A 55,844-nucleotide genomic window follows, 5' to 3' on the forward strand; every position below is an offset into this window, starting at 1 on the left:
TTTCCGTCCTTTCTGTCTAACTCCGAATTAGGGCATATTCAAGCATTATGGAGATAAAACGAATAAAATACTTGTAAAGCCGTCATTTTACTCTTATTTACTTGTATTTCCGTCATTATACAACTTGTATTACCGACATACGAAAGGTAGAATAGAGTGAAACTATTGTGAAGGAGTCTGGACATGTCTATTGGTCAAAACATTAAGACGCTTAGAAAACAAAAAAAGCTAACTCAAGTTGAATTAGCTAAGAAGGCAAATATGTCTAGGTCTTACCTTGCGGATGTCGAAGGTAATCGGTACAATCCCAGTCTTGAAACTTTGCGTTCTATTGCTGACGCGCTAGGCGTTTCAATTTCTGTTATTACAGATGATGAAGATGTCACAATCTCAACAGAACGTTACAAAGCGGCGAGAGAACTTCCTAGTATCCTAAAGGTGCTCACTGATAATGGTGGATTTTTTTACGAAGAACTACGTGAAGATATATTCTTAGCTATAATTAAATCAGGGCTATATATGTCCCCTGCATATCATCAAGCATCTAAGGGTGATGAGTACGAAAGGTTTTTTAATGGATATTTCAACTCTGAAGAAAACCATTCAAATAGTGAGGAGGTTGAATTTGTAGAGGAGTTCAATAAAGCCTACGAACTCAGAACAATTATGGCGGCTTTTGAGCAGAATGGTGAGGACACTCAAGAACGATTTATTAAAGAACTCAAAAATGTAATAGAAAAACACAATATAACAAACCCCCTCCCATCTTCCGATGTGAAGGAGTTTGTTTCTAAAATTGATCTGACTGACGAGGAGCTTTTGGAACAATTTACGATAGCGGTTGACGGGAAAAACCTTTCCGAGAAACAGATTCAAAAGATAATTGCACAGGTTCGTTTGGATCGAGAGTTTGACAAGTAGTATCCGAAATAAATTTAAGGTAGTGTTCTGGTGTTTTCTTCATATAAGCGGCCAGCTCATATAAATCGATTACTTTTTTCTGAATAGGTCATCACTCCTAGATGTAATAATTTCCGTTTGAGAGGTTAAGTCGAGTATAACACAGTATTTTACAAACTAGAACTAAAATGCGAACAAGATGCGAACGCATTATTAAAATAATGGTGACTTTATATGTACGAGAGGCTGATAGTAACAAGGCCCGAGTAGATTCCCTACTCCTCCACAACTGGAATTTTACCTATACGGACCACAATTCCCCACACATTATTCAGCCTCGTTAATGCGATTAACTTCTTTACAATTCCATCCAAATCATCTCCTTTAATAAAATATGAGAACGCAAAAAGGCCGCTACACAAGTGATAGATGTTTTAAAAAAATAACTTCTCGACATTTCATAGCACAGAAGGTGCACGAGAGGTTTTTTTTTAACAATAAATCACACATGTAGCGGCCATTATAGTACCGCTATTAGACAGCTATAACCCAATAGAGAGATATGCCGCATTCAACAGACTATTCTCCACCTAGACGCATGTCAGCAGAGATAATTAATAAAATCGTAATGGAATCAATATATCATATGCCTTTGAATATTTCAATTATTTGAACCAAGTAGACTTTGGTTTGAATCAATGATAAAAGTATCCGTATAAGGAAAGTTTATTCTTACAGCTCGGTCTGATCCCAACTGTGTTGCTCGTATAGTACCTGTACTCATGCTGAAATTACTAACTTGGCAAACTCCAAAACGATTATTTTCAATGAAAAATCCTGGCTGAAATTGCTCAGATAACTTTAATTTTTCAGAGTTCGGCAGATTTTTATAGGCCTCATTCCATGTGTCCCAATTAGGCTTATTTTCACTTTCTAGTAGTGATAATTTTAGATCATCAATTGCGTTCAAAAGTATTGACGTTTCCCCGCTTATGGTTTTAGGTTCGGGTAATTTAGCAGATTGTATACCCAATAACTCTACCAAAGAATTTGTGTCTTTTCCTTTTTGCTCGAATGTTTCTTTTAATGCTTCCGATACTGCGTTTATGGCAATAGAAACAGTGTCGATTCTTAGACTGGGATCATAAGGCACATCGCGAAGTGCAGAAATATCAAAAGGGCGAGGAGTAATAGTGTCTTTTATCAAAACTACAGGCAGATTAAATGCATGCCTAATCCCCAGTTCATATAACACATTAGGATTACGAGAACTCAAATCGCAAACAACCATATCGGCTTCTATGATCTTTTTAATAATATCCAAAATAATTGCATTTGTATGCTTTACATCGTCCGCTCGAATCGGCTCGAAACCAGCTAACTTGCACGCTGGCTTTATTATATGTTCATAAACACGTCCAAAATGCCCCTTCTCGTAACCTTCTGCATCCGAAATAGGCATAACAATAAAACAAGACTTTTTCACTTCCTCTGTCTCCTTTTTGGGAAGACCCTTTTTCGTTTCTGTCATAACTGGATACTCTCCTATAGGGATAATTTTCCGTAATATATGACCAGTATATGACTTTAGTAGCAGCATGTACATATTTTCTGTAGAAATATTTTCCTAGGTCATATATACTAATTCTATAAATTATTTGATTACATAGGGGGAAATAAGATTTGTTTAATAAGAAACTAGCATTACTTACTACTGCTGTGCTTGCATTTGGGATTATAGCTTCCGGGTGTGGGGCTAAAGCCACCACTACAGATAGCGGGAAAGCTACAGGATCTACTACACAAGCTGATACACAAACTGCTAATACTGAAAAGGACGCTGCTCCTAAGGAGACTAAAGTAGGCGAAGCCGTAAAGGTGGGCAGTCTTACTGTAACAGCAACTAAAGTGAGCGCTAAGACAAAGATCGGTGACAACGAGTACCTTCAGAAAACAACTGAAGAAAAATTCATCGTCATTAATCTGGCGATTAAAAACGGAGATAAAGAAGCCCGCACGCTGGACTCCAGCATGTTCAAGCTGATCGGCACAGATGGAACAGAATATGAACCCATGAGCGATGCAGACATGTATGTAAACAAACCAGAAAACATGTTGTTTTTCGCTAAAATTAACCCAGGTCTGACGAAGAAGGCAAACATTGCATTTGAAGTACCAAAAGGTAGTAAAGGATTTAAACTCGAAGCGGCTAGTGGAATAGGCTTTGAAGCTGGGGAGACAGCGTTAATAAATACTGGTAAATAAAAAGAGCCCCGGAGCAATCCGGGGGTTTAATATTCTGTATAGTATCTATTCGCCGCACCTGGGGGTGTAACAATCTTCTGATCACGATCCCAGCCCTCTATTATCATGATGTGGCGGGTATCACTCTTGTTATCCCATACAATATAGTTATCCTTCTCCAGTGCCAGTAAACCCGTTCTAATGTCCTCTGCGCGTCTCCCTGTCTTTATCTCCAGCTCCTTCATGGTTGGTAGTCGCCTTCTTCCAGCGGAATAGTTGTACAGTATCCGCAGTAGTTTGCGTTCGATGTCTGGTAACATGATGATCACCTCTCTGTGACTATTATATGCAAACATGCGTTCTGTATTCAAGACATAAAAAAAGAGCAGAAAGGGTCATACCTCCTGCTCTATATTTCATATAGTCAACAAAGGCAATCCCATTGCCTGTATAGTTTCGGTGTGGTAACATAAGAATAGAAATAAGGGGAGTCGCTACACTCCCCCTGAACAACGAAGTGCCTCACGGCGCGCATATATACTGTGAAGACAGCAAAACCCACCGTAGGCGGTCAACCTTAGCGGTGGGTTTTGCGCTTGTTACGTCTACGTCTGATCCATCGGAAAAACTTGCGGGAACTAAACCAAAGGCTCAGTACCGTTGCAGTTACTTTCAAGAGCAGATAAAGCGTACCAAGTGCAGTCATGGCGTCAATCACCTCCTTTACAGAAGGCTGCGCCGTGACCCCCACCCGTTGTCCAATCCAGATTATACCACACAAGTCCTCATGTTGAGGGCTTTTTATTTTGTTCAATAAAAAAAGGAGCAGCGAGGATATTACCCCTCCTGCTCCTTTACATACTCAATAATATCGTTTGGCTGCACATCGAAATATGCACACAGCTTTTCAACGACTTCCAACGATACGTACTCACCTTTATCGAATTTTGCGATAGTCGACGGTCCCAAACTCAATTCTGTACGCAAATCCATTTTTTTCATTCCTCGCTCAACCAACAACTTCAGCAAGGGCTTATATGTTATCGCCATCGAAAGACCTCTTTCCTGTAATTTATATACGCATTATAATATTTTAATTACAGAAAATCAAACTTTTTAGTTGACCAAAATTACAGGATGTGATATATTATTTACAGGAAGTGAAACATTAACTTCCGAGAGGGGTGAAAGAGATTTGAGAGCAATAGATTGGGTCTTGCTCTCCACAGCACTCACAAACCTGATAACTGCAATTATCGGTTTGGTCAAAGTGTTTAAAGAGAGCAAGAAAAAGAAAAAGGTACCTAAACGACGCGGGCAGCGTAAACGTTAAAAGTACCAGAGGTGGCGGCTAGTATAGCGCCATCTTCACCCAATCTTAACATAACGGATTGACATACACAATTGGCGGCGGCCTTACGTAGGGAGGTAATGATAATGTTTAAAAAGTACAGAGCAACAAAGCAGAATGTAATTTTGCTAGAAAGCGCAATGAAGGAGCTGGGCCATCCAATTGAAAAGGTAGGAGCGGCGAAAGATTACAAAGAATTTAAGAATAGTAACTGGCACATCATGTTTCACAACTCGGTAAATTCAAAAATGCAAGAACTGGAGGCTGCTAACAATTATCAATAAGGGGCTATATGCCCCTCTATAGGAGGTAACTCTATGTATGATGCAATCTTATGGACAATATCTATATCTGGCTGGGCAATAAGTATTGTTTCGCTATTGTTAAGTATCCGCAATTGTTTCAAATAACAAAGAAGCTCTGCCGACCAATTAAGGTTAGCAGAGCTTTTTACTGATATACATAGTTTCAATTTCTATAGTGGCCGATAAGTTGCGACTATGTCATTAAAGTCGGAATCCGGTCCATCCTCGTAATTAAATGAAATGCTATTGTCTGAAGAATCTACACTTACCTGAACATTACTTTGAATCCAAGGTAAACTTCCTAGGGGTGGACCTTGTTTATGCCAACCAGTAACTAAATAACTTATATCGGAGGTACTGGTTGGTACATCCCAATCATTCATGTCTCTTCCTTCTGAAGCATATGTTCCCTTCTCAGCCACTTTTCTTCCTGCATCATCGTAAATACAAATTGCTTGCTCCCATGCTGCTTCTGATTTAAACTGAATAACTCCACTTTGACCTGCAGTTACCTTTAGATTCGCATTTTTGTGCGGATCTAAAGGTACATTATCATCTGGTCCTCCTGCCATATTAGTACCTCCTTAAGTTTGTTGTTGCTATAATACTTTTGTATCATGTGAATATAAACATTTAAATATTACCCGTAAATATTGGAGTTATTTCCAAAAAATATTTATAAATTTCCGCGATAATAGAAAAATACCCCACCAGCGTATGCCAGCAGGGTATCACCGATGCTTTCGGATTTATATGGAAAGTATAATCGGTTTGGGTGATTCTGTAAATATATTAAGCAGATTTAATTTTATTCGGGTTAAATTCTTCCCATGCTTTCTGAACGGCTGCCTCTACTTCTTCCGGTTTAATAGATACGCCAATCTGATCCAGTTTGACAGTCAGATACTTGACGGCCTCGTGAAATTTTTCCGCACCAGCTTTGGCATAATTACGCTCTGCCCAAGCGCATGCATCCCCTGCCAATTGCCCGATCCGGTTACGCTGCTCGATACTGAAACGAGCCTCATATACAGGCTTAAGCTTGCGGTATACTGCTGTGCCTAATGTCAAAGCTCCAATGGTAACCAAAGCGATAACGGACAGCGCAATGGTTGTAATGTAATGTTCAATCATGTTATTTATCCCCTTTCCCGTTGAAAATACCGGTTCGATCAAGTAGTGTGACCATGCGGTAAAAGTCATAAGATCCATCATTTGCGGTATCCAGGACACCTGCGGCCTTGGCGTTGATACAGGCTTGTTCTGCCCACGCTGGTACTTTAGGCTGTTTAGCTGCTGTCTCCAGCGTTTTGATACGGTCAGCCTGCTTTTGTACGATTGCTTGCAGCTCCTTAAACGCTGCCTTTTCTTCTGCTGTCATTTCCTCATCCTCCGTTTTATTAATCTTCATTAAAGCTGCATCAAGCTGGGCCTGAGTTGGGTGCTTGCCCGCCCGAAATTGAGCCGTCGTAATTCCAAAGACCATCTGCAGGTGAGGCATATCTTTAAAGCTACGCCAATCGCCGCCCCATTCAAGGCCAAGCTTTTTAGCTTCTTCAACGACTTCGCTCCAGTCAGGAAGCGAATCCTTATCATCGTCGCGCAGCGTGTCCCAGGACACCGTACGACCGTCACGCAACAGCAGCGCGAAATCGGCCGCGAACCCAAAGTTATGATTACTGTATCCGCCCCGTGCTTTCGTGACCACCTGCCCCGGCTTCGTGCGGCCTTGAGCATACAAAGCATCCTGCTCCGCATACGTCCGTAATCCTTGCGTAATTAACACCCAGACTCCACGGGCATAACATCGCTCGATGAGATTTTCCATAACTAGCTTGAAAACCGGATGAAGCACGCTCAACCGCTTCTCAGATTTTTTCCTTACTTGATCCAGTGTCAGCATCCTTACTATCCCCTCCTTGGTTGCCGCCTTTGCTCTTTAGCACCTCAACCGCCTGCCGGATCACTGGTGGAATTGGCGCGCCCATCCTACCACCGTTTTCAATTATTGAAAGTAGTTCGTTAGCCAAATAGAAGTAAGCCACCGTGTCTCGAAACAAATGGCTATCCCCCAAAATACCGTCTACAATATGACCCACGGCTACCATTGCAAAGATAAAAACCTTACGGGAAATACCGATAAGACCAATCTTGCTTTTTAAACCGGGACCCGTTCCGTTCCTACCCTCTGCCCACGCTGCAAGCAGCCCCGTAGCATAATCGAATATTGTAAATGTAAGGAGTGCAGCCAAGGCAAATGACCACCCTCCAAAAAGATACGTCACCGCGCTACCCCCAAAGGCGGCGATGAATTTATAAATCTCCGACTTGTCCACTTGCTTCCCCCGTCTCTATAGGCCAGGACAACTTTCCTGACCTGAATATAAAAAGCCCCCGATCACTACGAGGGCATAAAAATAGCGCATCCGGTTTGGATACGCTGGTTAAACATTTTGTGCTGTTGCTAATATTGCTTTTTGTTCTTCCTCGCTAATAAATTTTGGAGTGTATGAAATTAGCCGTTGTTCATCGACCTTTTTCATAGTCCACATGTTCAACAAGAACCCATACATAAGGCTTCACCTCCCTCCGTTAATCTTATGATTTGGTTGTTACGTCCATAAGGGCAAGCATAGCAGCTTCTGTGCTGTCCTGGCGCGCCTTGAGGTCGCTTACTTGATCAGTCAGAGGCGTTTGGTAGACAGGATCTGTTCCGCCTCCACCAGACAGATATGCAAACTCTATCAATCCAGTTTCAGGATTGATCCAATAGCCTGTAGCTCGCTGAAAGTCTTGGGTATATTTATCAAACTCCAGCTTCAACACTTCCAACTGATCCTGGTCATAACCCTTTAGTTGCGGATAAAAATTTACGTCTTCCTCTTTGGTTGTCTCAACTGCCCAAGGGGACTCTATTTGTGAAGTAATATAAATAATCTCGCCAGTTGTTTTTCTCCAATACACTTTTGGACCTATTTTCAATTTAAACACCCTCTCTTATTCGTACGCCCACCATTCATAGGCGGATATTTTGGCGATTGGAGAACCGCCAGCGTACGCGTCTATTCTGCTACTGGACAGCAACACATTGAAACCCTGTATAGGTGGCTCGATGTATCCAATGTTCACATAATTATTTCTCCATCCTTTAGCGCCTTTATTGTCGTTAAAGGTTGATGAGGTCATTAGAACAGCGTCGATGTGTCGCGTACCATCGGTTTCCGCTAATATGACCCGTACAAATAAGCGATTAACGGTGAACGGTAACCCAGTCACGGTTATTCTCATATCCACCCCATTAACTGTGCTTGTAGCCTGTGCACTTTGTCCGTTCAACGTACCTGTCGCCCATCGCTTTACGGGTAGGTTCGTTATTGCTGCCGCCAGCTCTGCGAATGAGTTGCTTGCACTCGCACTGCCACCCTTGCCGTTAATTGCGCCAGCAACAGCGCCTTTACCATTAACGACAGATGTAAAAAGGTCTTGCGACCAAGGACCCCAAGTTCCAGACCTACACGTACGCATATACATAGTAGCTTCACCGTGCAAATTATACAGCTTCTGAATTACATAGCCGCTATTAGCATCCAAAGTCATAACCTCAACATATGCCCAAATACCTTGTGACGTACCCAGCGGGCAATTAGCGAGGTTTTCACCAGCATAAAATCCATTTCTAGTTATGTTGTTTAGGTCTGCCCCAATAATAAGATTGTTTGAACCTACATCGGTAGTCAGCTTGTATTTTTGCCAGTTTGCTGCCGTGTTGGTTGTGATTTCCTCCGTCCACGGCCTCCAATCCGTATCATTAAAGGAAACGCGAGTAAATATACGTCCAGGGTTATCATGCGTATAGTAAATTTGAACGCGCAATCCATAGTCGCCGTGAACAACAAGCTTCCCATAAGTGTACGATCCAGTGGGGTAATTAGAATACCCTGTCCAATTAGCAACCGCCACAGCATAGTTGCCAGATAATATTGCGGTGTTCCAGTCTGTTGGCGCGTTTCCTCTATGTCTGTAAGCACTGTTAGCCAAGTCATAAGTAGTCTTCAACGCCTTGGCGGTCGGAGCTAAAGTTTCGGACGTACTGTTTGTAGAGTTGGTGAGCTGCACAATACCCTTTTGAGTCGTGCTGGCATCCGGCACTTTTACATTTAAAATCTGCTCGTCCGTGTACTCCTTTGATTTCTTCAAGGCATCCGCTACATCTTGCGGAGTAGCATAAATAATTGTGTCGTCCACAACTACTGTCACTTGGGCTGTATTGCTTACAGTTAGTTCAAAGTTAAAGAGTTTTTTTAGAACGGCGGAAGTGTTCTGAGCATCAATATATTCAGCTCCCTCACCCGCGTTGGCGTAGGCGTATAGGATCTCTCCCAAGTCTGGATCTGTTGCCCACAATCCGACCTCGCGAAAGAAAAAGCCGGAGGCAACGCCCTGGTTGCTAAACTCAAAACCTGGGACAACCACATTTTCGTTTTGTATCTTCAACCGACTGACTGGGAAGGATATTTTCTCATTGATAAGAGCCTTTAATGCAATCGGCATTTGCCCAGCTAACTTCCCGTCCCCCGCTGAAAATTTTGTATATGTTATTTTGGTCTGTCCAGCTTCTGCCTTTGCCAGCAGATTTCGACCACGATTAGTAATTTGGATTCCGTCGAAAGCCAATTTAATTCACCTGCCTTAAATTGATGAAGTCCACTTGCTGTGTACCTACACCATAGTAATGTGTGCCCTTTGCCGAATCCAAGACAACAACGCGGCGCAGGTGGGCGCTTTTCCGCTTCACAGACTCGACAACCTCGATAAACTGCTGCGCCTGTTCTTCTGTGGCTTTTGGATTGGACACAACCACCTGAAAATAGCCAGGATCGTCGCCATACTCCCACCATTCCTCTACTTTTCCGTACCCGAATATAGTGGTCACTAGATCCTCTACAGCGCTCGGTGTGCCCTTGCGTCGATGTAGGGGGATAGACTGTCGAACAAGCTCCCTGCGCTGCTCAAGCGGCAATGTAGGGTCGTAGTAGTCCACATGGAACTGCCAAGCCAGTTCGTCCGTTTCTTCGTCCGTCCAATCCGTTCGTCCAAACAAATTGACTTTCTGGATCTTCGCCGTCAGCTCGTCCATTTTCACGTCCAGGGCCATCGCTGCATCACACACCTGCTTATCGGTTTGTAAGTTATCAGGTAGCACGTCCAACAGGCTTAATTCAGACAGTTTAATCATCGACCAACCCTCCGAAAGTCATTGTAACCGTGCCTTCCTTGGCTACTTGATTTGAACCCAACCCCAAGAAAGCAGGTGCCCGAATGTCAAGCCTTGAAGCTCCGGCAGCCACGAGCATATGTGTTAGCTGAGATGGGTTTATGTCTCGGCCCAATTTTGACTTTTGCCATAGCTTGTACTCGGATAAAGCAGCCTCTACGCCTTTTTGAATACTCGCTACGTCTGTCGCCCTTGATTTACGGATATAGTAGGTCAAATCAACATCGTAACCGACCTCTGTAGGAGCTTGAACGGTAACCTTGTCTGTTAGAGGTCGCCGCTTTCTGTCATCTAGCACTGCAAATACCTCATCAAGAACGGTTTGCGTGGGGATAACCCCACCAGCAAGCAACACAGTAACCACCACCTGCATAGGACTAGGTGAATCAACATGTACGTCTGCTATTGATGCACTGGCAGTTTTGGCCCAATATTCATACGCACCATCTGGACCCGCTACACTAAACGATTCCGGGGCAATGTGAATCCGCTCGCGGTATGGGTCATTGTCCTCCACGGCAGCTCCGCCCGATGTTTCGGTCAAGTTCGTAACGGACGCTACATAAGGCAACGGGTCAATCAGTGTAGTAAGTTGGCCCGCAATATACCCATTGCCTTCTGGACCGGACACATTGCATTCCGCTGCCACTGTGACCACAACATCACCAATCGGGATAGATACCGCTTCTTTCGTCGAAAAGTAAATAGTACCGTCACCCTCAGTCGGACCTATCCGGGTCCCCGCAGGGATAATCTGAACGCTTGTAAGGGGAGTCGATAACGTAAACTGGATCATAGTCACCGCAAAATCAGCGTCCAGACGTGGAGTTTCATAAAAGGCCCCTAAATGATCTAGTACGGCACCGCGTGCGTACCTCAGTAATTGCCCCTTTGCGACCTGATTCAGCTTAACTTCTTGCTGTAGCATCTTGTATGCTATTGCATCAATGAAAATACGTAGCGGATCGGCTGGGGCAAGCTGCCTCTTTGCGATTGATTCGTACAGCGTAATAAGCGAATCCTGCATTGCCTTAACATCCGCTTGGACAAAATCAATATCTGGTAGTTCAGCCAGTGTAGTCATCTGTATTCACCTCCTGTTCATCGAAGTATATGACTGGGATTAAGCGCCCATTGTCAGAGTCGTCCTGCGGATTAACAAACTTTATTTCCTGAATTAAAATCCTTGGCTCATATTCCCCTACCAGCTCATAAATTTGCGATGTAATAAGAGCTTTTGCGACCTCTGTGGGTTCGTCCAAAGCGGACGGATCAAACCCAAACTGTCGATTCAATACAGCCGATCCGCGCCATGATGTGAGCAACGTGAATAGATTCTGACGCAGTTCGTCTTCTTTGTTGGCTGGTGCAAAATCAATCTGACGAGTACCGGATAACGTAAGGTTGTACTGGCTCATTTAACATACTCCTTTAGCGTAATGTTAATGGTCCCAGCTAACAGGTTCCCCCGGTTGTCCACGTAACTCCAAGCCTGCTCCAGCCCCGTTATAACCCAAAGACCAACACCTAACTTTTTACCACCGATTGTCAGCGCTCCAGCCTTACCCTTTCGATCCCATTCCACCAGCTTTTCCATTTCTTTTCGTGGGTTCGTTCCGTGCCATGCCGCGAAGTACATCGTAAATGCAACGGTATCCAGCCCAGGACCAAGAAACTGAGATTTAGGTTTCCTGAGCATAATTTCATGGTCCGCCCATCGACTGGCACTGGACCGGGTGAGCTCGCGGAATGTGCGTATCACCTTGGGGGTGACGACAAAAGGAATATCCCCGTAACTGCCTATTTTAGCTGCCATAATCAACCCCCTCCAATCTCCTGATTAAGTACATCCAACTTGCCTACAACCGTCACATTGCTGTTCATACGAACTTTAGGGGCATCGACACTAAATGATTTACCGCTTATTTGCACGGTTTCGGCGTTAACACTCACTGTCTTGGCCTGAATAGTCACAGATTCCCCGTTTATTTGTACAGACTCAGCTTTGATAAGCACATCCTTGGCCTGTACGTTCACAGTGCCCACCGCATTTATTTCAATTGAACCGGTAGTCTTATCAAAATACGCATAACTGCCATCCTCGAAGTAGATACCACGCTGGGACTGATCCGCAGGCATATCATAACTACCGTCATAAATAGCCCCGAGACAAAACCCATCTGTACGCCCGTTTCCACGAAAAACGCACAGCACATTGTCTCCCGGCTCGGGCATCGCATTTGTCAGCCCCCAGCCCGTACCAGTCGTTAAAAGAGGAAGCTCGGGGGAAACCATGTCGTCCATGTCGGGGAAGACTACCCGGACCATTCCCGTGTCGGTATCTACGCTGGAAACAACACCGATCCTTACTAATTCATCTGCAGCCATGTCACCACCCCAAAACTTTTCTAATTTCCAGATTAGTCGTATAGCCAGAGCTGCCGACCGCATGAGTGGCAGAAACGATAATGTACTTACCGTCAAAGCGACCAAAGCCTTTGATTGTAATGGTCATCCCGGCTGCAAGACCGACATTACCCAAGAGAGACAACGTAGCTTTACCAGCCTCTTTGTTCTTCTCCCGCAGGCTTTTACGGGCCGCATTAATTGCCTCAGCCTGTGAACCCACGCTTTGGGACACCTTTAAGATTGGACCGTCTTTCGGAGCGCCAGGCGGGCGATAAATCACCTTAATCGGCTTCGGCTGCTCCGCTTTATCCTTCTTTTTCTTCCCAGAATCCTTAGAAGTAGATTCAGCAGCAGCTTTTGCTGTACCCTTATCATCTTTTTTCTTAGACGTGCTCTTTTTTGCGGCAGGCTGATAACTGACCTCACAGCCTGCATATGCCACGTCTTGAGTGGTGAATGAAAAACCATAGCTGATAATGTCCGACACACCACGTTCTATGGTCAGCGCTGGCGGTTTCTGTTCATAGACGTATTCATCGAACAAAACCAGCTTCTTGCCTGTAACCTTCAACGCAATTCCTTCCTGCTTACACAGGTCATTTAAAAAAGCCAGATCAGACACATCGGTCTGATCCTGACGGTCGTATTTCGGATTGTTATGAGCCTCGTACATCAACGAGAAGCCCGCACGTTTGGTAATCTCCGCAGCAATAGACTTGAGCGTCACAGACTCCCAAGCCTTCGTTTTCTTTTCCTGCCGTACATTCGTTGTAACAGGAAGCGACACCGCTTTAATACTTACAGTGTCCGGTGGTCCAGCAAAGTCAATCGAATCAACCTCGAAGCTTCCGCAATTAAGTCGCTTGATCTCTCCCGGCTTATCCCACCCGATTGTCTTTATATAGGCAACTATCCTGTCTCCAGCACTTGGTGACCAAGGACCAGACCATTTACGCGCCTTATCCTCAAGGTTAATTTGTAGATCGTCCAGCGTCCCCGGTTCCGCATCGGTATAAGTTAAATCCAATGAATAGTCGGACAACTCCTTGGTGATGTCCTTGCCGTTGTAATTTATGACAACCTGGGCACGTCTTGCATCAATAGTTTCGTCCATGTCACACCTTCCACGGAGGCAGGTCAGAGGCGGTTTCTTCAACTACAGAAACGTCTGGCAACTGGAGGATTGTACCCGCTGAAAAAACAGAAACGTCGATGTAGTCCAGATTCAAATTCATGATCTGTATCATCAACGTTTCATCGCCAAACACTTTATAGGCAATCATATCCCAGGTATCGCCCTGGATCGTGGTATATTTCTTCACAGGCTTGTCCTCGCATTCTGACGCTTCATTGCCTGATACTGCTGGCGGAAGGTCGGCTGTGTCGCATGAATGGCCTGCTGCACCACTTCTTTATCCGCGTTCCCTTGGATAGTAATATCGTACTGTAGCACAATAGAATCTCCGCCGTTGTTAGTGGTGGTATATCCCATCATTCGGTTTGTTTTCTCCAGTAGATTCATGCTCCGCTGCTTATTGTTCAATGGAATGACTGCTTCGGTTCCGGCTTCCCCGGCAATGGACGGCCCTGTAGTAAAACCACCTTTAGCGAGCATAGGCAAGTGTGGTACATTCATACCACCTATAGTCTTGCCTCCTAAAGCCTCCGGCATTGTGAAACTAAAACCATTGATTTTATCAATAGCTGAATTTATTACTCCAATCACATTGTTGAATGCAGCTTTAATTGCACCTGTGATACCTTCCCATATGCCAACTACAATTTGCTTTATTCCGTCCCAGGCCAAAGACCAGTTCCCAGTAAATACACCTGTTAAAAAGTCAATTACACCGCCCAATACATCGATAATTCCCCCAATGACTGGTTTGAGAATATTGATAGCACCTGTCACAGCCGTAGTTATAACGGGCCATGCCCACTTGAATATAGTCACAAGGGTATTTATGGTTGGTGCAATGCTCCTTTCGTATATAGCCATAATTAAGCCACCCAATTTACTAAAAATCGCCCCGATCTTAGGTAGCCACGCTGCTAATACAGAACTGACTTGCGGCAACAACGTCTTAGTCAGATAGCCAAACACTGACGTAAATACAGGTCCTAGTTTTGAAGAAATGGAGGCTGCCAATTTAACAACCAAAGGAATTATTGCACTAAACGCCTGCTTCCCCATCTTCATTAGTGGGGCAAGCAAAGAGGTTATAGAATGAATTGCCGGACCAATGCCAGAAACAATAGAATCTATTACAGGAGCCATATTTTTTCGCAACTCATTCACATTGTCCATAATAGATCCAAAATCAAATGACCCGCTGAAGGTGAAGGCTTCTTTGAAATAGTTTGTAATATCGTTCAAAGCTGGCCTAATACTACTAACAAATTCATCAACCTTGCCCTTAATCTTATCAAACGCATCAACGAAACCATTAGACATCTTGATGGCTTGATCGGGGCTGAACCCAATAGACTGCAACCCTTTATTAATATCTTGCACGCCGCTTATATCTCCACTACCCATTAAGGCATTTGTCAGTAGACTCCCAGCGCCTTTGACGATGTTTTTTACAGCGGCTAATTTATCAAATACGTCAGACAAGGCTCCCGAAAACTTATATGCCTTGTCTTCCCCGACTCCCAAGCTGATTAAGAATTTACTTATACCAGTTGCAGCAGACATGTCCCCCGTACCCGACATAGAGTTGGTGAATAAATCTCCGACTTTTTGCAAGGCTTTAATAAAAGGTTGCATGGTTTGCAGCCCTTGCTTGAAATAACCCTTTATTTTAGGGATAGCCGTTTCTAATCCTTTACCAAAGCTTGCAAGGGCGGGTAATGCAAGATCACTGAGCGGGTATACAAACTCGGTTAGCAATTGCCGCCCTATGGATCGGAAAGCGTAGCTTATAGAGGAATATTTAACATCTTGTATTTCTTTCATAGTGTTTTTGGTAGCGTCGAACTGTTTTCTAGCGTTCGTCATTGCCAGGATAACACCGGACTCTACATCCTCCGCCTGTGTACCGAACAAATTAAGCATGGCGGTGTTTCTTTTGACAGGGTCCTGAACCTTATTAATTGCAGCAGCTACTTGTCGGTATGCTGTCTGAGCCACGCTGCCACCTGCTGCGAATTTCTTTTGCATTTGGGTTGCATTTAACCCTAGCAACTGGTAAGCCTCAATGGTTGTTTTTGATCCATCTTTAGACCTGATTCCGAATTCTTTGATCGCGTCCCCAACTTTGTCACATACTGTTCAGTAAGGCTCGCTACGCCTTACCCGCCACTAAAGGCAGCTACATGTTTCCACGCAGATCAGACTATATCAAGGACTCCTAAGAGTCCCCTCCCATTTCCACGCGCTTGCGTGTACTCGGTTTCTCACCGATAGTCGTTGCACGTTCCTGCTTTGCACAGGCTTCGCTCATGATTTCCCTCGTCTCGTACCGTTAGGGTTTCCCATGAATTAGAGAGGTTTCGATATGACGTCACCGCCATAAAGCCCTAATAAAAAGGTTGAAGGCCCCAGCATCCAAGCCAGATTTAAATACATTGAACATGTTTTGAGCACTAAAACCGAGCTTAGAGAAGTACACGGAATACTCATTTGCAGAGTCCAAAAGTTCCCCGGATTTGTCCAAACCGAGCTGTTTCCCCTGTGCCAGGAAATTGAAAGCGGACTGATTGCTCAAGCCTTTGAAGTTTTTTTGCAATGTGTCAACCGTCTTGTTAACTTCTGGAATGTCGTCTTTAAACACATCCCGAAAGACGAGTGCATTTTTGGTTGCATTCTCCAAGTCACCACCCGTCAGGTGAAGAATTTGCCGAGTAGATGCCAAAGCGTCGCCAAGATCGTTCCAATCTTCACCAAGATTCTGATTATATAAGCCCCTGGCTTCTTTCTTGATGGCCTGCATATCCTTAACGCTCGTGCCAGTGGATGCCGCATATTGGTTAAATGCTTCCTGCTGATCACCAATAGCACTCCCGATATTGTTGATAGTGCCTGTTACAGAATCCAATATTGCCATAGCACCGGATACCTCGGCTACTTTGCGAAAAGTACGACCAAAAGAAGAAGCGGCGCTGCTCAGTTTCCCGAACGCGCCGCCTGCTTTCTTGGTTTGATCTGCAAGATCTTCAACTTCACGCCGTGCCCGATCCGGGCCGCGTGAATTTTGCAATTCTCGTAATTGACGTTGTAATTCCTCGACCTGATTATTCGCTTGATCAAACGCACGACGATATCTTTGATCGACCTCGGCAATTAGGTTCATTGCTACATCATATTCATGGGACATTATTTCACCGTCCTACGCGCCCTCTACGTCCGTTAGGAGCTTTGTTTTTACGTTTCTTTTCTGCTTCTTCCATTTGCTTTTCTAAAGCCTCATTTTTTAAATTAACGTAAGCTTCAAATGCCTCATGCCATCGATACAACTCATAAAGACTCTGATCTAACCAAAAATCTAGAGAATTCCTTGTTTCAATGGACAGCGTCATAATGATTTGCCTTATTTCCGCTCCGGCGTTACCGTTTATTCCAAACCGAGCAAAAAACTTTGTGCCATTGTAGTTGCACGCCCAAATACTCCACCCGGTAATTCCTCAATTAGTTGAAACGGAACGCCTGCGGCTTCGGCACACACAGCGGCCTGAAACTTCATGTTCACAGCTTTAATGGGTGAATCCATATCATTCAATGCCAAGCGTTCACTCAGGGCAATGAGTTTACGTCCGTTCACCTTATCCCAATCAAAGATTAATTCAGTAATTGGTTCTTGGTCCTCAAACTTAAAAGGCTTTGAGAATTTAAGGACGTGTTTACCCTCATTTTCTGCTTCTACTGGGGTTGTAGTCTTCTTATTAGTCATATTCTTATCCTCCATTATTTGCCGAGCGCAGCCCGGATTTTAGCGCCGAAATCCACTTCATTCACAACAAAAACATCATTAAACTTGTCTATTTCAATCTTCACGACACCATTAATCGTGATCTTGATATAAGTGACTTCATGTTCCACCGAATTATCCGAACCTGCAGCTGTCTCCAAGCTACCCATAGATAGTGTTTTTGGAGAGCCTTTGATAGTTATTTTGATCGGGATAACGTCAATGCTACCCGTAACCCGGTTTTGGCTCTGAATACCTGCACGCAGGTCAACCGTGTGTGTCTCCTGAGCAAATAGGTCAAAATAACCTTCTTCCCAAGTTGCAAAGTTATATGTCACCTGCATGGAGTCAGTTTGTCCAAGCGTAGCCACGTTCACAGTACCGTTAATTCCTGCACCTGTGACATCATCAGCAAGCATAGCAATGTCTGGCAAATCAACCGTGGTTGTCCCAAGGTACTGACTACCGTTACGTATTGCTTCGTATTTAATTGTCCGTAAATTAATTTTTTCTTGGCTCAAGGTTCAGCCCTCCCTTTACGCTGCCGTAGTGAATAGTGCAGCAAAGTAAGATGTGTCGTATTCCAGTACAAAATCAATAGCTTGTGCAGGAGATGGGGGTGTCACATAAACGTGGAATTTCATTTTCCCGTCCATCAGATCTGAGACAGGGTTTTCAGATGCATTAAATTCCACACGTCCGCCCAAAATGTACCCCGCAGCAGCCAGGCCGTTCGTCCAGAAATTTGCTGCATCTGTGATGGATTCAATCAGGCGTTTATCAATGGAACCGTCAAGATATTTCCAATAAGTCAGCGTGAGTGTATTACTAATCCAATCGAACATCCTGCGAACCGGAATGAACGACGACTGCGGGTCTTTTTGATCCGGGTACACACCCGTGCGATTACCCCAAAGCACAAATCCGCCGACAAAATTTAATGCAGTGACAATACCATTTGCATTCAGGTATTGTGCTTGCTGTGGTCCAAGAGCAATTGCCCTAGTATCCGTTTTTGTTCCGTCAATTTTAGCTGATTTATTAGACGGCGAGACCGATGGAACCCCGCCGTTATTAACGTCTGTTTGTACAATTACCGCAGCAGCCACAGTGGAAGAATGATAAGTGCGCTCATCATACGTGAAAAGTGGATACGTATTTATCTGGCGCGGGTCATTGTAAGCATTCGTTTTTTTCCATGCAGGCGTATCTGTGTATACAAGCTCGCTCGATAGATCAGTAATTGCCTGTGCTTTGAAGTGTCCACCGTTGAGGCTAGCTGCCTTTTCAGTCATTACTGCTGCAACGGTTGGATTCTGTGAAAATCCCGGTGCAACGATCAAAGCAGGGACGATTCTAAATAGTGGGAATATCTGGTCAAGCAGTTCCAGCCCAGTAGCCTCGCCAGTAGCCTCCACAACACCGCCTATAATGTCCGCTGCTGTCACTTTGCTGCGGTCCAGTTTAGAGTATGCTATTTTAACCGTGCTATTGGCTGTCAGAACGCCGGAAGCAATACGGGATACTACGAGATTGCCAGAGGTATTAAAACTCAAGCTGTAGTCCGTCCCGGCTGTGTAAGTGGTCGCTCCGTCGTTAGATGTGAGCTCCACAGACGATTTAATAATTCCTTGCACCGCTACAGTTACCACACCATCAGTCAATGTGAAGCTGGATGCGGCTACCGCTGTATTATGTTTAGTTGGGTCAAGGACGTTCACGAACGCGACTGGCGACAGCTTCGCTATCTTGAAGAAGTAATGCGAGAATTCACATAGCGTGTAGCTTCCCCAGTCCTCCGAGTACCCAAAAGCAGAAACAACATCGTCCCAGCTTTCGCATAGGATCGGCTTATTTACTGGCACGCTCTCCAGAGTCGTCATATTGACAGGAGCCGTGCCGAACACGACTGGCAAAGTAATGTTGAGTGGCACAGGCGTAATGACTTCCGCTGGCTGCTCAGTGGTAAAAATACCGTGACGTTCTGCCAATTTAAATTCCTCCTTTTACTGCCGCAATGACAGCAGCGTAGGCAATTTGTAGTGCGCTTCCCGGAACGGATAAAGCTGCTTTTGACGTAGCCAGCTCGGCTACAGGAACAAAAAGCTGCCTTATTTCTGGTGCTTTCTCTGCCACATCATCCAAATATGTTGGGAATCCATCCCGAACAATAAGAGACTTTGCCAATCGCCCTCCGGGCAGGTTCGGTCCGATATATATAAGTTGCTTTGGCTCAGGAGCGGTCTTTGCTGCTTGAGCAACTTTTTCAGTCGCAGCAGTTGCACGCCGCGTTTTCAGATCCACAGCTTCCTGTTGTTCTTGCTCTTTATCCAAAATAAACATCCTCTCTGCTTACGCCTGGTATTTTCCACTTCATGTTGACGTAGCCAAAAAAATACGGAGCTAAGTCTTCTTCATCAAACAAGGAACAGGTCAGGGGAAAATCCAATTCAAACATCCGTTCTAAAATCGGATGAGTTAAAAATGCATGCCGAATACGTTGGAGAATGTTTTGAACCGTTCTTTCCCCCTGCATATCTAGCGACTCATCAAAAATCCCCACACTAAGAAGCATGGAACAAGACGACTGGACCTCATGCCCTTGATCCGTCGTCTCACCAAATCGAATAGTGATAAAAGGGAAGTGGTCGCGGTCGTCCTGCTCGTTCTTCGCTGGTAGGTTCTGAGCATAAATGTTTAGTGGAACCATTTCATATTGAGCATTCATGTATTCCGAATCAGCAAAAAGACGCTTTAGTTTAGCTACCAAAGCGTCTTGTAGTACAAAGGGTGTCATTATCCGCCCAACTCCCTATTTAATTCGTGTTCTAGTCGCTGTGCATATAAAACCCGGGCTTTTCTTTCAACTGACTCCCGTATTTGCACATTATTAAACATTTCCGGCGCAGGCGGTCCATATAATCGCTTAATCGGCAGCCTGCTTCTGCCTTCACGAATGAAGATTTTAACTCCATTTTTTTCAGCAACAAAAGCGCCTGGAACCTTCTTCATTCCACCCTTTTTCACAGCGACTTTTAGCACTTTTGGACGCTTACCAGTCGTTCGCCGGGGTGAAAATTTGTATTTATCCAGCCCTGTTCCCCGGCTACGGGAACGTATAGTAGCAGACAAGCTCCCTTTATCAGCTTTTTTTATTGAAAAAGTGCTGCCTAAGTCCCCGGCCTTGATAACATATTGCTCTCGAATCTCTTTGCTAGCGTTTGTCTTTGCGTTCTGAGCGACCCGATTAAGCGCCCGATACATAGCGACTTTCGTTTTCTTTTTGACTTCTTGAAGGTGCCGTTGTGCTTCTCTCAGAGCGGTGGTATCAATCTGGATCATGAGCCTTTACGCCCCAGCGTAACAGTTATCATATCTCCATCGTCTTGAAGATCCGCAACGGTATAGATACGACCATCAAACTTGATCTTGCTCTGCAGAACCGGAAGCCTACCAAAGTATAGGAAGAAGTCGGCACGCTGGGCATAAAACAAAAGATCGGCATCGTATACGCCATCTGTTGGATTCGAGGCGCTACTTTTCCGATCTCTCAGTTCATCATCATCAACAATAACCAACATTTTGACAGGCGGTTCAGGTGTGGCAGGCAGTCCGTTTTTCGGCGGACTCATAAAGGCGATTTCATGCCAGTTGGCAAATTCTTTTTCGTTCAGAAAAACGTCCTTTACATCCTTTTCAAGCTGATCCTTAAAACTGAACGGTTTTATCAATTCAGTTTGAATATCGCTCATGACGCGCCTCCTAACCCCTTATTCCGCAGGCTTGGCGGTATTCTTCTTGTCATCCTCTACCATTCCAAGATCAATCAGTCGTTGAATCGCCTCTTTGCCAATACTAACAGGGACCTCTTCACCAATTTTGTAATTCTTATCGTTGTGACGGATATTCCACGTTGCTATATATGTCATCTCTGTTTTCCTCCTTTTTAGTTAAGAACCTTAGCTACATACCATCCGTCCACATTTTGCGGAACGACGATAGGACGGGCCAACATTTGCAAGTAACGAGCTGCAGGTTCTTTAGTAGTCCATGATTGCGGCGTTACCTTTGCCTTGACATACTGGAACTGACCGTCATCCCCCATGATCAAGTTAGCTCCATAGTTAAACTCAAACGGTTTTCCGTCTGGCAGTAACGCAAGTGTTCCAGCAGGAATGTAATCCTGCTCTTTACCTTCTTCGTCGGTGTATGAATTGGTGTAGGACCAGATATGAATAGCAGCCTGACGCAAATAACCATGATATACAACGCCCTCTGGCAGAATGTCTTGGTTCAAATTACCGACATCAAGGGTTTCTTTTTCTGCTTTGATCATTGCAAGCAAAGTAGGATGACTAGTAATTGCAGATCCAACTTCAAAAGTGGTCAACACCCTACGCATGGTCAAGCCACTTTTTCGCATGACCTTCATTTTCTTCTCTGTGAGATAAGCAACAACATCAAAAGTTGGGTCCGAGAAGTCTTTTCCTGAAAGAACTTCCTTGTTGGTAAAATCCCAATCCAATTCCTGATTCACACCTTCACCGATTTGCGTTGTCTTGCCCGTAAACATGGTTTCGGACAACTGTTGAATCTTTCGGCGGTCGATTGTGCTTAACAATTCAGCCGTGTCTTCGATCAGGAGTTTCTGCGCCCGAACATCCGGAGAATCCGGGTTATACAAAGTCTCTCCAGCACGTCTTACTTTAAGATCGTTCCGAGTGATGACACGCATAGGTTTAACTAGCGCAGGCTTGTACTGTTTGGCTGTAAATCCAGTGCGCAGTACAACCTTACCTGGCATCAATTCATTGACATAAGGAGCCAGCGGACGGTGACCTTTTTTAGTCTGGATTTCAATTTCATCGGAGTCGAACGTTTCCCCTTCGGATGCGTATGTGTCCAGTAGGTAATAAGAATCCTGTGGAAATGATTCGACTACACGGAATAACTGCGGAAATGCGTAAATATCTTTTGCCATAATGTATTAATCCTCCCTATTTAACTACTCGTTTTGTGATAAGACCGATGTTGCGCATGGCGACTTCGTGTTTTGCAACTGTATCAGTGCCGCCGAACTTGAGAACATCACGATTAAACTCACCAGATGTGTAAGCCACGGCCCGAGCATCCTTGGTTGTAGCGTCGACCTCTTCGTCTGCCAAGATGCAGTATGGATTCTCAATACCGCCCGTCTTACTCGAATCTACTGGCACAGTGATGGGTGTTCCTGCGTAAAGATCTGTTTCAGCGAGTTGGCTTTCTCTGCCCAAGACAGTTCCCCGTTTAACCACTCCAGCCCCCGCTTTGACGATAATTGCAATGACTGTTTTCGGTTCGACTCCACCTGCGTACAGATTGTCATACGGCTGGCTTTCATAAGCTGGCATTATTTACGACCTCCCTTTTTGTTTTGAAGCTGTTTTGCATACTCAATCATGTTGTTTACGGCTTGTTCGTTTTCAGCGTCATCATTTGATGCACCGACAGTGATTACAGGCGCTTCCGGGGATACATTTTTCACACCGCTGTCGTCCGAATCTTGTTGGCGTTGCGTCCCCTCTTGGCCCACACGCGTAATTGATGCTTGAACGATTTTCATAGCCACATCACCGGCGGTTTCGCCATTTGTGATGGCATCTTTAATAAAAGGCTTGGCTCCAGGGGCACCCTCCATATTTGTCAGTGCGCTAATACGGCTGCGTTCGGCTGTAGTAGCCAGACTGACCACCTCGTTGTACAAGTCTGGGTGCTCGTTTTTCAGTTGGTTTAAATCCATTGGTTTGTTTTCTCCCTTCATTTGGCTTATCTGATTTTTTAGTCCCTCGAATGTGTCTCCGGCTTGCGGAGTACCGCCTTTATTTGTGTTAACAGCAGCTACAGGCTGTTTGGCTGTCGAAGCAAATTGCAGATTTGGGATGCTTTGCAAGGGGGTTATCCTTTCCAGTCCGCTGTCGCCAAGCGCTGGAGGCTGATTTGTGAATCCTCCGCTTTTAAGAAGCTCGTTGCGAACCTTGTTTATGACCGCCTCAGGCAAAACTCCGTCACTGCCGAGCATATCAAAAGCGCTGTTGGTAACTTCTGTGGCGCCTTCACTGAACATTATTTCGTCCGCAAATCCAAGTTCGACAGCCTTCTGAGCATTCATCCAAGTTGTAACGTTCATGAGATCCAGTAGTTCGTCCCTTGTCTTGCCTGTTCGGAGTGAATAAGCATTGGTGATTGCCTCGTCCGTGCTTTTCAGCAGGGCAGAAGAGCGGTCATGCGCATTCTTGTCGCCATCCGTACCCGTTGCAGCGTTGTGAATCATGATCTGCCCCGGCGGCGATATCTTGATAACGTCAGCGCCCATGAGCATTACCGAGGCAGCAGAAGCCGCTACACCCGTTACTTTCGCCGTGATCTTCCCGGGGTAATCTTTGAGTAAAGTGTAAATCTCAGCACCATCAAAGGCGGAACCGCCAAGAGAATTTACGTACAATTCGATCTCGTCTCCGTTTGCTGCATCAAGTTCCTTGGATATCATCCCTGGACTCACAGCCGGAATACCAAACCATTGATAAACCCATGCGTTTGCATCCCCGATTATCGGCCCGTTAGCCTTGATCTTCTTTGGCATTTGTGTTTTCACCCCCTTCCTCATCGTCGTTGTCTTCATCGCCCTCATCAGACGGTTCAGAAGGCGTAACCGGAGCTGGTGCAGTTCCTTCGGTCAGTCCCAGTTCCTTGAGTCGTGCTTTCTCATACGCACGCTGTTGAATGTTTTGTTCCCATGATCCGCCGTTTAGCTCGACCGTTTCCTTTGTGGCTGTACTTAAATTGTTCTCAATTCGGGTAACAGCCGCGCCTACTTCCTTGGTTGGATCAAGTAAACCTTGACTTGGACCATGCCATTCAGCCCGTGTGTAGGCAGCAAAAATAGCCGGGTCATCAAAGATGCCAGGCGCGTGTATCCTACCTTTGGTTACAGCCTCAACAAACCATTCTTCATAAATAGGCTGGCAAAGCGTTTTAGCCAGCCAGGAACGGCGCATGCGGTACATTTTCCAAGCTTCCAATAGTGCCCCCCGAGAAGCCGAGTACGAGCTAGTGAATTGCTTGATCAGTATCTCATACGGTAGCTCAAGAGCTGCTGCAATCTGTTTCAACAGTGCCCGAACGAAAGCTTCATAGTTCGGATTTGGTCTTGACGGGTCAGCAAATTGAACATCCTCTCCAGGGTCCAGATAAACGATAGCACCCCGACCCATCTTTATGTTGTCGCCACCAGTCCCGGGTATAGGTTCTTGATACTGATTGTCAGTTTCCGGTTCATTCATACCATACGGATCTTGCCCGTCATCTCCTGGAGTTTTTACAAACACGGTGTACATTGACGTGATGACTGCAGCCATCAATTCTGCCTCTGTATACTGGTTGAGCAGCTTTAAAGATTCGATAATAGGCGCAATAATTGGTATGCCCCGTCGTTGCCCTGGTCGTTCCGCTTCAAAAAGATGGATAACGTTCAATCGCCCTGTCTGTTTGCCATACTTCTCAACCCGGACCCAATCTCTTTCCCCGGTCAGATCAAACCTGCTACTTCCCGGATGTCGGTTGCTGAAATGGTAGGCAACCACCATACCGTCTGCATCAACCTCAACGCCAGATTGGACCCGATCCAAATCGTCCAATTGCACATTAAAAGGAGTATCACAACGGTCAGCTTCAACTAGGTTGATTCTGAGGTCATAAACCGCATGATCTCTTGGCAGCATTGGCAACAAAGCGAATACGTCCCCGCTCATAAGGGTTGATAAGAAAGCCAGGGCCTGCAATTCATAAAAATCATTGAGCCCTGCCGCATCGCATTTACTTGTTTCAGCCCACAATGCCCATTCCCTGTGTATACTCGCCCTCAAGTCTTCACTTTCCTGATCGCTAAGGTTTAGGAATTTGGAATCAAAGGCAGGGTTGAGGCGTAAGCCAGTACCCACGATGTTCGTTCGCAAACCCTTGTGAGCTGCTGCAACAACGTCAGATCCCATGTGCAAATCTCTTGCCCGTGCCCTAAGCTCGTTAATATTCTCATGAATATCTGCATCAGCGTCACCAACTGGCGTTTGCCACATGACCATAGACGATTTTGTACGGCTGGCTCCATGCCTGCCATATCCTTTACCGCCAAATGACTCTTTGTAGCTATTAATAACTGCCTGAGCTGCTTCGTGCCTTGCAACATCCAGGCGGGACGCCTCTCTTTTAGCCGCAATTCCCGGAGCCACAAAGTTTAGAGTCTTGTCCAGCCAGTTCATCGGTCAAACGGGGTGATTCCTCTCACTTTACTTCTCCGTTTCACTCCCGGATTCTCCAAATCGTCAACGATGCGACCATAATATCTCTTGCGTTCCAATACCACGTTCATGTCTGTCCGTGTCATCGACCGACCAGCGATGGTGTATGATTTTCCTGTAGCGAGTGCCGCCTCAGCGTCGCACCAAAGCTTGTACATCATTTGAGCCTCAGCTAAAGTCATTTTTGGCATATCCCCTGTTCACCTCCTTCACATAATTTACAAGCTGCTAGAAACATTCCTTTTCTTCTTCCGCTGTTGTGGCCTTACCGGACCAGTAACCACGCTTCCCGGCTCAGGTAACGGCAGGTCAAAGTTCGGATTCATCATTTCAATTGCTGCACGGTTATAAACAGCAAGGTCAAGGGCTTCATTCCGCGCCCTGGTCTGAACCCAAACGGTATAAGGAATCCCGTTTTTGTAGCGGGTGACCAATTGCTCTGCCGTCAACTGTTTGAAATAATCCTCGTCATATACGAACGGGTCCGGGTTATCTGGATTCGGAAGTGGAAACCGACATGACCCAGGCTTTCCAGGTTCAATTGTAAGCGACGAAAATACCTTAGCCTTACCTTCGGCTACCCCAAGCCGGATAACCGTAGCACGGTGGACGTTGTTGTCTGTGGTGCCGTTTAAAAGAGGTGTGTGTGTACCGTCGCCGCTGTCCTCACCTTTAATCGCATATATTCCGCGTGAGGCACGAGGCTTGCACCACTTGTACACCTCGCGAGTGAAGTGTCCCCCTGAGTCCATCAATGTTCGACGTATGCGAAACTTCCTGCCCGCTGCGTCCTGCCATGTCCGGGACAGAAATTCGTCTAGATCATCCCAAACGTCCTGCAATTTCAGGTCACCATATACCCGGTGATACTGTATTCTCCAGCTAGAATAATCTTTTCCCCAGCCAATGACGTCAATTTCGAACCGATTGTCCTGCGTGTCCACCGCCGCAGTGAGGAATTTCACACCCTCTGGAACCCGATGCATGTACATCTCACGGCGATTCAGGAGCAATTCATGTTCTACCTTCTCGCCTTCTTCCTCCCATGACTCCGCCATAACGGTGTTGAAGAAGGTCTTGAGAAGCGCTGGGCCGCCACGTTTGGCAGCCTTGAATTCATTGACAGCATCTTTCCATGTGTAATTTATCGTTGCTGCAAGGCTACTCAGCTTAAACCCGCGAGTTTTGGAGTGTTCCTTCCCAGCAACCCAAACCACTCGCTTGGCATAATCCTTTTTCCATTCATGTTCACCATGCAGCGCACCACAATGCTTGCACACATGATCGACCCGTGTACAAGCCCGCGTTTCTTCGTCGTAGTCGAAGTCGATCTGCCTCCATGTTAAGGGCTGCAGTTCATCACAGGACGGACAAGGGAAGTGTAATTCTTCCTGTGTGCTGTCCTCGTAAAGAGCCTCGATACGGGAAGCACCTTTGATGGTCGGAGTGGATACCCACACCATTTTTTTGTTGTAAAACGTCTTGGTTCTAGCTGTTACCAGTGATACAGGGTCACCTTCCTTGCCTGCCGATACCGGGAAACGGTCGATTTCATCCCCAATAACCACCCTGATCGGCTTGGAAGCCAAAGAAGCAGGCGAATTCGCGCCTGCGATGTTGATCCGTCCACCTGGAAATGTCTTATACAAAATGGTATTCCGGCTATCACGGCTCTTATCCTTGACCACCAGTGGTGATAATTGTGGAGAATCCCGGTACATCGGGGTCAAACGGTCATTAGAAAAGTCACGTGCAACCATCAAATCCGGCTGTATAACCATGATCGGAGCTGGGTCATGCCCAGTAAAATAACCAATCGTATTAAGCTGCAGGTCCGTTTTGCCAAGCTGTGAGGCCCACATGAGCACAACCGACTCAACATTTCTGTCAGATATAGCTTCCATGGGAACCCTTTGATAAGGTGCCCGCTCTGTTTTCCATGGACCAGGTTCAGCCGAAGCTTCTGGAGACAACACCCTGTGTCTGTCAGCCCATTCAGATACACTGATTGGCTCAGGAGGCGCGACAAGGCTTAAAGTGTCAGCAAGCAGGCGGAATGTCCTTTTACGTTGCGCATTCATGACTCATCATCTGCCATTGGGTCATACTTAGACAGCAGGTTTAGTGCCTCGTTTATGCGATCCTCCAACAAGATGCGAATTGCCTTTTCGTCGCTTAGATACGCCAGTTGATTTGCCAGTTTCGGAGGCAGGCCAGTTAATCTCTCGCGGAAATTCACCAGCAGTGTTCCCCATGCGTCTTGCACATCAGCGGTAGTGTGTAGATTCTTTCGCTTTTCCTCCAGTTCCAACGAGGCAATTTCCTTTTTAATCTGCTCATGCTGTGCCTTTTCGTCTGCAAAACTAATCTTGCCCTCCTCGGTTGCCCCAGTCACATGCCGGATGTATGCCTGGACGGTTGCAGCAAGCTCATATTTCCCCCGACTTACCTGCGTAAGCACACCGTCACGGGTTAATTGCCCGATCCATTGCTTGGTTTTGCCAACAATCGCCGCAAATTCACTGGTTCCGACAATGACCTCCGCCCTGTTCTCTCCTTTCCCCATAACTGACCACCTACTTTCCATTTATTCATCAAAATCCAAGCACGCTATCAGACGCATTTTAAGCCCCTTTTTAGCGACGCATTAATAGAAGGGATAAATTATACATACACAATATAAAAAGCCCTCAGCAGGGATCACACGCAGCCTGCGGGGCTAAAAAAGGAAAGCGTTTTTCGAATTCAAAATCTACGCGTTTTTCGGGCTCATGCGCACCCGTGTCTATTTTTAAGCTCCAGAAGGACCCAAATTTATTTTTTCTGGAGAAAAAGAAAGCTTTTAAGATTATTTTTCATAGAATCTTTCACGCGCGCCCCTCCTTCTTTTAATCTTTTAATCTTTTAATCTTTAAATCTTTAAATCTTTAAGACCTTGGTATAAAGGGTTAGGGCCAGCTTATGTTCATGTGCATCGAAGGAAGTGGTTGATGCACGAGTATTTTGACTGACTGTACATCCACCTTGTTGTCTTTAGCATACCGTTCCACCTTATCTGCTATCTCACGTTTTAATTGATCAAGGGGTATGTCATTCTTTAAATTAACATCCACTCTCAGTTCTCTGTTCTCCAATAGATTCATCTGTAAGTAGTAATTCTCTTCATGTTCCACAATCATCGTTATCATCCTTTCTCTTTGTTTATGTATGAACAACAAATACACCGTCCTTTTATGCATAATGCATAGAACGATGTATGTATCTATTAACTCTAAATGAGCTATATATTATATATATTATTATTCTTTTATTTCTTTTTTCTTTCTTAGGGGGGTAATTGTCCCCCACTAGAGGGGTATGATTGTCCCCCAAGAGATATGTTCAATGTGCATTTAGTGGTGGACGATTGTCCCCCAAGAGCTATAACTTAGTGGGGTATGATTGTCCACCACAAATATTCATTATTAATGTATATGGTGTATAAACATTCACCGCTTAATCATCTTTGGATTGAGTCGTGCTGTCGGCTTGCAGGGAGTACCATTCTTATCCCAGTAGGTTCCTCGTTCGCCTGGACAGTAGCCGCACCATCGACCCGGAGTCTTCTTGCCACAATAAGAACATTCAAACGTATCAACAGGTGGATATGATTCCATCAACCATTTGAACATTACGAATACTCTGGCGTGAGAGGTGGTGGTGAGTCATACACCACTTCAACCGTTTGATTCACCAATTCTACCGTACCTATTTGCACTCTATCAAAATTTAAAACAGCTTCCACAAGAGGTTTAGGGAAGCCATCCTCTACGAACAAATTTACAAAAGAGTCTTGTAAATGTCTGATAAAATTGCCCAATGCTCTCTTCCTACGCTTCCGTTTCCACACCTCAAATTGATATGTGGTCATTATTTCTCATCCTCCGTTATTAAGGTGCAATAATACCTGCAGTTCGTAGCTTACCAAGCAGAGAATTAAAGTCCGCGACCAGACCAGCCACATCCGTAGCGGCGCTATTGGCTTGTGCTGCTGCCTGCTTCACTGTACCGTTTGCTGTTGTCGTTGCTGCGCTGACTGGCGTTCCTGCTCCGATAGCTGAACGAGCTGCCGCCGCGTCTGCTACTGCCATGAGTTGCTTACCTAGTGCGGTCGCTCCTGAGATATCCGCAACTGCTGGAGCATAGTTACCTGCCTTAGCGTCACCAGCTCCAGAACCAACCTTTAGATTCGATGTGCCTGCGCCAATGGCTGTACGGGCCGCTGAGGCATCAGCAGCTTTGAGGACAGTCTTGCCAATGTCACTCGCGTCAGTAATGCTGTCAACTGTAACAGAACCACCGCCACCACCTGACAGTCCAGCCACAGGCAATGGATTATTCTTGCCCACAAGTGACAGCTCGCCGTTCTCTCCTTCAATGTAAATGCCCTTGCCTAAAAAGCTCTTATAACCATTCAATTTGCTCAACTCCGCTTCTATATTGTTTGGATTCGAGAGATACTGAAATGCTTTGTTCTTTTCAGTACCGATAATGCTCATTTCCTTCTTGGCTTCAACCAAGTTATTCACATCGACCACCAACTCCCGGATCTCCTCCACTTGCATGAGCGGTTCAAGAAACTCCGGTATGTCTCCGACAAAACTTCCATACTGAAATAACCCGCGCGATAGGATCGGCGGGCCAATGTAAATTAATATGCTCTCTTCTATTGTTAACACCTCCTTCCTGGTGGAATAAGGGCAAAGAAAAAAGCACCGGTTAGGGTGCTCATTCTACTACTTATCTTTAGAACATTCTTCACAAAATCCAGTCATCGCATTTTCATCTTCATAAATAGGTTTACCACATTCAGGGCAAGTCGATTCAATCTTTCTATTCAAAACTTCCGCCTCCCTCGCTATCAAATATTCGCTAAAAAGGGTTAGCACCGTAACATTAGAACCAAGGCTCAATATCTCTTACCCTAACATAGTTTATATTTTTGACATTGATCACAACATCATCATGAAATACCCAATCACTTTTAGAAGTAGTTAACTTTTCAACTAAATTCTTTGGATCATCTGTTTTCAGGGTCAGATAGTTATCTTTGTCAAAACAGACCATAACCTTCTTTTGATCACCCAAGTATATCACCTCCTTCGACACAACAATTCGACACATAGGAAGGATATTCCTTTTTGTGCGCCGAAAGTATTAGTTCAAAAGGAGGAGGATAAGACTTTTACTGATAAATCCAAAGATTATGTGTATTTTTCCATATAGGAAGAGATAGCTTTTTCCGCTTCTTTTATTTTATTTTTTTTGTTTATCTGCTCAATTCTTTCATCGAGTATCAATTCAATACCTATCTTAATTACGGGGAACATTTCTAAGCATTCTTCCTCACTCAATTCATGAATTCCTTTACTAAGAATTGAATACAGCCCTTTCGTATTGACGAGAAAAGTAGGTAAGTAATCTTTAAGAATTGATATTTTATCTTGCATACGAGATCGTATATATCTTTCTTCGTTCCAATTTGAGTCTTCAAAAACCGCTTCCTGATGAGCCTCTTCAATGAGTCTTTCAAAAATTCGTCTCAAGTACACAAATGACCCTATTCCAATTCCGTGAGAAGACAATCCTATTGCTCGATTAAATTCTTTGTAACCTTCTTTTCCAAGTAATTTGCGATAAATTTTTATAGAATTATTAGAAAGGTCAGCGGTTGAAGGGGTTTGTCCAATCTTAGTAATTTTCATGTTCATAATCTTATAAAAAAATACTATTCTATGTGAATACCTTGTACAACGAAATTCTTTGGTTACTATTTTCTCTTCTTCGAAATACAATTTCATTGCTTTGTCAGAAAAGTCCATATGTCTACTCATTTCACTCTTAAATGTGCTCTCTTTTTCGCATTCAGGACAATAACTATCAAACCCAACGTCGGTTTTCATAAAATCGTATACCATCTCATATGTTGCTTCTGATATATCAAAAGTATTGTACAATTCTGTATTAACTAGCTCGCCTGAATTTGTTAGAAGCATGACTTAACCTATCCCCTCGCTACTGTATGTAAATTTAACATTACTACTATTTTACATAAAGAGATCGAACTGAACAATATTTAAATAGCACCCTGCGGACTCGAACCGCACATTTCCTTTAGGCGCTGTAAAATCCCCGGATCAGCTCCGGGGATAAACACTATTGCAGCTCTTTGACTACCTTAGCAATATGAGACGGGATAGTAAAACCTTCGCTCTCGGTCAGGCTACCATCTGCATGCAGCTTGATAGCCAATTGGTCGTATTCACCCGTGCCTGTAGGGACAACAGGGTTGCCGTATGCGTGTGGACCAGCAAAGCTAACCACTCTACCAGTGGGGCTATATTTAAGGGCCTCAGCTTCGGTATTTACCACCTTAAAGATATTATCCGAACCAAGATATCCATATCCGCCATTACGTACTGCGCTTGCCTCTGTACTCATTACAAAACACTTCCTTTTCTATTATTTTTGCGCACAAAAAAGAGCAGCGCATCTACGCCACTCTCTGTGCGTATACTCCTTCTTGGATTCGAACCAAGGACCGCGGCTGTATAAGAACCGAACTCTAACCACTGAGTTAAAGGAGCATATAAGCCAGTTTATTTCGGCACTGGCAGCCGCCACGATCCTATCATTACCCGCTGTGGTCACGGTCAAGGAGACTCTAACGGCATGGCACCGCATGATAGGAGTAAAACCATAAAGTCATGAAAGTGATTATTATAGTAGCAGAAGCCCGGATTTGAACCAGGACTGTGGGGAACTGACCCCCGTAGCGCAACTCGCATTCTGCATGAAACCCCGCCAGACCGCACGAACGCGTTTCGTACAGCCTGGGCTTACAGGTAATGATATAAGCTTTGTTGGAATCCGGCACTTGCTTACGCGCCCGGCTGCGCTCCTGATCCACTCTTTAGCGGTTAGGATCACCGTCATGGGGAATGCGTTTGTCAGGCGCACATTAGCAAGAGTGGAGTTACTAGGAACAAACAGAAAGACCAGCATGCCCGCTTGCCCTACCCTTGCGGCTCTCTGTAGGTCTTATAGCAAGGGGCTAACTGGTGCCGCTCGTCTTACGCCTACCACCGTCAAACAGGTATATGTTTGTGTCGGGTGCTGCTCTCTCTTTGTTTTCCATGTTATAAGAATACACTATAGGAAACCTAATGATTTATAGTTATTTCGAATAATTAACAAAAAATTATTGATTATTTTTCTAATCGTTGTATATTTGTGTCATTACATTTGGAAAGGTGTCTTGTTATGGATAATACTTCATACATAATAAAATATGTCGCTCTTTATCTTCGAAAAAGCCGTGGAGAAGAAGATACAGATCTTGAAAAGCACCGCTTCATCTTGAGAGAGATATGTGTGAAGCATGGATGGAAGTATGTTGAATACGTTGAAATAGCGAGTTCTGAAACAATAGAGTATAGACCTAAATTTAAAAGTTTGCTGTCTGACGTTGAGGAAGGTATTTATGATGCTGTTCTTGTAGTTGATTATCAGCGTCTTGGCAGAGGGGAACTTGAGGATCAAGGAAAGATAAAACGTATCTTCCGTGATAGTGAGACGTACATAGTCACACCCGAAAAAATATATAACCTCGTTGATGATACGGACGATTTGCTTGTGGATGTAAGAGGACTACTTGCTCGTCAGGAATATAAGACAACTACGAAAAATTTGCAACGCGGAAAGAAAATTGGAGCAAGGCTTGGCAAATGGACAAATGGACCGGCTCCTTTTCCTTATGTTTATGTAGCAGCAATAAAAGGGATCGAGGTCGTTCCTGAAAAAAATGTTGTCTACCAAGAAATGAAATCCAGGATTTTTGGAGGTGAAAGCTTAGAATCAATTGGCTGGGACTTTAATAGACGTGGTATTCCCGGTCCCGGACCTAAAAATGGATTATGGCATTCAAATACGATGCGAAGAATAGTGATTAGCGAAGTTCATTTAGGGAAAATAATTTCGAACAAAACAAAAGGATCCGGTCACAAAAAAAAGAAAGCTCAGCCACTGGTTATCAATCCACGAGAAGAATGGGTCATTGTAGAAAACTGTCATGCCGCTGTAAAAACTGAGGAAGAACACATGAAACTATTAGCCATGTTAGAGAAAGGTCAAATTGTACCGAATCGCGCAAAGGCAGGAACATATGCCCTGTCTGGCCTAGTGTTTTGTGGGAAATGCAAGAAAATGATGCGTTATAATGTTCGCTCTGATGGTTATAGCACTAACTCAATTAAGGCCTGTAATAAATACGACCACTTTGGCAACTATTGTAGCAATAGTGGCGTGAAGGTTAGTATCCTTACTGACTTTATAGATCGGGAGATAGCCGATTACGAACAGAGAATTATTGATAGTGATAATTACATCAACACTGATGTAATCGAAAAATTAGAGCGGATCATTCGTGAAAAAGAAACTCAGTTAACCAAGCTCAACAGAGCGCTGTCTAAGATAAAGGAAATGTATGAAATGGAGGAATATACACGAGAAGAGTATGAGGAGCGTAAAGTTAAACGGCAACAAGAAATATCTGCTCTCGAATCCGAATTAGCGGTCCATCGTTATGAGATAAACTACGACAGCAGAGAAAAGAATAAAGAACGGATGAAATTAATAAAGTCATTTAAAGACATTTGGTCTTCTGAATCTGCAACTGGGCATGATAAGAATATGATTGCAAAAATGATTATCTCCAGAATAGAGTATATATATGATAAAGGTACGAACAATCTGAATATATCTATTCAATTTAACTAAACCCTTACTGAGTAAGGGTTTTTATTTTGAGGCTTAAGAAAACGTGACACCAATGGCAAGTGGAATAGCCGACAGATAGGAAAATAGGCTTGTTATTACGCTTAGCAGTTTCAAAAGCCTCATCTGACCAAGGGAACCAATTTACTGGATTGTGAGCATGCTGTAGCAAATAAGGTGATTTTTCCTTGGCTAGTCTATTCGGTTTGCTGCTCGTTGTCATGGGACATCACCACTTCCGTAGTTGGATTTTATGCTTGGTACTATTTTACCCTAAATGAATGGTAAAAGTCGGAAGGGATGAAAAAAGATAATATCAGATTAGAATATATCAGTATCCCTCTCCCTCACCGGCTCATCCAGCACGATCAACTTGAGTTTTAACGCAATCACCTTGGCGACATTGACACGCTGAGGTCGGAGCTTATTAGAGGAGTTTAACATTATACTCATTAGAACATCTCCAGAGCTTTCAGTAAGGCGTATTCACTTGTTCTAGTCCCTTCTTTTGAAAAATGCGCATCCGGAAACGCGGGAGACATATGATGGTACCCGGGATAGACATGTAATTCCACTAAGACACCATCAATGGCCAGTTGTTTTGCAAAAACTAAGACCTCATCAATGAATAAATCAAGGGTACCTATATTTATATAAGTCGGTGGTAATCCGGCCAATGACTTAGCACGGGCCGGCACATAATACTCACTTACCTCCTCCTGACCCGGTTCATCCCCCAAAACAGATTTCCAGCCAAAATAGTTGCTTTGTTTTGTCCAAATAAACTCTCCTGCGTATGGGTGCTCTGGTGCGGTGCTTGTGCGATCATCTAGCATTGGCCTCATTAATCTTAGATGATGGATTTCGAATTCCTTCTGATCACGAATGTACAAGGCTAGGCCAGCCGCCAACCCGCCGCCAGCGCTGCTGCCCCCTACGGCAACTTTCTGAGTATCTATCCCTAACTCTTCCGCATGTTCAATACACCATTTTAGGCCCGAATAACAATCCTGTAACTGACTTGGCTGTACATGCTCTGGTGCCAGGCGAAAGTACACAGATACACAACAAAAACCATGTTGTGCAGCAAGAGATGCATTAGCAGGACGATCCACGACTGGACTTCCTAAGACCATCCCGCCTCCGTGTATCGAATAATATAGAGGCATCTTATGATGCTTTGATTGTGAGGGCTTAATGATTTCTATTTGAATATCTGGACCCCTAAAATAACTTGGCACAACCTTTTTTTCTAATGTAATAGGGAACATCTGCGTTACATCTATTTGTTGCATCATTTGAGATTGATTTTTACGTGCTTCCATTAGTGTAGATTCGGTAAGGTCGGTTGTTGGTATTAAATCAACTGCACTGATAATTTCTGGATCAATCAGATGTCTACTTCTACTTTTTTGCTCCCCCATAATAATCGTTTCCCCGCTTTCTTGTTTTAAAGACAATGAATCAATACATATTTCAATTGTTGCTGTCGTTTATATTCATATTTTAAAGATTAAAATAAGCTTTATAAATGAAAACAACGATTTAGAATCATTTTTGGCATAAAAACAATAATGAAAAAATGAAGTACAGCCTTTGAAATAGAATGGGTCTGTTGGATCATTGAGGGAGGGTGAGCGGAATTTTGGGATCAAGAACGGTATGTAAAAAGTTCAAGAGAGAAAATGAAATGCCAAAAACGTATTTCGGAATCTGGATGTGGGAGGTAATGCGAGAACACACATCAAACCTTTTACCAAATAAAAAAGACGTGACCGGATCGGTCGTTCACAGCGATCATCCGATCACGCCCTAAGCTCACCACGTTATGAAGCCAAAATTAAATTCATTTATGCGGGTAGAGTACCACGCCACTTTGCAAACTAGGTATTTTTATGTGAATAAACAATTTTCTTAATAGTTTCGGTAGAGAGGAAAAACTCCTTAGCTAATTGCTCGATACTACTACTATTTTGAAAAGCATTTCTGATTGCGGCATTTCGCTGTTCAAGCAACCTTCTCCCCCCACTCAAACTGCCCCAATCCATATATTCCGTTTTTGACTTAGGAATATACAGAGTCTCTCCTTGAACATATTTTTGAATTTCCATAATTAGTTTTTGAGGTAAAACTTTTGTAGCATTCGTATATTTCAATTTTGCTCGCCCCTTATTTTGATTCTTTAAAATAAGGTGCAAAGCCAAAAATATTAAAAAAGCTTGTTCAGCGTTAAAAATTGTTTCGCCCCATACAAAGTAACGCTTTCCTAATAATTGGCTTTGCATGAGTGTAAGAAGTCACAGACAATCCCAATAGATTCTCCATCAGTAGGCACCCCCTTTTACTTCGCAAGTATAGCATAACTTCTGCTCACCTGGGACCAGCTAAATGATATCAGTACAATCCAACCATTAAAATTGAGCTGATATATAACTGATCTTCATTCGTTTATGAGGTGTTGCCGGGACTTTTGTTTGCCCGACTCTTGTTATTTGCAAGCCGATGTTTTATATTGACATAAGAGAAGGTCAAAAATAAAAGAGGTGACGGACGAGATGTCTCCACGCACGAAGGAACAAAACGAAGAGATCCGGCTGCGGCGTCTGGCGCAAATCCGGAAAGCCGCTGCCGATGTGTTTTTGAATAAAGGGCCTTTACTGGAAATCCGCGATGTGGCTGTGCAGGCGGGACTCGGCTATGGCACGGTATACCATTATTACAGCAATAAGGGCAATTTGCTCCACGATCTGCTATGGGACGCGTTGGAGCGGGCCGGGGGATGGCTGGAGGCCCCGCGCGCTTCGGCTTCGGGGGAGGCGCCAACGGGCTGGCATTTCGGCTTGGCTGCTGCGGCGGACACCGGGAACTCGGTTGCCGCGGATTCCCAAAGCGAAAGCCGCGAACCGGCCGCTGCCGCAGAGCTTGGCCCCGTCGCCGTCGCCGGCATTCGGCTGCTGCAGCTTTGGGCGGAGGACCACGCCCTGTACCTGCTGCATAAGCTGGCCGGTGAGGGCTTTGCCTCGCTGCCTGAAGCGCGCTCGGCCCCGCTCTCGGCCGCCTTTCGCCGGGAGGTGCTCGCGCCGCTTGCCGCGCTGCTGGAAACCGGTCATGCGGTGGACGGGACTGCCGCTTCCGGCGGAAACGCGGCGGAGCCGCCGTATCCGCTACAGCGCGCGGAAATGCTGCTGGCCGCCTTGGTCGGCTGCGCCTCGCTTTCGCTTCGCCGCGGAAAGCTGCACGAGGAGGCCATGGATATCGCCCGGTTTTTAAAATTATAGAATTGATAAGGAGCGAATAGACAAAGATGATCATTCTAAAATCACCTAGGGAAATCGAAGAAATGAAGCCGGCGAGCCAAATCGTTGCGGACTGCTACCGCGAGGTGGCCAAACTGATCGAGCCTGGGATCACCACCCGGGAAATCAATGACTTTGTTGCCAGACACATCACCAAGCTGGGCGGCAAGCAGTTTACGAAAGGGTACAACGGTTTCCCCGCCGAAACCTGCATTTCGGTCAACGATGTGGTGGCCCACGGCATTCCTTCGAACCAGGCGCTTATGGACGGCGACTTGCTGAAGCTCGACATCGTCGTGGAATACGGCGGATGGTTTGGCGATTCGTGCTGGTGCTATGCGGTGGGCAATATCCGGCCGGAAGCGCAAAAATTAATGAAGGTGACAAAGGAATGCTTGGATCTGGGGATCGCCCGGGCACTCCCGGGGGGCCGGCTCGGCGACATAACGTCGGCGATTCAACAGCATGCGGAATCAAACGGGTTTTCGGTCGTACGCGATCTGCTGGCGCATGGGATCGGGCGGAGCCTGCACGAGGAGCCAAGCTACGAGCATATCGGCGTAGCCGGCAAAGGCATTCGGTTAAAGGAAGGCATGGTGTTTACGATTGAACCGATGATCAACCAAGGTACGTTCCGTATCACGATCGACGATGATCAGTGGACGGCGAGAACGGCCGACGGCAAGTTGTCAGCGCAATATGAGCATACGATCGCAGTTACGTCGGACGGACCACTGATTTTAACGGCCCAGTAAGTATAGAGGCGAACGGACGGCAAAGCGTCATTTAGGAAATAAGTCGCCAACCCGGCCTGCTTGGCCTGATGAAAGTTCGTAATCCGAAACGCGAAAAAGCGCTGGTTCCAGCCTGGGACCAGCGCTTTTTCTACATGGTTTGTAACTTTACCGATTTACGAAAAACCACGTTGTTATGCGGTTTTTTATTATGACTTTGGTATCGTGTTACGGATTTACACTCTTTCTTGGATAGCCTGTCTTGCGTGTATTTTTTTCATTGCAAATCTTGCTATTGGCTGAGCAATCAATAGCTCAATCCAAAATGCTACACCAAAATTTCTAAACCAACTATGAAAGAAGTTCTGAAAAGGTTCTAGGCTTATTTGTTTCGTACCAACCCAAGTTCCTATAATGGTTAGAAGAACAGATAAGACCGTAACATTCAATAAAGTATTCAATAAAACTCTAGCATTAAATCCATCTGTTTGTCCTACGAATTTGGGTATCACTTTACCCACTAACGGTCCCGCAACCAATCTTACTAACAAAACAACGATAATCCACATAAACGGAATAATCTTTAGCGTTTCTAAATAATTTTCTTTACTAAAGCCGCGCTCCAATCCCATAATAATCGGGGCGATCGTGTTTACTGAAATAATTGAAATAATCAATAAAAATAATATACCTTCTTTTGCGTTTTGAGGCAGTCTTTCTTCCTTATACATATTGTTTCCCTCCGAAATAAAAATATTTCAGATGGTAGACGTATCATGCGACATATATTTTTGGTCATTAAAACTAGTACCAATATCTCTACACACTGATCTAACAATTATAACAACTTTTTTTTAAACAAATGAACGGGTTTCTAAAAATTTTTTTTGCCAGTTAATTGAACAAACTCCAACTAACTTTAATTAGAGAAATCTGATAATCTAAGTTTACCAAAAGAGACATTAAGGAGTATATGAATCAGATGAGCAACTTTCTAAGTGAATTTGAGGAAAGATTTAGGGCAGGATTTTTGGATGATCTTAAAAGCATATTGGAAGAAGTGAAGAATGAGCAGGTTTACGCTTGTGCTTTTGGCACAGACAGCGATTTTATCACCTTGTTTCTTGCTGTTAATACGGAGGAATCACTTGTTAGACATATCACAAACATGAAAGCCCAAGACCTGTGCAACAGCAAGGAAGATGAAAATTATTATAGATGGGCATTAAGCGAATATCAATATGGCGATACAACACATCTCAATCATATTAGCAAATTTCTGTATGCAACCGAAAATGTGTTTGACTATAAAGATGAAATGATAAAAATTATGGCCAAAGTAGTTAAGGAAACAGACGATGTACTTTTTAATCAATTCGGCCAATCCAAAGAAGATATTATTTTTTTCGTGTCCATGACGGATGATGATATGGCCGAGGAACTGGAAAATCAGTCCGTAATTCAGATGACAAACGCCAAATTAGTTGATGACTTCTTGCATCGTTATCAATAGAAGTACAGTTTGAAATATTACACTCATTTCGTTCTCCAGCGCCGATTGATTACGCATCCTGTTCATTTGGTTTATCTCCATTAGGTATGAAAAAACTTATTTCTCCTCATGGTTCGAGTTGAAATAAGTTTAAATTTAATCCATTCATCCAATGAACAGGAATTCTTACCATTCAACTTCTTCAAATAATCGGAAAACCATCTTTTTTCAAATTCATCTAAAATTCAAATCCAGATATTTCTTCTTTTGTTTATCTTGGGGTTCCCTTTTTAATGATAATTCACTTCATTTTTTTATCATTTTCTCTGTACGGAAGCCTTCTTTTCCGATTCGTGTCATTGCATGATATAAGACTATGAGGTTCTTATCTTCTAGCAAATTTTCTAATTCACCTATTTGAACCTTCCCCTTCCGCTATCTTCTTTAATATACTTCATTTTAATCCCAGCTAAGAGCTGTAAATTGGAATGACCGGGAGCTTGTTTCAGCAGAAACAACCACTATGATCAGCTCCGCATTTCTTTTCGCAAACTACGCCGCTATCATACTCATGGTATGGGAATCCGTTTGTTTTATTGTAGCGAGACTCCGGTGCAGCTTATGATTGACGATTCCGATCACCACGTCCGGCTCCATTTCATCCTGATGGGAGAGCATAACCATTGCTGCAATATCTCCCATCTGATATGCCGCCGTCAACGCTCTCAGAAAAGTTTTCGAGTTTTCACTTTCCGGTAAGGATAACTCTCCTTTCAGAAGATCCTCCCTGACTGCTCCAAGCGATTTTCGTGCCCGGTGGAGTGCAACTTTTACCGCTCCCTCCGTTGTTTCAAGCATGTCGGATGTCTCACGAATCGAATATCCAAACACATCTCGCAGCAAAAAAACAGTTCTCTGAAGCGGAGATAAATGATTCATTAAGGAATGCAGCGCTATCTCGATTTCAAAAGATCCATGATCGGGTACAGTTACTTTCGCTTGTTCCCTATTCAATATCCGAGTGTAGACTGCTTTTCTCCGTATGTCATCAATCCAGGTGTTCTTAGCAATCCGTAGCAAAAGCGCTTCGGGATTTGTATGCTCGAAGCTATTTAACTTACCTAATGCTTTGATCCAAGTGTCCTGAGCCAGTTCTTCCGCATCCCAATTTGATTTCGTAAGCGACAGACAGTAACGTTTCAGGACCGCCTGTAATTCCTCCAAGTTCTCGATGTTTATTATATTATCTGTCATTTGTATAGAATCATCTATGCGCATAGGTCCTCTCCTCCACGGTCTTATTCTGCCCTTTCCTAGAGCAAAACCATTTGCTACCTCCAATGTAAACGAACAAGTGGTTGTAAAAGTTACACCATTTACGTAAATCGTTTTCCCATTAAAGCCTCCGTATCTTTTTACGGCCTCGGTTCGTTTACAAGGAGAAATCAACTGGAAACAGGAAATTGGGGGTATAAAAAATGAGTGTTTATGTGCCTTATGTTGTCGAGCAAACTGCTCAAGGTGAAAGATCGTACGATATCTATTCCAGACTATTAAAGGATCGTATTGTGTTTGTCGGGGCAGCCATTGATGACCATTTGGCTAACAGTATTATTGCTCAATTATTGTTCCTGGCGGCAGAAGATCCGGAAAAAGAAATTTACATGTATATCAACAGCCCGGGTGGCTCTACTTCCGCAGGATTTGCCATTTATGATACGATGCAGTACATCAAACCCGATGTGCACACGATATGTACGGGATTTGCTGCTTCGTTTGGCGCGATCCTTTTGCTGGCGGGCGCCAAAGGGAAACGTTCGGCGTTGCCGAACAGTGAAATCATGATCCATCAGCCGCACGGCGGCGCACAAGGTCAAGCTAGCGATATTGCGATCAGCGCAAAACGAATTTTATGGACTCGTGAAAAGGCAACCCGTATCACAGCTGAACGGACCGGGCAATCTTTTGAAAAAGTCGAAAAAGATATGGACCGGGATTTTTACATGTCCGCTCAAGAGGCACTGGAATATGGTGTTATTGATCAAGTGATAACTTCTTTGTAAAGTATGCTCAAAACCTAATGATCTGCAAGAAACTTCAAGAAATAATACGAGGTGATATCATGTTAGCAAGCTTACAAGGCAAGGAAGTAACTATTCATTTTATAGATGGGACAAATGTATGCGACGGGATATTGGATCAGATTGACGACAAGTTCGTTAAATACCTTACGCAATATCAGACGCTTGTTATTCCTATTACATCCATTCGCACCGTATCCATTGACATTAAGGAACGGCAACGCTATAGAGTTGGATTCGCCCCATGAACCTATTCTAGCATGGGTGGCAATTACATTGTACGGAGGCCCGATATTATGGAAATTTCACAGGGGGTAGAAATGCTTCAGCTAGATTTTCATGGGAATATGATTCACCCTATTCTTTTGTGGGATCAAGAAATGGCTGTTTTAATAGACACAGGACTCCCTGGGCAAATGGAAGATTTACGCGTGGCTATGGAAAAGGTAGGCGTGTCGTTTGACCAACTAAAAGCTGTGATTTTGACGCATCAAGATGTGGATCATATAGGAAGTCTTCCTGAGATTTTGCAGGAGTGTGGCAGTCATATTAAAGTCTATGCACACGAACTGGATAAGCCGTATATTCAGGGGGAGATCCCTCTTTTAAAAGATGGTCACCTTGTGAATCCCCCGAAGGGCAAAGTGGACGATACCTTAATAGATGGTCAGGAACTGCCGTTTTGCGGCAGGATTCGCGTCATCCATACGCCTGGGCATACTCCGGGTCATATCAGCCTTTATTTAAGGCAAAGTAAAACTCTTATTGCCGGGGATTCGATGTACAGTGTAAACGGGATTCTCGCGGGAATTCATGTCCCGACCACACCCGATATAAAAGTAGCTCATCTCTCATTAAAAAAGTATTTGGATCTCGACATTGCATCCGTAGTTTGTTATCACGGGGGATTAAGTAATGTACATGTGAATGATCAGATATTAGGACTTACCCAAGGATTATAAAGTTAAAGTTCCGGTAAGTTATCTTTGGTGAAACAATGTTGTGAACGAGAAGATTATTTAAAATAACACTTTGTTAATTCGTGATTGAACTTTAACAAAGTGTTATTTTGCATTTTACAAAATAGATCTTCATTGTTTATTCCTGCAATCCAACTAACTGAGATGAACGATAATTTTCATTAAGTTGCATTCTCTGAGCGTATGAGTCATTATTCCATCCTGGCTAAACCTTGCTAACTGCGAATTCGAGGAATATCCACCTTTGCGTCCCTCCCCGTTTGGCTTTTAGGGTATGATCTTAATTAAATCGCTAACCGATTATTTGCTCCGTCTCTGCTACGTCCCCTGCCTCAACCATATCATCCAGTTAGGCCTTCCGAATCGCCTGTTCCAGATCCTCCTACATATCCTCGGGAGCTTCAATGCCGATCGACAGCCAAATCAGGTCGGGGGTAATTCCTCCCTCTGGTCTGCCACTGCTTGTATCATGCAGGAGATGTTATAAGAATTAATGAAGTGTCTTTAGTGCCTCCGCCGTAAAAGGAATTAGCTCATCTGTCCGGCCGTCACGAATTTTGGCTACCCACTCAGGATCAACCAACAGGGAACGGCCTATGGCCACCAAATCAAACTCCTCACGTTCGAGCTTTTGGATTAATCCATCAATCCCAACATGATTTGCTCCCTTTCCTTCGGTGAAAACACTCATAAATTCACCGTCAAGGCCAACGGACCCAACCGTAATGGTCGGTTTACCTGTTAGTTTTTTGGTCCAGCCGGCAAGATTCAGCTCAGAGCCCTCGAATTCAGGCTCCCAGAAACGGCGAGTAGAACAATGGAAAATATCCACGCCCGCATCAACCAGTTGCGCCAAGAACTGCTCCAGCAGTGCCGGCGTTTCAGCCAACTTCGCTGTATAATCGCTTCCTTTCCATTGTGATAAACGCAGTACAACTGGGAATTCTGGTCCAACGGCCTGACGGCAGGCCTTGATGACCTCCACTGCAAAGCGTGTGCGTGCAATTATATCACCGCCATAACGATCGGTACGTTGATTGGTTTTTTCCCAGAAGAATTGATCGATCAAAAATCCATGAGCACCATGCAGCTCAATACCATCGAACCCAAGTCGCTTGGCTTCCGCTGCTGCCTGTGCGAAGGCTTGGATGATCTCTGCAATTTCTGCTTCCGAATAATCGTTAACTTGGCCTCGTGCTCCCATATGCCAGAATTGCGGGATGATCTTTCCGCCTGCCTTATGTACCTCAGCCACCACATTTGCCCAACCGTTTAGTGCAGCTTCACCATAAAAGTGCGGAACATCGGCTTGATTGGACGCGTCCAGGTGATTGATCACCGTTCCTTCGGTCACAATAAGTCCCACACCATTCTCAGCTCTGCGGCGGTAGTAGGCAGCTGAATTTGCACCAGGCACACCGTCCGGAGAAAATTGACGGGTCATCGGTGCCATCACGATACGATTAGATAATTTCAAGTTGCCTAATTCAAAAGATTTAAACAAGGGTTCTACGGATTGAGTATGGTTCATAATTGCCTCCAAATTTGATATTTATTTAAAAAGCTTAAGAAGTATCACAGACCGTTCCTTTAATGTAATAAAAGTGATCTACTCTTCCCAGTGATGACGTATTATTGACTACAAAGTCAATAACTTGACAAAAAAAGATCAAGGCAAGATCATTGAAAAAGACACGCGTAAGATTGCCTTGATCTGTTCCCTGGACGCACCTGATTTCTCCTGAATTCGCGCGCCGAGAATAGCGTTGTTCAGATAAGATGCAAGCTCTTCGCTGGAAAAACGCGTCGTAATCAACTGCTGTTCCTGGCCACTGATGACGATTTTCTCCAGTATTTGTTCGGCTTCAGTGAACATCAACTCTATTTCGCGTGTGACCTGATCATCTTCTGTTCCGAATTCCAGAGCGGAATTTACCATCAGACAACCTCGGGAAGTGGCTTCTTCGTCCAGCAGAGAGTCGCGTAACGATTCCAGCTTGTTCACTGGAGACATTTCCTGCGCTTCCAACTTTTCAAGTATCTCTATATATTGTTCACGATAGTGTACTAACGCCTTCAGGAACAACGATCGCTTGTCGTTAAATACACCATACAAACTTTGCTTCTTAACCCCCGTAGTGCGAGTTAGATCCTCATAGGAGGTTGACTTGAATCCCTTGTTCCAGAATACTTCCATAGTCTGTTGCAACACACGATCAACATCAAATTCTCTTGGTCTGCTCATGGACTCACTTTATCATTTATTGACTATGCAGTCAATAATCTTTTATTGGTAAAATTATAAAAAAAGACGGTGAAGACGTTAATTCGCGGTTAGCTTTCCCCCTTTTGAACAAAGAAATACGAAAAAGAGCCGTGCGTCAACACGACCCATGATAATAGATAATGTATTCTCCTAATGATTTATCGGTCATAAAAACATCACTCCACGTGTGCTAACTTGTATATAGATCAGACTTTAACTGATTAAAAATATATTCTTGCATTTGATCTAAAAGAAGAATGATGTTAGCATCTTTGCCATTTTTCAAAACCCACTGAATAGACATCATTGAGTTAGCAGCATATAGTTCTGCTAAATACTCTAATGCGATCGAAGTTGAAGAATTCTGTTGCTTTAAATAATCTAAGCAAGTCCTAAACAAAATTTGTTCAAATTCCTTACGTAGATCTGCTGTTACTTCATGAACGGCTAACAATGTTGAAATTTCGAGCTTATTCTTAATCATATTATCGGTTACAAGTTCTATGGCGTTTGCCACCTTGCCATCTTCCGTGGGATCAAAACGCTGCTCAATTTCAACTTTAAAATCAGAAGCATACTGTTTAACTATTTTTTCTAGCAAGTCGTACTTATCCAAATAATGACTATAAAAGGTAGAACGTCCGATAAGAGATTGATCACAGATTTTTTTGATCGTAATTTCTTTAAAATGATTTTGTTGGAGTAATTCTATTAAAGCTCGCTCAATAGCTATTTTTGTTTTATAAATTCTGATATCTTCATTCATTCAACCACTTGCTCCTTATGTGTAAGTTTTCGAACACTTCATATATAACATGTAAGACATCTTACAGATTATGCGATACTAATTATTTTTTATGTAGTAACTATACTCTATAGTAAGCACATACCCAAATTGAAGGAGGAAAATATATGTTTAAATCCTATGTCAATAATGAACAATTCAATCTTCAAATTAATCGTTTTATCAATGATTATTATCAAGAAGATGATCAATACGTACCTATTAGCCGACTCGCACAAATCCAACAAGAATTAATCAATGCTGCGTCCATTACACCAAAGTATTTACTAAAGAAACAGGTGGTAGCAGGTCACAGGGAGTTAGCATTTAATGAAATGAAGAAATTCATATAACAACTGTAAAAATATATTGTTCGTACGCAACATGCCCATCAAAATCGTAGTTCCATAGCTTCAATCGTTATTATCCAATCAAAGCAGATGTTTTTTCAACAACGTCCATTCGCTCTCATTAATGCCCGATCCTTTTCTTTTAATCGCGGACATGCGTAACAGTAACCAAATTCACGATCCAAGCAATAAGCCAGGCAACAAGCTGTTTTCACTAACATTTTTTGATCAGGGATATTTGGGTGTTCAATGAAATTTGGTTTAACATTAAACGGGTTATTACGGAGTCCGAACGCACTAGCATCGACATCGTGTGTGAGCAATTTGAAAAAAGAAATGATCCTGGTTCTACTTTCTTCATCAGACGCTTCGGCCAACTCTTCTTCCATTTGAGCATACAACGCATTAACGATTTGTCCCCATAATGGAATAGCGTTTATGGGGGCCAGTTGGGACAAAAGTTGGATTATAGGCGTTACCTGTTCCCTGTAAAAGGAATCAAGCGATTTCTTCTCCCCCTCATCCCAGTCCATTATCGAAATTTGGTTAAATCGCACTTCGTTGATTTTAAATGAAAAAAGCGGATAGCCGTCAACTACATATAATTGTACGGATAAATTAGATAATGATAAATCCAACAGCAACACGTTGCCTTGATACAGCATGTGCTGCATCGCACCGCATACCCCGGCGTACCAGCTAATAAAAAAAGCTGCTGCTGCTGAACGTTCTTTAGCTTTGATGAGCGTGCCGTATGTGTCGATTAAGTGATTCATATTTTCAACTTTTAATAGATCAAATGCAGGGATGGTAAGCACGGTTTTATCGAGCTCATTCAAAGTAAGGAAAAAATTTTCTTCCAAATGTTGAAAATCAACCGTGCCCATAGCATACACTCCCATTATTGTTCTCTATTTTTCAAAAGCATGAACGACATCGTTAATAGCATGAAGATCTGCCAATGGAGACATGCCAAGACTAAACCATTCCTTGCCTCCCATCATGTGAACCTGTTTTTTTTTCACGGCTGTCATGTTTTTCCATAAAGAGCTGTTCAGCATTTCCTCATATCTATTCCGAACTTCTTGACTGGAGTCATCATCTAACTGCAAAATGATATGGTCAGGATTATATTCCGGTATTTTTTCCAATGAAATGGATAGACTTAGCTCACCCTGTGGATATTCTTTAATCGGCTTTAGACCTAATGTCTTATGGATGAAGATTCCCCGATCACTATTTTCTCCGTAAATAACGATCTCCTTCGCCATAATCATCATGTACATGACTGTCTCGTCACCAACTAGAGAATGAAGTTTCTCCTTCGCTTCAGTTTCTTTCGTTTGCAAATCCTGAATGACCTTTTCAGCCTGTTCCACTTTGCCTAGAACCTTGCCAATATCCCGTAACTCATCACGCCAATCATCCCGCTGCGGTAAAAGCACCGTTGGTGCAATTTTGGAAAGCTGAGCATAATCCTTATCGGACCACCACGTAGGGGCAATAATTAAATCCGGCTTAGAGGCCAGAATAGCTTCAAAATTAGGAGTTTGGGCAATTCCCATCTTCAGTGTATCTTTAAACGGTTCCTTTAAATAGGATGGGAAATCCGGATGATAGTTTTGTACCGCAACAGGCGTAACGCCAAGTGCATATAACAACTCTGGGTAAACAACAGAGAGTCCAATGACCCTTTTGGGCTCCGTTGGAATACTAAGGTCCCCTTTTAAAGTTGAAATAACGTGCTGCTCAGCAGCGGCTCCTTTATTCGCTTTTTCAGTATTGCTAGCTGTGTTTCCTGCATTATTGGCTCCACAAGCAGTACTTACAATGACGAACAATACGATAATTAAACCTGCGATTATATGTCGTTGTTGCTTCATTCTTCGGTGGTCCTCCTGATCATTTGATTTATTTATGACAACCTCTAATTAAAATTGATTATCATTATCATATATTAGGAGTATAGATGAATTTATAATTTCGGAATATTGACGATAGCGACTTTTTTTCATGCACGATCCCGCCAAATCTTTAAAACTTCATCCAGCATAAGCTCATGAGTGAAAGCCGTATATTCTACCCAAGGATATGAGGGAAGGAAGTCCACCCGGCTGTTCCTGACAGCTTTCAAATCACTCCATAGCTTAGAATTCATGAGTGTTTGCCAACTTAATTGTGACTGAATGTCCTCGTCTACGATGAGCAATAAACGATCTGGATCAAAATTCGCTAGTTGGTCAGGCGTTATCTGCTGATTTTGACTCAAAAGATCGACGCCTTGCACAGGCAGAACATGCAGATCATCGTAAAATACTGTGCCTAGGCTTCTACTGCCCAAAACATTGTAACGATCACCGGTGATTCTCAGAATGAGGAGACGATCATCCTTGAATACATGTTTCACTTGCTCTCTTACAAAAAGAGCCCTTCGATCATATTTTTCAAGCCAAGTCTCGGCTGCTACGGTCTTGTCCAGAAATTTCCCAATTAAGCGCAAATGCGTACGCCAATCGTTCTTCACCCAGGGTACAAAAAATGCAGGTGCAATTTTCCTCAGCATTTCCTGTTCCTCAGGAGATACCAGAGTGTCGATACCAACAATAAAATCGGGTTCAGCAAGTCGAATTTCTTCTCTCTTGATCCATTGATTTGAACTTAGAGGGAGCACGGCATCCATGTGATACTTTCGCTTGAAATAACCAGTCCATGGGTGATCGGCTGGTGCGGCGAAAGGATTAATTTGAAGCGCAATCAATTGTCCAATGTTGGGGAAATCGTAGGCGACTATTTTTTTTCTGCTGTTCTGCATAAATGCCGCTGGAGGCACGCCCGATACCTGTTTAAATTTGCGCCGAAAATAAGTATCGTCATGGTAACCTACATGTCGTGCAATATCTCGAAGACGATTTTGCCCACCCGACCTCATCAGCTGTTGTGCCTGCTCGATTCGGAACACTGCCAAATAGTCGATCGCGCTGCAGCCATACCTTTTTTTGAATAATCGCATAAAATGACGGGTACTCATTCCCCCCACCTTGGCCAAGTGATCGATTGTCAGTTCTTTCTGGTAATGCTGCTCTATATAGCCTTTGATATAGTCTAGGGCTGTTTCCGAATCGTTTCCTTGTTCAAGATGGGCATCTTGCAAGATGGTATGCAGCAGTTCTTGAAAGAGAATTTGCCCGCGAAATCGTTTTAAATGATCCTCATCCTGCAAGTATTGGTTAATGGTATCGCACAACGTATTAACAGAAACAGGCGACGTAACGATAACTTCCCCTTTAGCCGGAAACGGGCTGTTCTTCTTAATAATCTGCATCGAATGGGCTGAAGATACCTCATCGTCCATAACATCAAATCGAAGATAATAAAACCCTCGTTCATCAAAGGAGTGCGCGGCTGCTTCGATGAGTTCTCCTGGCGTACACACGTAAACGCTGCCCTGTCGAAGTTCGGTGAATTGCCCATCAATCGTTAGCCAGCCTTGACCGCTTGCCGCAACAAGAATCATGTGGGATTCGATAAACTGAAGTCTTAGCTCCCAATCATTTGCTTGATTCTTGATATGCTCAATTTCTCGTAGCTTGAAACACATCCCTTCGAGGGGTGCATATTCTTTATGTTTAAAGTTCTTTTCTATATCAACCAAGTAATCTCACCGCCCTCATACTAGCTAAAACATTTAACCTTGATACAAGTCAGACTTTAACTGATTAATAATATATTCTTGCATTTGATCTAAAAGAAAAATGATGTTCGCATCTTTGCCATTTTTCAAAACCCACTGAATAGACATCAAGCATACTGTTTAACTATTTTTTCTAGCAAGTCGTACTTATCTAAATAATGACTATAAAAGGTAGAACGTCCGATAAGAGATTGATCACAGATTTTTTTGATCGTAATATCTTTAAAATCATGTTGTTGGAGTAATTCTATTAAAGCTCGCTCAATAGCTATTTTTGTTTTATAAATTCTGATATCTTCATTCATTTAACCACTTGCTCCTTATGTGTAAGTTTTCGAACACTTTATATATACCGTGTAAGATATCCTACAGATTATGCGATACTAATTATTTTTTATGTAGTAACTATACTCTATAGTAAGCACATACCCAAATTGAAGGAGGAAAATATATGTTTAAATCCTATGTCAATAACGAACAGTTCAATCTTCAAATTAATCGTTTTATCAATGATTATTATCAAGAAGATGATCGAGCACAAGCTGACTTGGAAGAAATGATTTCGAAATTAAACGACACCCATAGCTGGTATGAAGCTTGGCTCAATTTTGCAAAGAAACGCGAAGACAGCAAGGACTATGACTTAGCCTCAGTCTACTATCAAGCTGCAGAATTTTATCTTGCAACCACAGACCCCAATAAAGAAAAAATGTATCGAAAATATAGAGAAATGTTCTATAAAGGCTTTCATGATTTTGATTATGAATCCTACAAGATTCCCTATGAAGACTCGTATCTTCCTGCTGTAAAATTATTGACACCTGGAGCTACGAAGACATTACTTGTCTTTGGTGGGTATGATTCTTACATGGAAGAGATGCTTAAAATGATGAGATTTATGAAGGGAATTGATTACAATATTATTGTATTCGATGGCCCTGGCCAAGGAACTGCTTTAAAAAACGGCCTAAAATTCATTCATAACTGGGAAAAGCCCATATCAACGGTGATTGATTATTTCAAATTAGATCGTGTTAGTCTCGTAGGTGCATCTTGGGGAGGATATTTAGCAATGCGTGCGGCAGCCTTCGAAAAGAGAATCGATAAAGTAGTTGCTTTTAACATTTTCTATTGTGGTTTAGATGCCTTAAAAATGGGAATGTCAGAAGAGACTTACCAGAGCATAGTGCAGCTAGTCGATCGTAATGAAGTAGATCAAGTGAATTCATTATTGGAACAGATGATGACTCACAATATTGATTTGCATTGGAAGATTACCAAAGGGATGGAAAACACCGGTGTAGCAACGCCTTTTGATCTCATTAAAAATTTCGAAAAGCACACGATGCAAGGCATTGGAGCATTCATTAATCAAGATGTTCTTTTATTAGCTGGAGAAGATGATCAATACGTACCTATTAGCCGACTCGCACAAATTCAACAAGAATTAATCAATGCTGCGTCCATTACAACCAAAGTATTTACTAAAGAAACGGGTGGTGAGCAACACTGCCAAGCAGGCCACAGGGAGTTAGCATTTAATGAAATGAAGAAGTTCCTATAACAAAGAGATATAAATACTATAATTTCTCGCATAAAAAATTCAGAGTATGGTTAATGCGGATATTTAGTAAATATTTAAAAGAATTATGTATAACGAATGGTTTCCCCAAAAGGGGAAACCGCCTTTTTTACGTCTCATTTTGATCTGCGTATTTAATAAGAATTTTATCCCCTATGATTTTTTTTATTTCTGGGTAGGTTAAATGATCTAATCCTTTATTTGTTCCTACAATAATTATACCTTCATCATCAGATCCGCTAAATTAGCGGCTTTTTTGTTTTAAAAGTGCTGGCGCGTCAGTCCTTTTTTTATAAAACATCAACGTGGTTTCCATATATCGCAAAACCGAGAATGGATGGTATAATGAAGGATGATTTAAAGGAATCTGTAGTGTAGTGAAGGGATGATTCATATTGATAAATCACGATAATCTTGAAGAGTATCGAGACCCGATTAATTATGATCTTGAATTTGGCGGTGAGACTAATAAATACAATTTCTATCTTGATATGGCTAGATTGAACCCAGGTGAGGTTCTGGAACTTGCATGTGGTACAGGATTGACAACCATTCATTTATCAAAATCGGGGATACATATAACAGGTGTTGACATTTCTTCATCGATGCTTGAATATGCGCGGGTTAAAGCTCAAGGTTTGCCTGTGGATTTTATTGAAGCTGATGCTCGTACATTCGATTCCGAAAAGCGTTTTTCCATGATTTATTTGACAGGAAATGCATTCCAGGCATTTTTGAGCGATGAGGATCAACGAGCCTTACTCGAAACCGTCTACAAGCACCTAGAATCAAATGGGATATTTGTTTTTGAAACACGAAACCCCTTGGGAACCGATTTATCCAACCAAGAGGAAAGCATCTGGGGAAATTTTATCGATAAAGATGGAATTAAAGTCAAGATATCTGGGACACAGTCGTATGATTCAAGTAACCAGATCATGCACTGGGTCACGTTCCGTGATTGGGGATCGGAGAAAACAATTTCTCGAATTGCATGTCGCTTTACTGATAATGACACGCTTCAGCGTTTATTAACGAGCCGCGGCTTTTGTATCGAAAATCAATATTCGGACTGGAATAAAACACCGTTCACTCCTTTATCTCCTTCCATCATTACTGTTTGTCGAAAACATGGAGCCTATAACGAATAATCCCGGAATGTTCATCCCAAGTGTTTGACGACCGCGCGTAAGATATCGATGTCATTCGCATGTTTTTGAAGGAACAACAGGCTATTCCAGTGATTCCCGGAAAGAAAAATCGCCGAGTCACCCTAAAATATGATCAGGACGTTTACAAAAAAACGTTATTTACCTCGGTTGAGTTCATTAAGACATAATAACATTATTCAAATTTATGGAAAACCATCTTTATTACTAATTGTTATATGAATTAGAAGACTTAATCCCTATGACCTCTGACTTATATTTATTAAATTCAGCTCCCCCTTCATTATAAATAAGTACCTTTTTAATGCCTCATCTTCTTCTGAATAATCGTGAAAATATATCTTATTTCAGTTATATGATCATAAGATTAACAGCCATCTCATATTAAATAAGCCGGTACGCTATAGCGTCCGGCCCTTGCCTTTTAACTCTATTCTGTATAAGTTTTCTTTCCCTTTACTTTACAAAGGTATACCTTAGTTTCGATAATTTTTCCCATCAAATATTTCTAACATCATCAAAACTCCCGTTTTGTACCCAGAAATATAATCCGAGGCAGATAATATAGAAATTAGGACATCATTTAAATCAGATAGTTCTTCAATTAACTTATAATCTTGTTCTGGCAATCTTGCTTTTAGAGTTTCCATAGAAGCGGATATTTTCTGATGGGTTAGTTCAAGTTCAGGGTTCTTCGGTTTGATTCGTTCACTTGGATACCATTTGCCGTAATATAAATCCTCCAAGATACTCATTTCATCTTCTCCTTCTTGATACAGACTTTGCGTAAATTTCGGATCCGTAGATGCATTTTGTTCCCCAAAAATAAGAATATCCTATTGGAAATATCAATATTGAATTTTAGCGTATATTTCACTAGGAATAATTGAAGGACTATTGGCAAATTTCCACCAAACAAGCACAGACTATTTATTAAATAGAACAAACCAAAAGAAGCCCTACCCCTTAGGATAGAGTTCCTAAAATCATCAAGCCATCTCACATATGAGCATTTTCCGCTACAAAATTGTCTGATCCTATTGTTCGATCGGCATCTTCCGTTCAAGAAACATTTCATCTTGATATCCAATGGGTAGTACATTAATTAATCTAACTCATAGCCTAACGACTTAATCTGCAATGAAACGGTTAAAAGAGCCAATCTAATTCATCTAAAGTAGGCTTTAAAGAATAAGGAACCTCCATAAATGGAGATCCCTTTTTTTTAATAAAATAACATAAATATTCAAAATTTCTCACTTATTAAGCAATTTTTTTGTTACCCAGGTTATAGCTGCATTATTGACATCTTCACCCTGGCCACCGTGGGGAGCTTTAGAGTTAGACATAAAAATATTTTCTACTCCTGCATGGTTAAGAGTATCTCTAAGTCTCAAACTTTGTTGAATAGATACTAAACTGTCACTTCCTCCATGTGCAATAAACATGGGTGGATCATCTGAAGATACATAATTTATAGGACTTGCCAATTCTGCCAACTTTACTTTTTCCCAATAAGGAGAATTGGTTTGTTTTTTATCCCGAATATCTCTCAGGACTGCCACACCTTGTCCTTCTTTATCAAATCCAAGAAGTTTGGCTTCAGCTGCTCGTGGAGAGTCATGTGTTTCGGCTGCCTCCTCAGGAGATTGCAGGGTTGGGTCCATCTCAGGGCCCATGGTAAACATATCTGTTGGACCGTAAAAATCAACTGCAGCCATTACTTTGCTTGAATACTCAAGATTGCCCCCAACATCACCTTCAAGCTCTTTTATATCACTAGTAACAGCGAGTTCGGTAGCCAGATGTCCACCTGCAGAATTTCCTGCTACTGCAATTTTTTCTGGATCAATACCGTATTCCTTGGCATGTGCACGCAGATATCTGATACTGCCCTTAACATCATAAATGGGAGCCGGAAAAATAGCTTCGCCACTTAGCCGATAATCTATGGAAACGAAAGCAATTTTATCTTCTAATACTTTTTTGAAAACTTGATATGCTGAATCTGTAGCCACTTGATCTGTAGCTCTACCTGTCATTTGTGCTGGTCGATTTGGTGGCGCGGCTGTTTCCTTCTTTGCATCTTTAGGCGCATCATCGCCCTGATAGTCCCCTATAGCCCATCCTCCACCATGAATATATACCAAGACAGGAGTTGCTTCGGTTACACCCTCCGGCTTAAAGATGTTCATTTTTAACTCTTTTTTCTTTCCATCGTCATTAGTTACGGTTGCATACACCACATCTTTATAGGTAGGAGCCATACTAATCACATCTGTAGGAGGACTTTCAGCAGCTACGAAACTTTCCTTTTGTGTGGCAAAAGCCAATGTTGCTAAAAGTACGAAGGATACCATTCTTAGTTTTTTATTCATACTCTCTCTCCTCACTTTTTTTCATTCTCGCATTCTATCAGGTTATCTAAAGTTCTTATTAAGAAACTTTGATACAATGCTATTTCTTCCTCGCTAAATCCCTTGTAAAAAATCTCTCCGACTTCATCAATAATCTTTTTGTTCAATTCCACTAATTTTTCATTTCTGTTCACTACTTTAACTATTGTTTTCCGTTTGTCTGTTTGGCAAGGCATAAAACTGATATGTCCTGCTTTTCCCAACTTAGCTAATATACTCGTTAAAGTTGACTTTTGAAGATTGGTAACCCTTGAGATTTCATGTATAGGTATTTCGTCTTTCGTCCAAAGATAAAACAAAATCCTTGCTTGAGTTGCTGTTAAAGTATCAACCTCAGATTCCCTGTGTTTTCTTGAAACTATTCTAGCCAGCAATGCATCTATGGATGCTGATAAAAAAACAGATCTTCCTTTTATAATTCCCATGTGCACCTCCATTTTCTCAAAAAAAGTACCATATCG

69 protein-coding genes, 1 tRNA gene and 1 pseudogene are annotated in these 55,844 nt (G+C 43.1%); 14 read left to right on the forward strand and 57 right to left on the reverse strand.

The genetic code is table 11. The features are described from left to right. The first annotated feature begins 183 nt into the window (after nt 1–183). Nucleotides 184–921 carry a helix-turn-helix domain-containing protein gene (locus tag MKX30_RS24460; RefSeq protein ID WP_341063718.1) on the forward strand — a complete coding sequence of 246 codons (738 nt, stop codon included), beginning with the start codon at nt 184–186 and terminating at the stop codon, nt 919–921. A 640-nt stretch (nt 922–1,561) separates the two neighbouring features. Here MKX30_RS24460 and MKX30_RS24465 read toward each other — a convergent pair. Further along, the gene (locus MKX30_RS24465) at nt 1,562–2,431 is read right to left on the reverse strand and encodes a hypothetical protein (RefSeq protein ID WP_341063719.1); all 870 of its coding nucleotides are present in this window, start codon (nt 2,429–2,431) and stop codon (nt 1,562–1,564) included. Between the two features lie 152 nt (nt 2,432–2,583). Between MKX30_RS24465 and MKX30_RS24470 the strand changes: the two genes are divergently transcribed. Further along, nucleotides 2,584–3,165: a DUF4352 domain-containing protein gene (locus tag MKX30_RS24470; protein WP_341063721.1), complete on the forward strand. Its 582-nt coding sequence runs from the start codon at nt 2,584–2,586 to the stop codon at nt 3,163–3,165. Between the two features lie 26 nt (nt 3,166–3,191). On the opposite strand, the gene MKX30_RS24475 is transcribed toward MKX30_RS24470, so the two are convergent. Next, the gene (locus MKX30_RS24475) at nt 3,192–3,464 is read right to left on the reverse strand and encodes a hypothetical protein (RefSeq protein ID WP_341063722.1); all 273 of its coding nucleotides are present in this window, start codon (nt 3,462–3,464) and stop codon (nt 3,192–3,194) included. Nucleotides 3,465–3,981: 517 nt separating this feature from the next. Then, complete coding sequence (locus MKX30_RS24480) at nt 3,982–4,194, reverse strand: helix-turn-helix domain-containing protein (RefSeq protein ID WP_053325014.1); 213 nt, start codon at nt 4,192–4,194, stop codon at nt 3,982–3,984. 145 nt (nt 4,195–4,339) lie between these two features. Between MKX30_RS24480 and MKX30_RS24485 the strand changes: the two genes are divergently transcribed. Together MKX30_RS24485 and MKX30_RS24490 are read left to right on the forward strand one after the other, a co-directional pair. Beyond that, nucleotides 4,340–4,477, forward strand: a complete 138-nt coding sequence (locus MKX30_RS24485; protein ID WP_161626993.1) for a hypothetical protein — start codon at nt 4,340–4,342, stop codon at nt 4,475–4,477. Between the two features lie 104 nt (nt 4,478–4,581). After that, nucleotides 4,582–4,779, forward strand: coding sequence for a hypothetical protein (locus MKX30_RS24490; protein ID WP_053325013.1), 198 nt, complete (start codon nt 4,582–4,584; stop codon nt 4,777–4,779). Nucleotides 4,780–4,970: 191 nt separating this feature from the next. Here the strand turns inward: MKX30_RS24490 and MKX30_RS24495 are convergent, their stop codons facing one another. The 38 genes from MKX30_RS24495 to MKX30_RS24680 all read right to left on the reverse strand — a co-directional run bounded on the left by MKX30_RS24495 (nt 4,971) and on the right by MKX30_RS24680 (nt 32,353). Beyond that, entirely contained in the window at nt 4,971–5,372 is a 402-nt protein-coding gene (locus tag MKX30_RS24495; RefSeq protein WP_341063725.1) for a hypothetical protein, read from the reverse strand. A 220-nt stretch (nt 5,373–5,592) separates the two neighbouring features. Continuing rightward, a complete protein-coding gene (locus MKX30_RS24500) occupies nt 5,593–5,934 on the reverse strand; it encodes a phage holin, LLH family (protein WP_341063726.1) in 342 nt (113 codons plus the stop codon). A 1-nt stretch (nt 5,935) separates the two neighbouring features. Continuing rightward, nucleotides 5,936–6,703: a M15 family metallopeptidase gene (locus tag MKX30_RS24505; RefSeq protein WP_341063727.1), complete on the reverse strand. Its 768-nt coding sequence runs from the start codon at nt 6,701–6,703 to the stop codon at nt 5,936–5,938. Next, the gene (locus MKX30_RS24510; protein WP_341063728.1) at nt 6,669–7,136 is read right to left on the reverse strand and encodes a phage holin family protein; all 468 of its coding nucleotides are present in this window, start codon (nt 7,134–7,136) and stop codon (nt 6,669–6,671) included. The genes MKX30_RS24505 and MKX30_RS24510 overlap by 35 nt, the downstream gene beginning before the upstream one ends. A 262-nt stretch (nt 7,137–7,398) precedes the next feature. After that, complete coding sequence (locus tag MKX30_RS24515) at nt 7,399–7,782, reverse strand: hypothetical protein (RefSeq protein ID WP_341063730.1); 384 nt, start codon at nt 7,780–7,782, stop codon at nt 7,399–7,401. Nucleotides 7,783–7,797: 15 nt separating this feature from the next. Next, the gene (locus MKX30_RS24520; RefSeq protein WP_341063731.1) at nt 7,798–9,474 is read right to left on the reverse strand and encodes a tail fiber protein; all 1,677 of its coding nucleotides are present in this window, start codon (nt 9,472–9,474) and stop codon (nt 7,798–7,800) included. A 1-nt stretch (nt 9,475) separates the two neighbouring features. Continuing rightward, nucleotides 9,476–10,036 (reverse strand): phage tail protein I, encoded by a 561-nt coding sequence (locus tag MKX30_RS24525; protein WP_341063733.1) that lies wholly within the window; start codon nt 10,034–10,036, stop codon nt 9,476–9,478. Then, nucleotides 10,029–11,159 carry a baseplate assembly protein gene (locus tag MKX30_RS24530; RefSeq protein ID WP_341063735.1) on the reverse strand — a complete coding sequence of 377 codons (1,131 nt, stop codon included), beginning with the start codon at nt 11,157–11,159 and terminating at the stop codon, nt 10,029–10,031. The genes MKX30_RS24525 and MKX30_RS24530 overlap by 8 nt, the downstream gene beginning before the upstream one ends. Further along, complete coding sequence (locus tag MKX30_RS24535) at nt 11,143–11,493, reverse strand: GPW/gp25 family protein (protein WP_341063736.1); 351 nt, start codon at nt 11,491–11,493, stop codon at nt 11,143–11,145. Before MKX30_RS24535 ends, MKX30_RS24530 begins: the two co-directional genes overlap by 17 nt. Further along, nucleotides 11,490–11,891 (reverse strand): phage tail protein, encoded by a 402-nt coding sequence (locus MKX30_RS24540; protein ID WP_341063738.1) that lies wholly within the window; start codon nt 11,889–11,891, stop codon nt 11,490–11,492. Before MKX30_RS24540 ends, MKX30_RS24535 begins: the two co-directional genes overlap by 4 nt. 2 nt (nt 11,892–11,893) lie before the next feature. After that, complete coding sequence (locus MKX30_RS24545) at nt 11,894–12,463, reverse strand: phage baseplate assembly protein V (protein ID WP_341063739.1); 570 nt, start codon at nt 12,461–12,463, stop codon at nt 11,894–11,896. A gap of 1 nt (nt 12,464) precedes the next feature. Further along, complete coding sequence (locus MKX30_RS24550; RefSeq protein WP_341063741.1) at nt 12,465–13,598, reverse strand: phage late control D family protein; 1,134 nt, start codon at nt 13,596–13,598, stop codon at nt 12,465–12,467. 1 nt (nt 13,599) lies between these two features. Then, nucleotides 13,600–13,806: a tail protein X gene (locus tag MKX30_RS24555; protein WP_341063742.1), complete on the reverse strand. Its 207-nt coding sequence runs from the start codon at nt 13,804–13,806 to the stop codon at nt 13,600–13,602. Then, nucleotides 13,803–15,617 carry a phage tail protein gene (locus MKX30_RS24560; protein WP_341063743.1) on the reverse strand — a complete coding sequence of 605 codons (1,815 nt, stop codon included), beginning with the start codon at nt 15,615–15,617 and terminating at the stop codon, nt 13,803–13,805. The genes MKX30_RS24555 and MKX30_RS24560 overlap by 4 nt, the downstream gene beginning before the upstream one ends. A 373-nt stretch (nt 15,618–15,990) precedes the next feature. Then, nucleotides 15,991–16,803 (reverse strand): phage tail tape measure protein, encoded by an 813-nt coding sequence (locus MKX30_RS24565; RefSeq protein WP_341063744.1) that lies wholly within the window; start codon nt 16,801–16,803, stop codon nt 15,991–15,993. A gap of 4 nt (nt 16,804–16,807) precedes the next feature. Next, complete coding sequence (locus tag MKX30_RS24570; RefSeq protein ID WP_341063745.1) at nt 16,808–17,005, reverse strand: hypothetical protein; 198 nt, start codon at nt 17,003–17,005, stop codon at nt 16,808–16,810. Between the two features lie 35 nt (nt 17,006–17,040). Then, entirely contained in the window at nt 17,041–17,376 is a 336-nt protein-coding gene (locus MKX30_RS24575) for a hypothetical protein (protein ID WP_341063746.1), read from the reverse strand. A 14-nt stretch (nt 17,377–17,390) separates the two neighbouring features. Beyond that, nucleotides 17,391–17,915: a phage major tail tube protein gene (locus MKX30_RS24580; RefSeq protein WP_341063747.1), complete on the reverse strand. Its 525-nt coding sequence runs from the start codon at nt 17,913–17,915 to the stop codon at nt 17,391–17,393. Nucleotides 17,916–17,930: 15 nt separating this feature from the next. Beyond that, nucleotides 17,931–19,385, reverse strand: a complete 1,455-nt coding sequence (locus MKX30_RS24585) for a phage tail sheath family protein (protein ID WP_341063748.1) — start codon at nt 19,383–19,385, stop codon at nt 17,931–17,933. A gap of 1 nt (nt 19,386) precedes the next feature. Beyond that, nucleotides 19,387–19,728: a hypothetical protein gene (locus tag MKX30_RS24590; RefSeq protein WP_341063749.1), complete on the reverse strand. Its 342-nt coding sequence runs from the start codon at nt 19,726–19,728 to the stop codon at nt 19,387–19,389. Then, complete coding sequence (locus tag MKX30_RS24595) at nt 19,721–20,191, reverse strand: hypothetical protein (RefSeq protein ID WP_341063750.1); 471 nt, start codon at nt 20,189–20,191, stop codon at nt 19,721–19,723. The genes MKX30_RS24590 and MKX30_RS24595 overlap by 8 nt, the downstream gene beginning before the upstream one ends. Continuing rightward, a complete protein-coding gene (locus MKX30_RS24600) occupies nt 20,191–20,736 on the reverse strand; it encodes a phage tail protein (protein WP_341063751.1) in 546 nt (181 codons plus the stop codon). Before MKX30_RS24600 ends, MKX30_RS24595 begins: the two co-directional genes overlap by 1 nt. Beyond that, the gene (locus tag MKX30_RS24605) at nt 20,733–21,146 is read right to left on the reverse strand and encodes a hypothetical protein (RefSeq protein ID WP_341063752.1); all 414 of its coding nucleotides are present in this window, start codon (nt 21,144–21,146) and stop codon (nt 20,733–20,735) included. The genes MKX30_RS24600 and MKX30_RS24605 overlap by 4 nt, the downstream gene beginning before the upstream one ends. 18 nt (nt 21,147–21,164) lie before the next feature. Beyond that, on the reverse strand, nt 21,165–21,323 hold the full coding sequence (locus MKX30_RS24610; RefSeq protein WP_341063753.1) for a hypothetical protein: 159 nt from the start codon (nt 21,321–21,323) through the stop codon (nt 21,165–21,167). A 17-nt stretch (nt 21,324–21,340) separates the two neighbouring features. Continuing rightward, nucleotides 21,341–22,375, reverse strand: coding sequence for a major capsid protein (locus tag MKX30_RS24615; protein ID WP_341063755.1), 1,035 nt, complete (start codon nt 22,373–22,375; stop codon nt 21,341–21,343). A gap of 16 nt (nt 22,376–22,391) precedes the next feature. Next, complete coding sequence (locus MKX30_RS24620) at nt 22,392–22,784, reverse strand: head decoration protein (protein ID WP_341063756.1); 393 nt, start codon at nt 22,782–22,784, stop codon at nt 22,392–22,394. After that, nucleotides 22,784–24,013 carry a head maturation protease, ClpP-related gene (locus MKX30_RS24625; protein WP_341063757.1) on the reverse strand — a complete coding sequence of 410 codons (1,230 nt, stop codon included), beginning with the start codon at nt 24,011–24,013 and terminating at the stop codon, nt 22,784–22,786. The genes MKX30_RS24620 and MKX30_RS24625 overlap by 1 nt, the downstream gene beginning before the upstream one ends. Beyond that, complete coding sequence (locus tag MKX30_RS24630; protein ID WP_341063758.1) at nt 23,991–25,688, reverse strand: phage portal protein; 1,698 nt, start codon at nt 25,686–25,688, stop codon at nt 23,991–23,993. Before MKX30_RS24630 ends, MKX30_RS24625 begins: the two co-directional genes overlap by 23 nt. Next, entirely contained in the window at nt 25,685–25,918 is a 234-nt protein-coding gene (locus MKX30_RS24635) for a DUF6148 family protein (protein WP_322175121.1), read from the reverse strand. Before MKX30_RS24635 ends, MKX30_RS24630 begins: the two co-directional genes overlap by 4 nt. A 27-nt stretch (nt 25,919–25,945) precedes the next feature. Beyond that, complete coding sequence (locus MKX30_RS24640; RefSeq protein ID WP_341063759.1) at nt 25,946–27,808, reverse strand: phage terminase large subunit family protein; 1,863 nt, start codon at nt 27,806–27,808, stop codon at nt 25,946–25,948. Further along, the gene (locus MKX30_RS24645; RefSeq protein ID WP_341063760.1) at nt 27,805–28,293 is read right to left on the reverse strand and encodes a hypothetical protein; all 489 of its coding nucleotides are present in this window, start codon (nt 28,291–28,293) and stop codon (nt 27,805–27,807) included. Before MKX30_RS24645 ends, MKX30_RS24640 begins: the two co-directional genes overlap by 4 nt. A 382-nt stretch (nt 28,294–28,675) precedes the next feature. After that, on the reverse strand, nt 28,676–28,966 hold the full coding sequence (locus tag MKX30_RS24650; protein WP_445671567.1) for a DUF1493 family protein: 291 nt from the start codon (nt 28,964–28,966) through the stop codon (nt 28,676–28,678). A 431-nt stretch (nt 28,967–29,397) separates the two neighbouring features. After that, nucleotides 29,398–29,637: a hypothetical protein gene (locus tag MKX30_RS24655; RefSeq protein ID WP_341063762.1), complete on the reverse strand. Its 240-nt coding sequence runs from the start codon at nt 29,635–29,637 to the stop codon at nt 29,398–29,400. A gap of 19 nt (nt 29,638–29,656) precedes the next feature. Next, the gene (locus MKX30_RS24660; RefSeq protein ID WP_341063763.1) at nt 29,657–30,445 is read right to left on the reverse strand and encodes a head fiber protein; all 789 of its coding nucleotides are present in this window, start codon (nt 30,443–30,445) and stop codon (nt 29,657–29,659) included. Between the two features lie 217 nt (nt 30,446–30,662). Next, a complete protein-coding gene (locus MKX30_RS24665) occupies nt 30,663–30,854 on the reverse strand; it encodes a hypothetical protein (protein ID WP_341063764.1) in 192 nt (63 codons plus the stop codon). Nucleotides 30,855–30,970: 116 nt separating this feature from the next. After that, nucleotides 30,971–31,762, reverse strand: coding sequence for a hypothetical protein (locus MKX30_RS24670; RefSeq protein ID WP_341063765.1), 792 nt, complete (start codon nt 31,760–31,762; stop codon nt 30,971–30,973). Nucleotides 31,763–31,922: 160 nt separating this feature from the next. Beyond that, on the reverse strand, nt 31,923–32,207 hold the full coding sequence (locus MKX30_RS24675) for a hypothetical protein (protein ID WP_341063767.1): 285 nt from the start codon (nt 32,205–32,207) through the stop codon (nt 31,923–31,925). Between the two features lie 73 nt (nt 32,208–32,280). Continuing rightward, nucleotides 32,281–32,353, reverse strand: a tRNA-Ile gene (locus MKX30_RS24680). A gap of 676 nt (nt 32,354–33,029) precedes the next feature. Between MKX30_RS24680 and MKX30_RS24685 the strand changes: the two genes are divergently transcribed. Next, nucleotides 33,030–34,544, forward strand: a complete 1,515-nt coding sequence (locus tag MKX30_RS24685; protein WP_341063768.1) for a recombinase family protein — start codon at nt 33,030–33,032, stop codon at nt 34,542–34,544. 40 nt (nt 34,545–34,584) lie between these two features. Here the strand turns inward: MKX30_RS24685 and MKX30_RS24690 are convergent. From MKX30_RS24690 to MKX30_RS24705, 4 genes and pseudogenes are all read right to left on the reverse strand, one after another. Further along, nucleotides 34,585–34,764: pseudogene (locus MKX30_RS24690) on the reverse strand (DUF255 domain-containing protein); the annotation flags it as partial. A gap of 98 nt (nt 34,765–34,862) precedes the next feature. Beyond that, nucleotides 34,863–34,994, reverse strand: coding sequence for a hypothetical protein (locus MKX30_RS24695; protein ID WP_256253353.1), 132 nt, complete (start codon nt 34,992–34,994; stop codon nt 34,863–34,865). Beyond that, nucleotides 34,994–35,965, reverse strand: a complete 972-nt coding sequence (locus tag MKX30_RS24700; protein ID WP_341063771.1) for an alpha/beta hydrolase — start codon at nt 35,963–35,965, stop codon at nt 34,994–34,996. The genes MKX30_RS24695 and MKX30_RS24700 overlap by 1 nt, the downstream gene beginning before the upstream one ends. Nucleotides 35,966–36,424: 459 nt before the next feature. Then, the gene (locus MKX30_RS24705) at nt 36,425–36,697 is read right to left on the reverse strand and encodes a CD3324 family protein (protein WP_341063797.1); all 273 of its coding nucleotides are present in this window, start codon (nt 36,695–36,697) and stop codon (nt 36,425–36,427) included. Between the two features lie 399 nt (nt 36,698–37,096). Here MKX30_RS24705 and MKX30_RS24710 point away from each other — a divergent pair, with 399 nt between their 5' ends. Then, a complete protein-coding gene (locus tag MKX30_RS24710) occupies nt 37,097–37,819 on the forward strand; it encodes a TetR/AcrR family transcriptional regulator (RefSeq protein ID WP_053325396.1) in 723 nt (240 codons plus the stop codon). 26 nt (nt 37,820–37,845) lie between these two features. Further along, complete coding sequence (gene map / locus MKX30_RS24715; RefSeq protein WP_023988527.1) at nt 37,846–38,592, forward strand: type I methionyl aminopeptidase; 747 nt, start codon at nt 37,846–37,848, stop codon at nt 38,590–38,592. A 215-nt stretch (nt 38,593–38,807) separates the two neighbouring features. Here the strand turns inward: map and MKX30_RS24720 are convergent, their stop codons facing one another. Then, on the reverse strand, nt 38,808–39,302 hold the full coding sequence (locus MKX30_RS24720; RefSeq protein WP_053325395.1) for a hypothetical protein: 495 nt from the start codon (nt 39,300–39,302) through the stop codon (nt 38,808–38,810). 251 nt (nt 39,303–39,553) lie between these two features. Between MKX30_RS24720 and MKX30_RS24725 the strand changes: the two genes are divergently transcribed. Then, complete coding sequence (locus MKX30_RS24725) at nt 39,554–40,084, forward strand: DUF4303 domain-containing protein (protein WP_069081084.1); 531 nt, start codon at nt 39,554–39,556, stop codon at nt 40,082–40,084. A gap of 531 nt (nt 40,085–40,615) precedes the next feature. Here the strand turns inward: MKX30_RS24725 and MKX30_RS24730 are convergent. Then, a complete protein-coding gene (locus tag MKX30_RS24730) occupies nt 40,616–41,341 on the reverse strand; it encodes an RNA polymerase sigma factor (RefSeq protein WP_068939465.1) in 726 nt (241 codons plus the stop codon). 200 nt (nt 41,342–41,541) lie between these two features. Here MKX30_RS24730 and clpP point away from each other — a divergent pair, with 200 nt between their 5' ends. The 3 genes from clpP to MKX30_RS24745 are packed head-to-tail and all read left to right on the forward strand — an operon-like array spanning nt 41,542 to nt 43,106. After that, nucleotides 41,542–42,126 (forward strand): ATP-dependent Clp endopeptidase proteolytic subunit ClpP, encoded by a 585-nt coding sequence (gene clpP, locus MKX30_RS24735; RefSeq protein WP_013310269.1) that lies wholly within the window; start codon nt 41,542–41,544, stop codon nt 42,124–42,126. Between the two features lie 59 nt (nt 42,127–42,185). Then, a complete protein-coding gene (locus MKX30_RS24740) occupies nt 42,186–42,392 on the forward strand; it encodes a hypothetical protein (RefSeq protein ID WP_250271856.1) in 207 nt (68 codons plus the stop codon). A gap of 48 nt (nt 42,393–42,440) precedes the next feature. Further along, a complete protein-coding gene (locus MKX30_RS24745) occupies nt 42,441–43,106 on the forward strand; it encodes an MBL fold metallo-hydrolase (RefSeq protein ID WP_028541346.1) in 666 nt (221 codons plus the stop codon). 508 nt (nt 43,107–43,614) lie between these two features. Here MKX30_RS24745 and MKX30_RS24750 read toward each other — a convergent pair. The 3 genes from MKX30_RS24750 to MKX30_RS24760 form a co-directional block, all read right to left on the reverse strand. Further along, nucleotides 43,615–44,655 carry an NADH:flavin oxidoreductase gene (locus MKX30_RS24750; protein ID WP_179086222.1) on the reverse strand — a complete coding sequence of 347 codons (1,041 nt, stop codon included), beginning with the start codon at nt 44,653–44,655 and terminating at the stop codon, nt 43,615–43,617. Nucleotides 44,656–44,793: 138 nt separating this feature from the next. Further along, nucleotides 44,794–45,369 carry a TetR/AcrR family transcriptional regulator gene (locus MKX30_RS24755; protein ID WP_076295931.1) on the reverse strand — a complete coding sequence of 192 codons (576 nt, stop codon included), beginning with the start codon at nt 45,367–45,369 and terminating at the stop codon, nt 44,794–44,796. A 211-nt stretch (nt 45,370–45,580) separates the two neighbouring features. Then, nucleotides 45,581–46,156 carry a TetR/AcrR family transcriptional regulator gene (locus tag MKX30_RS24760; protein ID WP_341063772.1) on the reverse strand — a complete coding sequence of 192 codons (576 nt, stop codon included), beginning with the start codon at nt 46,154–46,156 and terminating at the stop codon, nt 45,581–45,583. A gap of 146 nt (nt 46,157–46,302) precedes the next feature. Here MKX30_RS24760 and MKX30_RS24765 point away from each other — a divergent pair, with 146 nt between their 5' ends. Continuing rightward, nucleotides 46,303–46,527 (forward strand): hypothetical protein, encoded by a 225-nt coding sequence (locus MKX30_RS24765; protein WP_028541348.1) that lies wholly within the window; start codon nt 46,303–46,305, stop codon nt 46,525–46,527. 95 nt (nt 46,528–46,622) lie between these two features. On the opposite strand, the gene MKX30_RS24770 is transcribed toward MKX30_RS24765, so the two are convergent. From MKX30_RS24770 to MKX30_RS24785, 4 genes are all read right to left on the reverse strand, one after another. Then, on the reverse strand, nt 46,623–47,411 hold the full coding sequence (locus MKX30_RS24770) for a hypothetical protein (RefSeq protein ID WP_075154180.1): 789 nt from the start codon (nt 47,409–47,411) through the stop codon (nt 46,623–46,625). Between the two features lie 24 nt (nt 47,412–47,435). Next, nucleotides 47,436–48,407 carry an ABC transporter substrate-binding protein gene (locus tag MKX30_RS24775; RefSeq protein ID WP_075154179.1) on the reverse strand — a complete coding sequence of 324 codons (972 nt, stop codon included), beginning with the start codon at nt 48,405–48,407 and terminating at the stop codon, nt 47,436–47,438. A 128-nt stretch (nt 48,408–48,535) separates the two neighbouring features. Further along, on the reverse strand, nt 48,536–50,176 hold the full coding sequence (locus tag MKX30_RS24780; RefSeq protein WP_075154178.1) for a helix-turn-helix domain-containing protein: 1,641 nt from the start codon (nt 50,174–50,176) through the stop codon (nt 48,536–48,538). 146 nt (nt 50,177–50,322) lie between these two features. Continuing rightward, a complete protein-coding gene (locus tag MKX30_RS24785) occupies nt 50,323–50,520 on the reverse strand; it encodes a TetR/AcrR family transcriptional regulator (protein WP_075154177.1) in 198 nt (65 codons plus the stop codon). A gap of 146 nt (nt 50,521–50,666) precedes the next feature. Between MKX30_RS24785 and MKX30_RS24790 the strand changes: the two genes are divergently transcribed. Beyond that, entirely contained in the window at nt 50,667–51,779 is a 1,113-nt protein-coding gene (locus MKX30_RS24790) for an alpha/beta fold hydrolase (protein ID WP_341063774.1), read from the forward strand. Between the two features lie 413 nt (nt 51,780–52,192). After that, entirely contained in the window at nt 52,193–52,948 is a 756-nt protein-coding gene (locus tag MKX30_RS24795; RefSeq protein ID WP_341063776.1) for a class I SAM-dependent DNA methyltransferase, read from the forward strand. 494 nt (nt 52,949–53,442) lie between these two features. Here the strand turns inward: MKX30_RS24795 and MKX30_RS24800 are convergent, their stop codons facing one another. From MKX30_RS24800 to MKX30_RS24810, 3 genes are all read right to left on the reverse strand, one after another. Beyond that, the gene (locus MKX30_RS24800; RefSeq protein WP_023988514.1) at nt 53,443–53,721 is read right to left on the reverse strand and encodes a DUF6809 family protein; all 279 of its coding nucleotides are present in this window, start codon (nt 53,719–53,721) and stop codon (nt 53,443–53,445) included. Nucleotides 53,722–54,222: 501 nt separating this feature from the next. Further along, nucleotides 54,223–55,344 carry an alpha/beta hydrolase gene (locus MKX30_RS24805; protein ID WP_023988513.1) on the reverse strand — a complete coding sequence of 374 codons (1,122 nt, stop codon included), beginning with the start codon at nt 55,342–55,344 and terminating at the stop codon, nt 54,223–54,225. Nucleotides 55,345–55,355: 11 nt separating this feature from the next. After that, a complete protein-coding gene (locus tag MKX30_RS24810; RefSeq protein WP_068938743.1) occupies nt 55,356–55,808 on the reverse strand; it encodes a MarR family winged helix-turn-helix transcriptional regulator in 453 nt (150 codons plus the stop codon). Nucleotides 55,809–55,844 lie beyond the last annotated feature (36 nt).

The organism is Paenibacillus sp. FSL P2-0173, assembly GCF_038008045.1.
Lineage (GTDB): Bacteria > Bacillota > Bacilli > Paenibacillales > Paenibacillaceae > Paenibacillus > Paenibacillus polymyxa_B.

Excerpts from the sequence above, each read along its gene's own strand:
- MKX30_RS24460 (WP_341063718.1), top strand. The coding sequence starts at position 184 with ATGTCTATTGGTCAAAACATTAAGACGCTTAGAAAACAAAAAAAGCTA.
- MKX30_RS24465 (WP_341063719.1), bottom strand. The coding sequence starts at position 2,431 with ATGACAGAAACGAAAAAGGGTCTTCCCAAAAAGGAGACAGAGGAAGTG.
- MKX30_RS24475 (WP_341063722.1), bottom strand. The coding sequence starts at position 3,464 with ATGTTACCAGACATCGAACGCAAACTACTGCGGATACTGTACAACTAT.
- MKX30_RS24480 (WP_053325014.1), bottom strand. The coding sequence starts at position 4,194 with ATGGCGATAACATATAAGCCCTTGCTGAAGTTGTTGGTTGAGCGAGGA.
- MKX30_RS24490 (WP_053325013.1), top strand. The coding sequence starts at position 4,582 with ATGTTTAAAAAGTACAGAGCAACAAAGCAGAATGTAATTTTGCTAGAA.
- MKX30_RS24495 (WP_341063725.1), bottom strand. The coding sequence starts at position 5,372 with ATGGCAGGAGGACCAGATGATAATGTACCTTTAGATCCGCACAAAAAT.
- MKX30_RS24500 (WP_341063726.1), bottom strand. The coding sequence starts at position 5,934 with ATGATTGAACATTACATTACAACCATTGCGCTGTCCGTTATCGCTTTG.
- MKX30_RS24505 (WP_341063727.1), bottom strand. The coding sequence starts at position 6,703 with ATGCTGACACTGGATCAAGTAAGGAAAAAATCTGAGAAGCGGTTGAGC.
- MKX30_RS24525 (WP_341063733.1), bottom strand. The coding sequence starts at position 10,036 with ATGATTAAACTGTCTGAATTAAGCCTGTTGGACGTGCTACCTGATAAC.
- MKX30_RS24530 (WP_341063735.1), bottom strand. The coding sequence starts at position 11,159 with ATGACTACACTGGCTGAACTACCAGATATTGATTTTGTCCAAGCGGAT.
- MKX30_RS24535 (WP_341063736.1), bottom strand. The coding sequence starts at position 11,493 with ATGAGCCAGTACAACCTTACGTTATCCGGTACTCGTCAGATTGATTTT.
- MKX30_RS24540 (WP_341063738.1), bottom strand. The coding sequence starts at position 11,891 with ATGGCAGCTAAAATAGGCAGTTACGGGGATATTCCTTTTGTCGTCACC.
- MKX30_RS24545 (WP_341063739.1), bottom strand. The coding sequence starts at position 12,463 with ATGGCTGCAGATGAATTAGTAAGGATCGGTGTTGTTTCCAGCGTAGAT.
- MKX30_RS24550 (WP_341063741.1), bottom strand. The coding sequence starts at position 13,598 with ATGGACGAAACTATTGATGCAAGACGTGCCCAGGTTGTCATAAATTAC.
- MKX30_RS24565 (WP_341063744.1), bottom strand. The coding sequence starts at position 16,803 with ATGTCCCATGAATATGATGTAGCAATGAACCTAATTGCCGAGGTCGAT.
- MKX30_RS24570 (WP_341063745.1), bottom strand. The coding sequence starts at position 17,005 with ATGACGCTGTCCATTGAAACAAGGAATTCTCTAGATTTTTGGTTAGAT.
- MKX30_RS24575 (WP_341063746.1), bottom strand. The coding sequence starts at position 17,376 with ATGACTAATAAGAAGACTACAACCCCAGTAGAAGCAGAAAATGAGGGT.
- MKX30_RS24595 (WP_341063750.1), bottom strand. The coding sequence starts at position 20,191 with ATGACACCCTTTGTACTACAAGACGCTTTGGTAGCTAAACTAAAGCGT.
- MKX30_RS24600 (WP_341063751.1), bottom strand. The coding sequence starts at position 20,736 with ATGATCCAGATTGATACCACCGCTCTGAGAGAAGCACAACGGCACCTT.
- MKX30_RS24605 (WP_341063752.1), bottom strand. The coding sequence starts at position 21,146 with ATGAGCGATATTCAAACTGAATTGATAAAACCGTTCAGTTTTAAGGAT.
- MKX30_RS24610 (WP_341063753.1), bottom strand. The coding sequence starts at position 21,323 with ATGACATATATAGCAACGTGGAATATCCGTCACAACGATAAGAATTAC.
- MKX30_RS24615 (WP_341063755.1), bottom strand. The coding sequence starts at position 22,375 with ATGGCAAAAGATATTTACGCATTTCCGCAGTTATTCCGTGTAGTCGAA.
- MKX30_RS24620 (WP_341063756.1), bottom strand. The coding sequence starts at position 22,784 with ATGCCAGCTTATGAAAGCCAGCCGTATGACAATCTGTACGCAGGTGGA.
- MKX30_RS24625 (WP_341063757.1), bottom strand. The coding sequence starts at position 24,013 with ATGCCAAAGAAGATCAAGGCTAACGGGCCGATAATCGGGGATGCAAAC.
- MKX30_RS24630 (WP_341063758.1), bottom strand. The coding sequence starts at position 25,688 with ATGAACTGGCTGGACAAGACTCTAAACTTTGTGGCTCCGGGAATTGCG.
- MKX30_RS24635 (WP_322175121.1), bottom strand. The coding sequence starts at position 25,918 with ATGCCAAAAATGACTTTAGCTGAGGCTCAAATGATGTACAAGCTTTGG.
- MKX30_RS24640 (WP_341063759.1), bottom strand. The coding sequence starts at position 27,808 with ATGAATGCGCAACGTAAAAGGACATTCCGCCTGCTTGCTGACACTTTA.
- MKX30_RS24645 (WP_341063760.1), bottom strand. The coding sequence starts at position 28,293 with ATGGGGAAAGGAGAGAACAGGGCGGAGGTCATTGTCGGAACCAGTGAA.
- MKX30_RS24650 (WP_445671567.1), bottom strand. The coding sequence starts at position 28,966 with ATGCATAAAAGGACGGTGTATTTGTTGTTCATACATAAACAAAGAGAA.
- MKX30_RS24655 (WP_341063762.1), bottom strand. The coding sequence starts at position 29,637 with ATGACCACATATCAATTTGAGGTGTGGAAACGGAAGCGTAGGAAGAGA.
- MKX30_RS24670 (WP_341063765.1), bottom strand. The coding sequence starts at position 31,762 with ATGCTTCTAACAAATTCAGGCGAGCTAGTTAATACAGAATTGTACAAT.
- MKX30_RS24675 (WP_341063767.1), bottom strand. The coding sequence starts at position 32,207 with ATGAGTACAGAGGCAAGCGCAGTACGTAATGGCGGATATGGATATCTT.
- MKX30_RS24685 (WP_341063768.1), top strand. The coding sequence starts at position 33,030 with ATGGATAATACTTCATACATAATAAAATATGTCGCTCTTTATCTTCGA.
- MKX30_RS24695 (WP_256253353.1), bottom strand. The coding sequence starts at position 34,994 with ATGAGTATAATGTTAAACTCCTCTAATAAGCTCCGACCTCAGCGTGTC.
- MKX30_RS24700 (WP_341063771.1), bottom strand. The coding sequence starts at position 35,965 with ATGGGGGAGCAAAAAAGTAGAAGTAGACATCTGATTGATCCAGAAATT.
- MKX30_RS24710 (WP_053325396.1), top strand. The coding sequence starts at position 37,097 with ATGTCTCCACGCACGAAGGAACAAAACGAAGAGATCCGGCTGCGGCGT.
- map (WP_023988527.1), top strand. The coding sequence starts at position 37,846 with ATGATCATTCTAAAATCACCTAGGGAAATCGAAGAAATGAAGCCGGCG.
- MKX30_RS24720 (WP_053325395.1), bottom strand. The coding sequence starts at position 39,302 with ATGTATAAGGAAGAAAGACTGCCTCAAAACGCAAAAGAAGGTATATTA.
- MKX30_RS24725 (WP_069081084.1), top strand. The coding sequence starts at position 39,554 with ATGAGCAACTTTCTAAGTGAATTTGAGGAAAGATTTAGGGCAGGATTT.
- MKX30_RS24730 (WP_068939465.1), bottom strand. The coding sequence starts at position 41,341 with ATGCGCATAGATGATTCTATACAAATGACAGATAATATAATAAACATC.
- clpP (WP_013310269.1), top strand. The coding sequence starts at position 41,542 with ATGAGTGTTTATGTGCCTTATGTTGTCGAGCAAACTGCTCAAGGTGAA.
- MKX30_RS24740 (WP_250271856.1), top strand. The coding sequence starts at position 42,186 with ATGTTAGCAAGCTTACAAGGCAAGGAAGTAACTATTCATTTTATAGAT.
- MKX30_RS24745 (WP_028541346.1), top strand. The coding sequence starts at position 42,441 with ATGGAAATTTCACAGGGGGTAGAAATGCTTCAGCTAGATTTTCATGGG.
- MKX30_RS24750 (WP_179086222.1), bottom strand. The coding sequence starts at position 44,655 with ATGAACCATACTCAATCCGTAGAACCCTTGTTTAAATCTTTTGAATTA.
- MKX30_RS24755 (WP_076295931.1), bottom strand. The coding sequence starts at position 45,369 with ATGAGCAGACCAAGAGAATTTGATGTTGATCGTGTGTTGCAACAGACT.
- MKX30_RS24760 (WP_341063772.1), bottom strand. The coding sequence starts at position 46,156 with ATGAATGAAGATATCAGAATTTATAAAACAAAAATAGCTATTGAGCGA.
- MKX30_RS24765 (WP_028541348.1), top strand. The coding sequence starts at position 46,303 with ATGTTTAAATCCTATGTCAATAATGAACAATTCAATCTTCAAATTAAT.
- MKX30_RS24770 (WP_075154180.1), bottom strand. The coding sequence starts at position 47,411 with ATGGGCACGGTTGATTTTCAACATTTGGAAGAAAATTTTTTCCTTACT.
- MKX30_RS24775 (WP_075154179.1), bottom strand. The coding sequence starts at position 48,407 with ATGAAGCAACAACGACATATAATCGCAGGTTTAATTATCGTATTGTTC.
- MKX30_RS24785 (WP_075154177.1), bottom strand. The coding sequence starts at position 50,520 with ATGAATGAAGATATCAGAATTTATAAAACAAAAATAGCTATTGAGCGA.
- MKX30_RS24790 (WP_341063774.1), top strand. The coding sequence starts at position 50,667 with ATGTTTAAATCCTATGTCAATAACGAACAGTTCAATCTTCAAATTAAT.
- MKX30_RS24800 (WP_023988514.1), bottom strand. The coding sequence starts at position 53,721 with ATGAGTATCTTGGAGGATTTATATTACGGCAAATGGTATCCAAGTGAA.
- MKX30_RS24805 (WP_023988513.1), bottom strand. The coding sequence starts at position 55,344 with ATGAATAAAAAACTAAGAATGGTATCCTTCGTACTTTTAGCAACATTG.
- MKX30_RS24810 (WP_068938743.1), bottom strand. The coding sequence starts at position 55,808 with ATGGGAATTATAAAAGGAAGATCTGTTTTTTTATCAGCATCCATAGAT.